Below are 57,671 nucleotides of genomic sequence, written 5' to 3'. Positions count from 1 at the left end.
CGTGAAATCGCAGTGGGCCGAGGTCAGGGACACGATCACCCAGCTGGACTGGTGGGCGCTCGCCGTCTCCGCGGTATTCGTCTTCCTCGGCATGGGCGCGGCGGTGCGCGCGTGGCAGCACGCGCTCGGGGCCCTCGAACACCCGATTCCCGCCTTCGACGCCGCCCGCTGCTACCTGGTCGGTCAGCTCGGCAAGTATCTGCCGGGCAGCGTGTGGGCGTTCGTCCTCCAGACCGAGCTCGTGCGCCGGGCCGGGGTGTCGCGGGCCAACGGATTCGTCGCCGTCCTCGTCACCGTCGGGCTGAGCATCACATCGGCGCTGGTCGTCGGGCTGCTGGCGCTGCCGGCCCTGTTCCACATCAGCACGGTCGCGGCGGTCGCGGTGATCGTTCTCGTCCCGATCGCTCTCGTCTGCTGCTATCCACCGGTCCTCACCCGGCTGGTGAACCTGGCCCTGCGGATCCTGCGGCGCGCCCCGCTGCAGCGGCAACTGACCATGCACAAGATCGGGCGGGCCCTCGGCTGGTGCGCCGTCAGCTGGGTCCTCTACGGCGTGCATCTCTGGTTCCTCGCGTCGAGCTCGGCGGGATTCGAGGCGGGCACCCTGGTGCAGTGCATCGGCGCGATCGCCCTCGGCATGTGCGCCGGTGTGCTGGTGGTCGTCGCGCCGTCCGGCATCGGGGTCCGCGAGGCCGTCGTCGTCGCGGCGCTGTCCCCGTTCATGGACAGCGGGGTCGCGCTCGGGCTGGCTCTCGCGTCACGCCTGGTGTTCACGCTGTGCGAGGTGCTCGCCGGCTTCGTCGCCGCGATCGCCGGTTCGCGTTCGCTGCGCAACGCCCTCGTCCACGAGGATTCGCGGGTACCGCAGCCGTCCTGAGGAGACCGCGATGACGGACGCCTGGGAGATCGATCCCGCGTACGAGCTCTACATCGGCCGCTGGAGCCGGCTCGTCGCGTCGCAGTTCCTGCGGTGGCTGGCCGCCGGCCCGGGCTGTGCGTGGTGCGACGTGGGTTGCGGGACCGGCGCCCTCGCCCACACCGTTCTCCGCACGGCGGATCCGGCCCGGGTGGTCGGAGTCGAACCGTCGCAGCCCTTCGCGGCGTCGGCTCGCGCCGCGACGGACGATCCGCGTTTCGAGGTCCGGCCGGGCACCGCCGAATCCGTCCCCGCCGAGGACGGCGAATTCGACCGGGTGGTGTCCGGGCTCGTCCTCAATTTCGTTCCCCGCCCCCACGAGGGGCTCGCCGAGATGCGCCGGGTCACGCGGGCCGGCGGGACGGTCGCCGGGTACGTGTGGGACTACGCCGACGGAATGCAGATGATTCGCGCGTTCTGGGATGCCGCGCGCGAACTCGACGAGGCCGCCGCGGACCTCGACGAGGGCGTCCGCTTCCCGCTCTGCCGGCCGCAGCCTCTCCGCGATGCACTGTCCACGGCGGGGCTGACCGGGGTGGAGGTGCACCCTCTCGACGTTCCCATCGTGTTCGCCGACTTCGACGATTTCTGGCGGCCGTTTCTGGGCGGCCAAGGGCCCGCGCCCGGATACTGCACGTCCCTGCCCGCCGGGCGCCGGGACGAGCTCCGGGACCTGCTCGATGCCCGGCTGGGCCGCGACGACGCAGGCCGCATCGCGCTGACGGCGAGAGCGTGGGCGTTCCGCGGAACCGTCAGCCGATGACGGATTCCGTGGCCGCGTAAGCCTTCTCCGCGGATTCCTTCTGCGCCCGCCACCACGACTCGTTGTCGCGGTACCACCGCACCGTGGCCTCGAGCCCGGTGCGGAAATCCTTGTACTGCGGCGCCCAGCCCAGTTCGGTGCGCAGCCGCGTCGAATCGATCGCGTAGCGCAGGTCGTGGCCCGGGCGGTCGGTGACGAAGTCGAGGTCGCCGGGGTCGCGGCCGAACAGCTCGAGCAACGTACCGACGACGGTCCGGTTGTCGACCTCGCCGTCCGCGCCGATCAGATACGTCTGACCGAGACTCCCCTTCTCCAGGATCGTCCAGACGGCCGCGTTGTGGTCGTCGACGTGGATCCAGTCGCGCACGTTCTTCCCGCTGCCGTACAGGCGGGGGCGCACCCCGTCGATCAGGTTGGTGATCTGGCGCGGAATGAACTTCTCGACGTGCTGGTACGGGCCGTAGTTGTTGGAACAGTTCGACAGGGTGGCCCGCACCCCGAACGACCGCGCCCACGCCCGCACCAGCAGGTCGCTGGACGCCTTGGTGGCCGAATACGGGCTCGACGGGTTGTACGGGGTCGACTCGGTGAAGCGCTCGGGGTCGTCCAGTTCGAGGTCGCCGTACACCTCGTCGGTGGAGATGTGGTGATACCGGACGTCGTGGGCGCGGACGGCCTGCAACAACGAGAACGTGCCCATCACGTTCGTCTGCACGAACGGCGTCGGGTCGGCCAGCGAATTGTCGTTGTGCGATTCCGCGGCGAAATGGACGACCGCGTCCGAGTCCGCGACCAGACGATCCACCAGCGCGAAATCCGCCACGTCGCCGTGCACGAACTCGATGCGATCGGCCACCGGGTCGAGCGACTGCCGGTTGCCGGCGTACGTCAGCGCGTCGAGCACCGTCACCTGCACGTCCGGCCGCTCGGCCACCGTCTGGTGCACGAAGTTCGCACCGATGAACCCGGCGCCGCCTGTCACGAGAAGCCTCATGTGCACCCACCCTAGTGGCGCTCCCGAGTTTCTATCCGACGCGAACACTGGAACACTGCGCACATGCGCGGAATCATCCTGGCAGGCGGCACCGGGTCCCGGTTGCACCCGATCACTCTCGGAGTGAGCAAGCAACTGGTCCCGGTCTACGACAAGCCGATGATCTACTACCCGCTCTCCACCCTGATGCTGGCCAACATCCGGGACATCCTCGTCATCACCACCCCGCACGACGCCGAGCAGTTCCGACGGCTCCTCGGCGACGGCTCCCAGTTCGGGGTGAACCTCACGTACAAGGTGCAGGAGGAACCGAACGGCCTGGCGCAGGCGTTCGTGCTCGGCGCCGACCACATCGGCGGCGAGTCCGTGTCCCTCGTACTCGGCGACAACATCTTCTACGGCCCCGGCCTCGGTTCCCGGCTGAACCGCTTCGAGAACATCGACGGCGGCGCCGTGTTCGCCTACTGGGTGTCCGATCCCAGCTCCTACGGTGTGGTCGAATTCGACGACACGGGCCGAGCCATGTCGATCGAGGAGAAGCCCGCCACCCCGAAGTCGAACTTCTCGATCCCCGGGCTGTACTTCTACGACAACGACGTCGTCTCGATCGCGCGCGACCTCAAGCCGTCGGACCGCGGCGAGTACGAGATCACCGACGTCAACCAGGCGTACCTGCAGGCCGGACGGCTGCAGGTCGAGGTGCTTCCCCGCGGAACCGCGTGGCTCGACACCGGCACCGTGGATTCACTGCTCGAGGCGTCGAACTTCGTGCGCACGCTCGAACATCGGCAGGGGCTGAAGATCGGCGTCCCGGAAGAGGTCGCGTGGCGCCGCGGGTTCATCACCGACGCCGAATTGTGTGCCCGCGCCGAAACTCTCGGCAAGTCGGGGTACGGCGACTATCTCCTCGAACTGCTCGAACGCGGCAAGGACTGGTGACGTGGAATATCGGGAACTGAAGGTTCCGGGCGCCTGGGAGATCACTCCGCGGCAGTTCGGCGACGACCGCGGCGTGTTCCTCGAATGGTTCAAGGGCTCGGAGTTCGAGGCCGCCGTCGGGCACAGCCTCGAACTCGCGCAGGCCAACTGCTCGGTGTCCGCCGCCGGCGTCCTGCGCGGCATCCATTTCACCGACAACCCGCCCGGGCAGGCGAAATACGTCACCTGTGTCAAGGGTGCGTTCCTCGACGTCATCGTCGACCTGCGGGTCGGGTCGCCGATGTTCGGGCAGTGGGATTCGGTGCTCATCGACGACGCCGACCGCCGCGCCGTCTACCTTCCGGCCGGCGTCGGCCATGCGATCCTGTCCCTCGAGGACGCGTCGACCGTGATGTACCTGTGCTCGATCGAGTACACCCCGGCCCTCGACCACGACCTCCATCCACTCGATCCCGAACTGGGAATCGACTGGCCCACGGTGGGCCGGGACGGCAGCCCGCTGACGTTCCAGCTGTCCGAGAAGGATTCGGCCGCGCCGTCTCTGAAGCAGGCCATGGACGCCGGGGTGCTGCCCACCTTCCCCATGTGAGTGGCATCGCGTCCCCGAGCACACGATGGCACTCACATGGGGTGGCAGGATGCGAACATGACGACTGACATCAGCGAGCGGCTGGAGGTCCGGCGGGCCGTCGCCGCGGACCCTGCGACGATCTTCGGCCTCCTCTGCGACCCCGAGGGACACGTGGCGATCGACAGCTCCGGGATGCTGATGTCCGCGGAAGGCGACCGCGTCACGGCGGCGGGCGACACGTTCGTCGTGCACATGGACCGCGACGCGTTGAACGACTTCGACCTCGGTCTCTACGACGTGACGGTGACGATCGAGACGTTCGTGCCCGACCGGGAGATCTCCTGGAAGGTCCTCGGTCAGATCCGGCCGCAGATCGGGCACGTGTACGGCTACCGGCTCGAGCCGATCGACGAGGGAACGATGGTGACGTCGTTCTACGACTGGTCGTCCATCGACCCGTTCTGGCGCGAGGCCGGGATCTTCCCGGTGATTTCCGAGAACGCGTTGCGCGCGACGCTCGGCATCCTCGCGCGCACGGTCGCCCCCGGGCGTCCGCGACCGCAAATCGATCCACAGAATTGAAACGTGTTCTAGTATCGAGGACGTGAACTTCGTCGTCGTCGACCACCCCCGGCCGGGCATCGCCCTGGTGACGCTGAACCGTCCGGAACGCATGAATGCGATGGCGTTCGACGTGATGATCCCGTTCCGCGACGCGCTGGAGGAGATCAGCAACGACAACTCGGTGCGCGCGGTGGTGATCACCGGCGCGGGCCGCGGCTTCTGCTCCGGTGCCGACCAGCGGTCCGCGGGCACGCTCCCCCACGTCGACGGCCTCACCCCGCCGACCGTCGCCCTGCGGGCCATGGAGATGCTCGACAACGTGGTGCTCTCGCTGCGCCGGATGCACCAGCCGGTGATCAGCGCCGTCAACGGGGCGGCCATCGGAGGCGGCCTGTGCCTGGCGCTCGCCTCCGACATCCGGATCGCGGCGGAGGACGCCTACTTCCGGGCGGCGGGCATCAACAACGGACTGACCGCGAGCGAGCTGGGCCTGAGCTACCTGCTGCCGCGGGCGATCGGTTCGTCCCGGGCGTTCGAGATCATGCTGTCCGGGCGGGACGTGCACGCCGACGAGGCCGAGCGGATCGGGCTCGTGTCGCGGTGCGTGCCCGGCGAGGACCTCCTTGACGAGTGCTTCGACCTCGCCGAGCGCATGTCGCGGTTCTCCCGGCCGGGCCTGGAACTGACGAAGCGCACGCTGTGGTCCGGCCTCGACGCCGCCTCCCTCGAAGCCCACATTCACCAGGAGGGGCTCGGACAGCTGCTGGTGCGGCTGCTGACCGACAACTTCGAGGAGGCCACCGCGGCGCGGAAGGACAAGCGCGAACCGCAGTTCCGGGACCGGCGTTAGAGCTCCCTAGGCCCGGGACAGCGACGCCGCCGACGGCGCGAACTCGCGCAGGGTGAACGAATTCGACACGACCGCACGCAGTTCGGCGAGGCCACCGGACAGCACACCGGCCGCGCGCGCCTGCACCAGGACGTTGCCGAGGGCGGAACCCTCGACGGGTCCGGCGACGACGGGCAGCCCGGTGGCATCCGCCGTCAGCTGGCACAGCAGGGCGTTCTGGGATCCGCCGCCGACGACGTGCACCACGTCGATCGGTGTGCCGGTGAGTTCGACGAGCGACTGCACCGACCGCCGGTACGCGTCCGCGAGACTGTCCATGACACACCGGATCACCTCGGCCGGACCGTCCGGCACGCGCTGACCCGTCCGGGCGCATTCGGCGGCGATGCGGGCAGGCATGTCGCCCGGCGGCAGGAACACCGGCAGGTCCGGGTCGACGACGGAGCCGAGGTCGGTCAGCGCTTCGGCGTCCTCCAGCAGTTCCGGCAACGACACCTCGAGCCCGTCGGCCTGCCACTGCCGCATCGACTCCTGCACCAGCCACATGCCCATCACGTTCCGCAGCAACCGGGTGGTGCCGTCGACGCCGGCCTCGTTGGTGAACCCCGCCCCCTGCACGTCCTCGGTCCTGACGGGACCCGGCAGTTCCGTTCCCACCAGCGACCACGTCCCCGACGCGATGTACGCGAACCGCGTGCTCACGGCGGGGACCGCGACGACGGCGGACGCCGTGTCGTGGCTGCCGACGGCCACCACCGTCGGGGGGCGGTCCGGCGCCCCGATCTCTTCGGCGACGTCGGGCCGGACGGGTCCGATCGCCGCACCGGGCTCCGCCAACGGTGGCAGCACGCGGTCGTCGAGGCCGAGCCGGGTGACCAGCGCCCGGTCCCAGTCGCGGCTCACCGGATCGAGCAGACCGGTGGTGGACGCGTTGGTCACCTCGCCGACGCGCACCCCGCTGAGCCAGTAGGCCAGAAGGTCGGGGATCATCAGCATCTGCTCAGCGACGTCGAGCCGCTGCGCGCCGCTCTCCCGCTCGGCCAGCAGCTGGTACACCGTGTTGAACGGCAGCTGCGCGATGCCGTTGCGCTCGAACAACTCCCGGTCCGGTATCGACGATCGCACATCGGCCGCGACTCCCCACGTCCGCTGGTCGCGGTAGTGGTACGGCATCCCGAGGAGGGAACCGTCGCCGCCGAGGAGCCCGTAATCCACCGCCCACGTGTCGATGCCGATCGACACGAGGACGTCACCGCGGGCCTCGGCCTCCGTTGCCGCGGCCCGCAGCCCGTCCAGCACACCCCGGTAGAGGCCGGCCAGATCCCAGTGCAACGATCCGCCCAGCCGCACCGGGCGGTTGGGGAAGCGCGCGACCTCGTCGAGGGTGATCACACCGTCGGCGACGCGGCCCAGCATCACCCGCCCGCTGGACGCGCCCAGGTCGATCGCCGCGAACGCGTCCATCAGCGCAGGAACGCCGCAGCGACACCGGCATCCACCGGGATGTGCAGTCCGGTCGTGTGTGTGAGGTCGCCGCCGGTGAGCGCGAACACCGCGTTGGCGACATGTTCGGGCAGCACCTCTCGCTTGAGCAGGGTGCGCTGTGCGTAGTACTCGCCCAGCTTCTCCTCCTCGACGCCGTACACGGCGGCCCGCTTGGCACCCCAGCCGCCGGCGAAGATGCCCGAACCCCGCACCACGCCGTCCGGGTTGATGCCGTTGACGCGGATGCCGTACTCGCCGAGTTCCGCCGCGAGCAGACGCACCTGATGCGCCTGGTCGGCCTTCGTCGCCGAGTACGCGATGTTGTTGGGGCCGGCGAACACCGAGTTCTTCGAGGAGATGTAGACGATGTCGCCGCCCATCGCCTGGGCGGTCATCACCCGCGCCGCCTCCCGCGACACCAGGAACGAGCCCTTCGCCATCACGTCGTGCTGCAGGTCCCAATCCTTCTCGGTGGTCTCGAGCAGCGGCTTGGAGATGGACAATCCGGCATTGTTGACGACGAGATCGACTCCGCCGAACGCCAGGACCGCGGACTCGAACGCCGCGGCGACCTGGTCGGCGCTGGTCACGTCCGCTGCCACGCCGACGGCGACGTCGCTGCCACCGATCTCGGCGGCGGCCTCGGCCGCTTTCGCCTGGTCGAGGTCGGCGATGACGACGCACGCCCCCTCCGCGGCGAGGCGCTGTGCGATCGCCTTGCCGATTCCCGACGCCGAACCGGTGACCAGGGCGACGCGGGTGGCGAGCGGTGCCGGCTTCGGCATGCGAGCCAGCTTCGCCTCCTCGAGGGCCCAGTACTCGATGCGGAACTTCTCCCGCTCGTCGATCGGCTGGTACGTGGAGATGGCCTCGGCGCCGCGCATCACGTTGATCGCGTTGACGTAGAACTCGCCGGCCACCCGCGCGGTCTGCTTGTTCGCGCCGAACGAGAACATCCCGACGCCGGGGACCAGGACGATGGCCGGGTCGGCGCCGCGCATCGCCGGGCTGTCCGGTTCCGCGTACTCGGTGTAGTACCGGGCGTAGTCCTCGCGGTAGGACGTGTGCAGTTCACGCAGTCGCGCGGTGACGTCTTCGAGCGACGCGGTCGGCGGCAGGTCGAGGACCATCGGCCGGACCTTGGTGCGGAGGAAGTGATCCGGGCACGACGTGCCCAGCGCCGCGAGACGCGGATGCTCCTGTGCCGCAAGGAAGTTCAGCACCTCCTCACTGTCGGTGAAGTGCCCCACCTGCGGGCGATCAGTGGAGGCCAGTCCACGCAGCAGCGGGAACAGTGCGGCGGCGCGGCGGCGGCGCTCCTCGGCGGGCAGTGCCTCGTAGCCCGCGATCGCGGGGCCGAACGGCTCCTCGCGGCCGTTGTCGGCGATGAACTGTTCGGCGGTGCGGATGATCTCGAGCGAACGCTGCTCGCACTCCTCGCTCGTCGACCCCCACGCCGTGATGCCGTGACCGCCCAGGATGCAGCCGATCGCCTGCGGGTTCGCCTCCGCGATGGCCGCGATGTCGAGGCCCAACTGGAAACCGGGGCGGCGCCACGGCACCCACACCACGCGGTCGCCGAAGCACTTGCGGGTCAGTTCCTCACCGTCCGCGGCGGTCGCGAACGCGATGCCGGAATCGGGGTGCAGGTGGTCGACGTGCGGCGCGTTCACCAGACCGTGCATGGCGGTGTCGATCGACGGTGCGGCGCCGCCCTTGCCGTGCAGGCAGTAGTCGAACGCGGCGACCATGTCGTCCTCGGCGTCGAGGCCCGGGTAGACGTCGGTCAGGGCGCGGACCCGGTCGAGGCGCAGCGCGGCGAGACCGGCGGGCTTCAGCGTGCCGAGGTCTCCGCCGGAGCCCTTCACCCAGACCAGTTCCACCTCGGCGCCGGTCACGGGGTCGACGTCGGTGCCCTTGGCGGAGGTGTTCCCGCCCGCGTAGTTGGTGTTCCGAGCGTCGGCGCCCAGTCTGTTGGACCGTGCGATCAGTTCGGCGATGGTGCTCGTGGCGTTCACTTCGTGTTTCTCCCTCGAGATTCTTGACTTCAGACCCGGATGAATTCGATGCCGAGCAACTCTGCTGCGGCCTTGATCGCGCCGGCACGGTGCCCGACGCACAACGCCCAGTGGTGACCGGTTCCGGTGGCGCTCCACTCGTCCGTCCACTCCCCCGGATCCCGGCCGAAGTCGACCCGGGACGTGGTGTTGCCGATGGCCAGGAGTGGTCCGGGAACCACTTCGCCCTCGGACGCGATGAACGAGTACGAGCCGTCGCGGTTCTGCCCGACCGCGAAGGTCGTGACGGGCCCGTGGGTCACGTCGAACTCGACGCTGACGCCGTACCCCCGCTTGCCGTGGTAGATACCGAGACCGCGGAGCAGCGGTTCGGCGGACGAGATCTGCAGATGGGCCGGCCCGTCGTGACCCATTTCGACGACGCCGTCGCGGAAGTTCAGTGCCTGCAGTTCCGTGAACGATCCACCGGCGCCCATCCGATCCGAGACCAGCATCGCGACCGCGGTGCGAATGTCGTACTCACCGGCCAGCGGAATACCGCGGGCGGTGAGCAGCGACGCTCCGAGAATCATTCCGGCGCCGAGCTGTTCGTGCAGTTCACCGTCGAGCCCGCGGTGGTAGTACGCCATCGCGTCGAGCGCGAAGTCCACGACGAGGCGGTCGAGCCCGACGGACACCCTGGCTCCCCAGGCGAGATCGTCCGGATCCACCGAACCGTCGAGCGCGAAAATCTCTTTCGCGAGCGCGACGCGGTCGGCCGTCTCACGATCGGTGACCGCGTCGACCCGCACCCGGAGGTCGTCGAATTCGAGCACCTCCACGTGCGCGCCGAACTGGGACGACAACAGGGTCATGTCGGTCGAGATGTCGAGCATCCCGGGGTACAGGTGACCCATGAGTCCGAGCCGGCCGTGCCGCAGGGCGGCCCGTGCCGAGGCGGCGCTCACCCAGGCGCCGATGCGCCGCCAGGCGTTCTCGTCGTGCAGGTACCCGGACACCGACCGGAAGTCGATGCCGCTGCGCCGGAACACGTTCGCGACCTCCGGCAGCGGGCACTGCCCGCAGTAGGCCAGCCACGTCCCCGTGTCGGTGTTCGCGTGATCCATCGCCTCGGTCGGCTGCAGATCGATCAGCAGCACCGGTACGTTGGTCCGCTGCGCGATCGGCAGCACCATCGACGACGTCAGGTAGGTGGTCAGGAAGATCACCACCAGGTCGCAGTCGGCCTGCCTCAGCGTCTCGGCCGCGACGGCGGATTCCTGCGGGTCCGAGACGAAGCCGGCATCGACGACCTGGCAGTCCTGCTCCTCGAATCGGCCCGTCACGTACCGGGCGGACTCCTGCAGGACGCCCCGGAGGCCGGGGAACTGCGGCCAGTAGGCGCCGAGCCCACCCGACACCAGTCCCAGCCGGGTCTTCCGGGGACGCACGCGGTCGAGGCGGGCGGGCACGGTGTGTGCCGTCGTCGCGGTCGTCATGCGCCCCAGCTCGCCTGGTTTCCGCCGACCCGCTCGCGCTCGATCCGCTCCAGGTATCCGGAGCGCGCGAATGCGCCGATCGGGTCGGCGTCCCTGCCCTGCGATTCGCGCAGTTCGGCCAGCAGCGGCCGGACGTCGGTGTTGTACCCGTCCATCAGCACCGCGTGGGCACCGAGCACGTCACCCGACTGCTGGGCCGCCTCGAGTGCGTCCCCGTCCACGAGCAGAGCCTTGGCCGTGGCTTCCTGGACGTTCATGATGGACCGGATCTGGCCGGGGATCTTCGGCTCGATGTTGTGGCACTGATCGAGCATGAAGTTCACCCCGGAGTCCGGGAGATGCGCGCCCGCCCGGACGATCTCGTGCATGATCCGGAACAGCTGGAACGGGTCCGCGGATCCGACGATCAGGTCGTCGTCGGCGTAGAAGCGGGAGTTGAAATCGAAGGCGCCGAGCCGTCCCTGCCGGATCAGCTGGGCGACGATGAATTCGATGTTCGTCCCCGGCGCGTGATGACCGGTGTCCAGGACGACCTGTGCCTTCTCGCCCAGCGCCAGGCAGTGCAGCAGCGACGTTCCCCAATCGGGTATGTCGGTGGTGTAGAAGTACGGCTCGAAGAATTTGTACTCGATCAGCAGGCGGTGATCGTCGTCGAGTTCGGCGTAGATCTTCTGCAGCGAATCGGCGAGCCGATCCTGCCGGGCGCGGATCGAATCCTGGCCGGCGTAGTTGGTGCCGTCGGGCAGCCACAGCTTCAGATCCTTCGAGCCCGTGGCCCGCATGACGTCGATGCACTCGACGTGGTGGGCGACCGCCTTCGCCCGGATCTTCGGGTCGGCGTTGGTGAGCGACCCCAGCTTGTAGTCGTCGTCCTGGAAGACGTTGGAGTTGATCGCCCCCAGCGACACCCCCTGATCGGCGGCGAACGCGGCGAGCTTGCCGAAGTCGTCGACACGGTCCCACGGGATGTGCAGCGACACCCTCGGCGCCGCCCCGGTCACCCGGTGCACCTGTGCGGCGTCCTCGATCTTCTCGTACGGGTCGCGCGGGACGCCTGCCGTGGCGAACACCTTGAATCGGGTCCCGGAATTCCCGTATGCCCAACTGGGCACTTCGATTCCGAAGTCGGCGAGGGCGGAGATGTCGCCGGCCGTGCGCCGAGTGTCAGTTGCCGTCATGGTGAATCATCCTTCGGTGGAGATCGTGTGGTCGAGATGGGTGTGAAGCTGGGCGTCCAGGTCGAAGATCTCGGTGAGGAGCGTGAATCCCTCGTCGGGGGCCACACCGTCGAGCGCGAAGAACGGCGCCATGTCGTGTTGCCAACGCCGGTTGACGTCGGTGCGCGCCATCGCCGCCTGTGCCTGTTCGAGATCGGCCGACTCGACGTAGCCGACGATCAGCCCGTCCGGCCGGATGTGCAGCGAATAGTTGTGCCACCCGCTGGCTTTCAGGGCCTCGAGCATCTCCGGCCAGACCTGGGCGTGACGGCGAACGTACTCGTCGATCCGGTCCGGCCGGAGTTGCAGGGTGAAGCAGTACTTGTTCATCGGACGGTTCAGAAGTTGTACTGGTCGATGGTGTTCGCGTCGAACACGGTGGGCGGGCCGAGCACGACCTCGCCGCCTGCGCCGATCGTGTACTCGCCGAGCTTGCCTGCCGTGAACTTCTGCCCCTCGGCGCCGGTGATCTGACCGGACGCCAGCGCGGCACCGGCGTAGGCGGAGAGGTAGCCGATGTTGGTCGGGTCCCAGAGGGCGAACTCCTTGACGGTGCCGTTCTTCACGTACTCCCGCATCTGGTTCGGGGTGCCGAGTCCGGTGAGCACGATGTTGCCCTTGTAGCTCGACGACGAGATGTAGCGCGCCGCCGCGGCGATGCCGACCGTCGTGGGCGACACGATCGCCTTCAGGTCGGGGTACGTCTGCAGGAGGCCCTGCGTTTCCTGGAACGACTTCTGGTCGTCGTCGTTGCCGTACACCGTGGCCACCAGCTCGATGTTCCGGTACTCCGGCTTGCTCGCGAGCTCGGCCTTCAGCACCTCGATCCAGGCGTTCTGGTTGGTGGCGTTGGGGGTGGCGGACAGTACCGCGATCTTGCCGGTGCCGCCGATCTGCTCGCTGGTCATCTTCGCGAGCGTCTCACCGACACCCTGGGTGGTGGCCTGGTTGATGAACAGGTCGCGGCAGTCCTCGGCCGCGTCCGAATCGAACGTCACGACCTTGATGCCGGCGTCGCGGGCCTGGTTCAGCGACGGGCACACGGCGTTGGGATCGTTGGCCGCGATGTTGATCACGTTCTGGCCCTGCTGGATCAGCGTGTTGATGTAGGACACCTGCGAGGACGCGCTCGCATCGTTGGGGCCGACGAGCTTGTACTCGCCGCCGAACTCCTCCACTGCGGTCTTGCCGCCCCCGACCTCGATGTCGGAGTACGGGTTGTTGAGCTGCTTGGGGAGGAACGCGACCTGCAGACCGTCCTGGATCGGCGCGTCGGGGTTCGCGGTACCGGTGGCGCGGTCGCCACCGCCCGAGTTCGACGCCGAATCCTGGGTGGTGCCGCCGCAGGCCGTCAGTCCGATCGAGACTGCGACGATCCCCGCCAGGGGAACGAAGGTCCGGCGGAATCGGGTCATGGTGGATCCTTTCCTCGTGTTCGCGTCACTGCGAACGCTGAAGTGAGAAAGAGCTGTGGAGCAGGGGAATTCAGGAGGCGTTCTGCAGCTTTCGACGCTGCGCGGATGCCCGCACGGTCTTCAGCAGGTTCGGGAGCAGAACGGCCACGATCAGGAGAACGCCGGTGACGATGGTGAGCGCCTCGTTCGAGATGTCTTCGAGGCGCAGCGCGTTCTGCAGCGTGGCGAGCAGCACCACCGCGGCGAGCACGCCGGCCAGTCGGCCTTTGCCGCCGAAGATCGACACCCCGCCGAGGAGCACAGCGGCGACCACGGCCAGTTCGAGACCGGATCCGTTGTCGGCCCGGGCGCTCGAGTACCGCAGACTCCACAGCACTCCGGCGAGGGCGGCGACCGCCCCGCACACCACGTAGAGCCAGAACTTCAGCCGCGCCCCGTCGATTCCCGCAAAGCGTGCGGCCGTGTCACTGGCGCCGGTGGCGTAGATGTCGCGGCCGAGCGGGGTGGCCTGGAGGATCACCGCGAACACGACAGCCGCCACGACCAGCGGAATGGCGAGATTGGGGATGGACGTGCCCCCGACGGTTCCCGTCACCCAGGACGTGTACGCACGCGGGAAGTTGGACACCGCCTGGTCACCGAGGAGGACGAACGCGAGCCCACGGAAGAGGGCGAGGGTACCGATCGTGACGGCCAGGGACGGCAGCCCCAGCTTGGCGACGAGGAAACCGTTGAGGGCACCGAGGACGCAGCCGAGCAGGATGCACATCGGGATGATCATCTCGATGGCGAAGCCGTTGTTCCACATCCAGCCCATCGCGGCGCCGCTCAGCCCCAGGACGCTCGCCACCGACAGGTCGATCTCCCCGGTGATGATGATGAACGTCATCGGCAGTGCGATCAGGAAGATCGGCGCCAGATCGAGGACGAGGAACGTGAAGTTCCGGCTGCTCCCGAAGTCGGGGTTGGTGACCGAGGCGGCCACCAGCACGACGACCGTGATGGCGATGATCGCCGAATCCCAGCCGGCGAGCAACTCGCGGACGCGGCTGACCGTCGACGTCCGACCCGCGGTGTCCGGCTGTGCGGTCGCCGCCGGCTCGATGGTGTCAGTCGACATGAGCGCTCCTCTTCCGAAGTTGCTGTGCGGCACGCACCGCGAGCAGCCGATCGGCCGCGATGGCGATGAGAATCAGCGCACCGACGATGGCCTGCTGCCAGAACTGGTTGATCTGGAGAACCGGCAGCGAACTGTTGATGGTGGTCAGGAGCAGCGCGCCGAGCGCGGCTCCCCAGACGGTGCCGACGCCACCGACCACGGCCACACCGCCCACGACAGCGGCCGCGATCACGTTGAGCTCGTAGCCGGATCCGGCGGCGGCGTCGACGGTCCCGAAGCGCGCCGCGAACATGACCCCGGCGATTCCGGCCATGGCCCCGGAGAAGACGAACGCGAGCAGGATGCGCTTGCCGACGGCGATGCCCGCGAGTTCGGCGGCGTGGCCGTTCGACCCGATGGCGTAGAGGTCGCGGCCGCTGCGGTACCGGCGGAGGTACACCCCGGCGAGGACGACCGCCACCATCGCGACGACGACGAGCACGGGGACACCGAGAAGTGTTGCAGTACCGAGCTTCAGGAAGTTCGACGGCATCTCGTCGGCGGTGATCTGCTCGCCGCCCGCCCACAGGTAGGCGATGCCCCGGAAGATGTACATCGTGCCGAGCGTGACGACCAGTGCGGGAACGCCGCCGAACCGCACCAGCAGCGCGTTGGCGAGTCCGCAGATCGCGCCGACCGCGATACCCGCGACAATCCCCACCACGATCGGCGCCCCGTCGGCGCCCTTCATGACACTGCCCGCGGCGAACGCCGACAGGCCGAGAACCGAGCCGACCGAGAGGTCGATGTTCTTGGTGATCATGACGACGGTTTGCCCGACCACCAGAACTCCGACGATCGATGCCGCCAGCAGGATGTCGCGAATACTCTGGGAGGACAGGAAATTGCTGTTCTGCATCGTGGTGACCACGACCAGCACGATCAGCGCGGCGAGGATGCCGAGCGAACGGACCTGCAGCACCTTCTCGATCAGGGACGGCCCCGCGTCCGACTTCACCGACGGCTTCGCGGCGCCTGATGGCGCGACGCGGGTGGGTGCGCTCATGCGGCGGCCTCCGAACCCGTTGCAGCGAACATGATCTTCTCCTCGTCGGCCTCGGACCTGCTCAGTTCCGACACGATTCGTCCTTCCCTCATCACAAGGACGCGATCGGCCATTCCGAGCACCTCCGGCAGTTCGGAGGAGATCATCACGACAGCGACGCCTTCACTGGCGAGCGTCGAGATGATCCGGTGCACTTCGGCTTTGGTGCCGACGTCGATTCCGCGGGTGGGTTCGTCCACGATCAGGACGCTCGGCGCGGTGGCCATCCACTTGGCGAGCACGACCTTCTGCTGATTGCCACCCGACAGCACCCCGACGGGGTCGGTGATGCGCGCGTACTTGGTCTGCAGTTTCTTCGTCCACTCGTATGCCGACCGGCGCTCCCTTCCCCCGACGAGGAAGCCGAACCGCGCGAGAGCGGACGACCGCGTCAACGTGGCGTTGCGCTCGATGGACATGTCGAGGATCAGGCCCTGCTGGCGACGGTCTTCCGGGACGAGCGCCATTCCCGCGCGCATCGCGGCCTTCGGGTTGCCCTTGCGCAGACTCTTGCCGCGCACCCGGACGTCTCCGCTGTCGCGGGGGTCCACACCGAACGCCGATTGCATGACCTCGGACCGGCCGGCACCGACCAACCCGGACAGCGCCACGATCTCACCGGCCCGGACCTGGAAACTGATGTCGGAGAACACCCCTGCACGCGACAGGTTCTCGATCTCGAGGACGACGGCGCCCGGTTCCACGTCGATCTTCGGGAACAGCGCACCCAGGTCGCGGCCGACCATGCTGCGGACGAGGTCGTCGACCGTCAGTCCCGCCAGCTCCGAGGTGGCGATGTGCCGTCCGTCGCGCATGACGGTGACCCGCCGGCACAGCGCGAAGATCTCCTCGAAGCGGTGCGAGATGAACATGACCGCCGCGCCGGACGCGCAGAGGGACCGGGCGACCTTGAACAGCCGCTCCACCTCGTTGCCGGACAGCGCAGCGGTCGGCTCGTCCATGACGATGACGTTGGCGTCGGTGGAGAGCGCCTTCGCGATCTCGACGAGCTGCTGGTCGGCGATCGAGAGTCCGCTGGCCAGCCGGTCCGGGTCCATCGGGACACCGAGACGGTCGAACAGCGCGCGGGCGGCGGTGTTCGTCGCGCCGCGGTCGATCATTCCGAACCGGGCCCGCGGCTGGGTGCCGATGAAGATGTTCTCCGCGATGGTGAGGTCGGGGAACAGCGTCGGCTCCTGGTAGATGACGGCGATGCCCCGGGCCTTGGCGTCCGAGGGCGACCCGAGCGACACTTCCTCGCCGCCGACGAGGAGCGATCCGGTGTCGGGGCCGTGCACGCCGGCGAGCATCTTCACGATGGTCGACTTGCCTGCACCGTTCTCTCCGACGAGGGCGTGTGCCTCGCCGCCGTAGAGCGGAAACGACACACCCTGAACAGCAGCGACGTTGCCGAAGGACTTGGTGACGTCCCGCACTTCCAGCAACGGCACCGCAGGGGGGACGCTCATTCAGCACCTCCGATTGAAACGGTTCATTTCTCGTTCATGAAGCTAGGAGTGATAGGCGCCACAAGTCAAGAGGTTCGGCAAAGCCGGTCGCCGCCGTGACCTTATCGTTATAAAAGCACGCCAGGTCCATTGCTGGCCGCTTCACATCGTCTCTCCTGGCAGCCGGTGTTGATTCCGCCCGCGCGGACGGCGATACTGAGTCTGAAGCGATTCAAGAACGCCGGATTGTTCTCGGGCACCGGCCGACGCGACAATGTGCGCTGTCGAACGAGCCGGCTGAAGGGGGAATCGAATGGCAGCGTCGATGCGCGAGGTCGCCGCACTCGCGGGCGTCTCGATGGGAACGATCAGCAACGTGCTCAATCACCCCGAACTGGTGTCCGAGGCGACCCGTCAGCGAGTGCACGCGGCCATCACCCAGCTCGGCTTCGTCCGCAACGACGCCGCCCGCCAACTCCGCGCCGGCCAGTCGCGGATGCTCGCCGTCGTCGTCCTCGACGCGCGCAACCCCTTCTTCGTCGACGTCGCGTCGGGCGCCGAGGAAGTCGCCGAGGCGAACGAGCTGCTGATGGTCATGGTCAGCACCGGCGAATCGGAAGAACGCGAGAACCGGCAACTCGGCCAGCTCATGGAACAACGCGTCCACGGAATCCTGCTCTGCCCCACCGGCGAGAGCACCCCCATGCTCGCCAACCTCGACCGTCAGGGCACACCCGTGGTCCTGCTCGACCGCGGGTCCCGCACACCCGGCCGATCCTCCGTCGCCGTCGACGACGTCCACGGCGGCCGGATCGCCGCCCGCCACCTCATGGAGCAGGGGCACCGGAACCTCGCGTTCGTCGGCGGACCCGACACCATCAGGCAGGTCCGCGACCGCCGGGACGGGGCGCTCAGCGCTGTCGCGGAATCGGCGAACACACGCATGCGCACCGTCGCCACCCGGTCCCTCAGCATCGAGGCGGGCGCCCAGGCGGCCCGCGAGATCCTGGCGATGTCGGGTGACGAGCGACCCACGGCGGCGTTCTGCGCCAACGACCTGCTCGCACTCGGTGTGCTCCAGGAGTTCATCCAGCACGGCAAGCGCGTGCCCGAAGACCTCGCGATCGTCGGGTACGACGACATCGACTACGCCGCCGGCGCGGCTGTGCCGCTGACCTCCGTCGCCCAGCCGCGGAACGAACTGGGACGAGCGGCGGCCGAGCTTCTGCTCGATCAGGTCAACAATCCCGACACCCACCGGCACCAGCAGCTCTCGTTCACCCCGACCCTCGTCGTCCGCGAGTCCACCGCCGCCTGCCCCGTGCGTGGTTGACGAGCGCCCGGACTCGTCAACCACGCACAGGCCGGGAGGCCTCAGGAGTATCTTTCGGACATGTCGAAGCCACCTCTGACACCGAAAGCCGCCGAGATGTTCGCTCGGCCCAATTACGCCACCATCGCCTGCGTCCGACCCGACGGCCAGCCCGTGTCCGTGGCCACCTGGTACCTGTTCGAGGACGGCAGGGTGCTGGTCAACATGGACGCCGAGCGTCGACGCCTGGACTACCTGCGCGGCGACCCCCGCGTCAGTCTCACCGCGATGGACCCCGACGACTGGATCACCCACGTCAGCGTCCAGGGCCGGGTGACCGAATTCGTCGACGACAGCGAACTCGCCGACATCGACCGCCTCGCCACGCATTACACCGGCAAGCCGTACCCCGTCCGCGACCGGAAACGGGTCAGCGCCTGGATCGAGATCGACACCTGGCACGGCTGGGGGTCGCTGAAACAGTCCTGAACCGACTCCGCGACGACGACATCCGGGCATGACGACGCCCCGCGCCGCAACGGTCCTCGCCGTGGCCACGGCGGTGATCGGCAGCCTGCTGCTGAGCGCACCACCGGTCCGCGAACCGGGACCGCCCGCGGCGACGGTCGCCCAGCCCGCCGCGCCTCCTCCGCCGCCGCCGGTGGTCCTGACGCCGGAGGAGGTCGAGGCCAGGGTGATCCCGGCGATCGTCACGCTCGTCGCGGATTCGGGTCTCGTCGAAACCGCGGGCACGGGGATAGTGCTCACCCCCGACGGCGTCGTCCTCACCAACCACCACGTGATCGACGGCGCCCTCGACATCAGCGCGGTGAGCCTCGGCAACGGTGCGGAGTACGTCGCGGACGTACTCGGGTACGACAGCTCGCGCGATGTCGCGGTACTCCGGCTCCAGGGCGCGGGCGACCTCCCGGTGGCGACCCTCGCGAAGGACACCACCGTCGGCATCGGTGACCCGGTGACCGCGGTGGGTAACGCGGAGGGAGGCGGAGTTCCGGTGGCGGCCCGGGGGTTCGTGACCGACGTCGGGCAGACGATCACCGCCCGCAGTTCCACCGACGGCTCCCGGAACCGGCTGAACGGGCTGATCCAGATCGACGCGGCGGTACGTCCCGGCGACTCCGGCGGCCCCCTCGTCGACGCCACCGCCACGGTCGTCGGCGTCAACACCGCGGGCAACGCCGACTCCGACCCCACGAAACCGGCTCCCACCCAGCCGAGATCGTATGCGGTGCCCATCGATACCGCGATGACGATCGTCGATCAGGTCCGCGCCGGAACCCCGTCCGCCACCGTGCACATCGGCGACACCCCCCTCCTCGGGATCAGCGTCACCGACGACGCTCGGGGCGCCGAGGTGCTCTGGGTCAGCATCGGCACCCCCGCCGACGCCGCGGGCATCGAGATCGGCGACGTCATCACCGAATTCGACGGCACACCCGTCCGGTCCTCGGACGATCTCAGCGAACGCATGATCGCACGGCACCCCGGCGACGAGGTCGCGGTGCGCTGGTTCGACGACAGCGGACAACAGCGATCGACGACGATCGTGCTCGAGAAGGGCCCGCCGCGGTAGTCAGGCGGTCTTGTCCCGGGCGACACCGTCCTCCGGCCGCACACGCGTCGCGACGAAACGCGCGATACGCCGAAGCACCGCACGACTTTCCGGCAGACCGGGCCACAACGCCGGGAACGCGTGCACCTGGCCGTCCCAGATCTGCAGCGTCGTCGGAACACCCGCAGCACTCAGTCGATACGCCATCAGCTCCGAATCCGACCGCAGCACCTCACCTTCCGCAGCGACCAGCAGCGCAGGCGGCAGACCCTCGAGAGCTCCGTTCACGGGCGACAGCGCGGGGTCGAGCACGCCGTCCACCTCGCCACCGAGCTTGCCGATGGTGACGAGCGCCTCCACGGGCGCGAACACGTCGCGGGCAGCGTTGGCATGCACCAGTTTGTCGGCGCAGTCCAAGTCCAGCAGCGGCGACAGTCCGACCAGGCCGGCGGGCAGATCGACGCCCTCCTCGCGGGCCTTCAGCGCGGTCGCGAAGACGAGGAATCCACCCGCCGAATCACCGGCGAACACCGTCCCGCCCGCGCGGGCTCCGTTCTCCAGCAACCACTTGTACGCCGTCAGGCAGTCGTCGACCGAACCGCTGATGTTCGTGTCGGGCAGTTGCCGGTAGCCGACGTGCATCACCGGCAACCGGGTCAGCTTCGCGATCGTCGCGACCACCGGCCGATGCGTGTTCAGCCCGCAGCACAGGAATCCCCCGCCGTGCAGATAGAGGACGACGCCGTCACTCAGATCCGGTGACACCCCCGGCGCGCGCACGATTTCCGCATCGAATCCGGGCAGTCGCACCTTCTGGCGGCGAATACCGGAAGCCGGACGGATCCCCGCAGCCATGTCCAGCAACGCGGCCCGGCGAATCGCCGATTCGTTGATCGGGGCAATCCGCACCACAGGCCGGAGAAACCACCTGCACGCCTGGTAGAGAACCTGGGATTCGATACTCGGCCCCGCGAGCCTCGCCCCCGAACGGTATTGGACGATCGGTGTCCCGCTCCGCTGCTGCGCGGACGGCTTGCGGTCGTTCGGCACAGATTTCATGCCTTCTCCCCTGGTCGCCGATACCCGTCGCCGTTGACGGATACGTAACTTCAACCTTGGAGTACCCGCCACGGTCGTGTATCACTCATGGTGGCTTCGGCCCCAAGTCGTTATGCCCGTTGCCCGAAATCGTTATCGCGGGCATGGCGGGCGGGGAAATTGTGCGTGAATCAGCCGAAATCGAGTTCGTCGAGCTCATCCACCACGGTGACCTTGCGCTTTCGTCCGCCCATCATCCTGCCGATGCCGCGGCGTCCGCCGGTGTCCGCGTTGCCCGAGGGCAGGATCCGCTGCGGCGCCACCCGGGGTCGTGCCACGTGCACGGGAGGCAGCGTCGCGGCCGGGGCAGGGGGTTCCACGGGGTCGGGAGCCGCTACGGGCGGCCGGGGCGGGAGGGGAGCCGGCACCGCGGCTGCGAACACGGCGGGTGGGGCCGGGATCGGGTCGAAGGTCCGCTCGCGGCGAGGCACGTCCGTGTCCCGGAGGTCCACGTCGTCGAGCTCGACCACCCACCGCACCCGGTGCTCGAGACCACGTTCCTGCAGCTCGGCCCGGATCTCGTCGTGCCACGTCGACGGCTCGCCGCTACCGAACGCCCGCGAATTCGCACTGACCCACACCACGTCCTCGGACGGGCGGCGATCGGCGATGTCCAGGACCGTCAGCCAGTTCACCGTGGCGGTGTAGCCGTGCCGTTTCCTGTCCACGTACGGGCGACGACGCTGCAACTCGCGCCCGGCGATCTCGAGGTGCGACGTGTGCGCCGGCTCGATCACGTCGCAGCCCATCGCCTCCAGCTGCCGGGCGAGCGAGTCGACGTACCCGTCGGCCTTGGCCCGGGCGGCCTCCACGAACACCGACAGGTCCTCCCGGAGCCCGAGCCGGTCGTACATCCGCGCCTGGACGGTGAGGGCGTCGATCATCGCGACCGATTCCCGCTGGTACCGGTGCGCGACCTCGACGAGGACGAGGCGCGGAACGAGTACCCGGCTGCCCTGGTCGAGGACATCACGGACGAACGTCTCGAAGCGCGCGTCTCGTGTGACGGCCGAGGTGTCGAGAACAATCAGCATTGATCGATTCTCACCGAACACGCCTGCCGCGCCACAGAAGTTGCTGAGTCGTTACCGAAACACCCGGATCCGGGTCATCACAGCACCCGTCGGGGCATTGCCGTGTGGTTGCCCAGCAGCGGCCCTAGTGGATCTTGAAGATCACCGCGCGCTGCACGACGAAGTTGATGACCGTCGCCGTGCCCTGGGCGATGACGAACGCGAGCGGCAGACGCCACCATTCGTCGGGGAACGCGTGGTACATCACCCAGTTGAGGCCGACCTGGACGGCGAACGTGACCGCGTAGAGGATGACGACGGCGACGAAGCGGGCACGGCTGGGTTCGGCCTTGAACGTCCACCGGCGGTTGATCAGGTACGCGGTGGTGGTGCCCGCGATGAAGCTGATCGACTTCGCCACGTTCACGGGGAGCCCGACCACCTCGAACAGCAGAAAGTACAGGCCGAAGTCGACGATCGCCGACAATCCACCGGTCAGGACGAAACGGATGATCTGCGTCTTCAGGTCCAGTGCGTCGTCCGCGATGTTCTCGGTGACGGGGATCTCGACGGGGAGCGGAACGTGAGGTTCGTGCTCGTGACTCGGCTGGGTTTCTGACACGACGACGAGGCTAGCGCCCCATGAGCACTTGTCGACCGCCCGCGGTGGATATGCACGCACGGGCCCGCGGGCGCGGCCTCCGGGTACCCTCTACCTCGATGTCCACGACAGCAGAAGAGACGCCCACCCAGGCGCTCCCCACACAGACCCGCACCCTCACCGGCTGGGGACGCACCGCGCCCACCACCGCGCAGGTGCTGTCCACTCCCGACGTGGAAGTGATCGCGCGAGCGGTCGCCCAGGTCGCGGAGCAGAACGAGTCGAAGCCCGCTCACCTGCAGCGTGGGGTGATCGCCCGTGGCCTCGGCCGCTCCTACGGCGACCCGGCGCAGAACGCCGGTGGCCTGGTCATCGACATGAATGCGCTGAACCAGATCCACCGCATCGACCGCGACACCCACCTGGTGGAGGTCGATGCCGGCGTCAACCTGGACCAGCTGATGAAGGCGGCCCTGCCGTTCGGCCTGTGGGTTCCGGTGCTGCCGGGCACCCGGCAGGTCACCATCGGTGGCGCCATCGGCTCCGACATCCACGGCAAGAACCATCACAGCGCCGGCAGCTTCGGCAACCACGTGGTGTCGCTGGACCTGCTCACCGCCGACGGCAAGGTGCGCACGCTCACGCCGAAGGGCGGCCGAAACGACCCCAAGGGCGCACTGTTCTGGGCGACGATCGGCGGCATGGGCCTGACGGGCATCATCCTCAAGGCCACCATCAAGATGACGCCCACCGAGACGGCGTACTTCATCGCCGACGGCGACGTCACCCAGACGCTCGACGAGACCATCGCGCTGCACAGCGACGGCAGCGAATCCAACTACGAGTACTCGAGCGCCTGGTTCGACGCCATCGCGGCGCCGCCGAAGCTGGGTCGCGCCGCGATCTCCCGTGGTTCGCTCGCGAAGCTCGACCAGTTGCCGGCCAAGCTGCAGAAGAACCCCCTCGCGTTCGACGCCCCGCAGCTGCTGACGTTCCCGGACGTCTTCCCGAACGGTCTCGCGAACAAGTTCAACTTCTCGATGATCGGCGAGCTGTGGTTCCGGAAGTCCGGCACCTACCGCGACAAGGTTCAGAACTTGACGCAGTTCTACCACCCGCTCGACATGTTCGGTGAGTGGAACCGCGCCTACGGATCGAACGGATTCCTGCAGTACCAGTTCGTGGTGCCGACCACCGCGGTCGAGGAGTTCAAGGCCATCATCCGCGACATCCAGAAGTCGGGACACTACTCGTTCCTCAACGTGTTCAAGCTGTTCGGCGAGGGCAACCAGGCCCCGCTGAGCTTCCCGATCCCGGGCTGGAACATCTGCGTCGACTTCCGCATCAAGCCCGGCCTGAACGAGTTCGTCACCGAACTCGACAAGCGGGTCCTGAAGTTCGGCGGCCGTCTCTACACGGCCAAGGACTCGCGCACCACCGCCGAGACCTTCCACGCCATGTACCCGCGGATCGACGAGTGGATCGCCACCCGCCGCAAGTACGACCCCACCAATGTCTTCGCCTCCGATATGTCCAGAAGGTTGGAACTCTAGTGATCAACGCTGTCGGGAACCCCCAGACTCTCCTGCTGCTCGGAGGCACCTCCGAGATCGGTCTCGCGATCTGCGAGGAGTACCTGAAGAAGGCGCCGATGCGGGTGATCCTCGCCGCGCTGCCGGGTGATCCCGGTCGCGATGCCGCCGTCGCCCAGCTGAAAGCGGCCGGCGCCAACGCCGTCGACGTCATCGACTTCGACGCCGTCGACACCGAGAGCCACCCGAAGGTGATCGACGAGGCGTGGGCCAAGAGCGACGTCGACGTCGCCATCGTCGCGTTCGGCCTGCTCGGCGACGCCGAGGAATTGTGGCAGAACCAGCGCAAGGCCGTCCAGATCGCCGAGGTCAACTACACGGCCGCGGTGTCGGTGGGCGTGCTCGTGGGCGAGAAGATGAAAGCACAGGGCTTCGGCCAGATCATCGCCATGTCGTCGGCCGCGGGCGAGCGCGTGCGCCGCTCCAACTTCGTGTACGGATCCACCAAGGCCGGACTCGACGGTTTCTACCTCGGACTCGGTGAGGCGCTGCGTGAGTTCGGTCCGCGCGTCCTCGTCATCCGTCCCGGCCAGGTCCGCACCCGCATGTCCGCGGACGTGAAGGAAGCCCCGCTCACCGTGAACAAGGAAGACGTGGCCAAGCTCGCCGTCACGTCGGCGGAAAAGGGCAAGGAACTCGTGTGGGCGCCCGGCGCCTTCCGCTACGTGATGATGATCCTGCGGCACATCCCGCGACCGATCTTCAAGAAGCTGCCCATCTAAGCTTCGCCCTCGTGACGGAAGCAGACGTAGCACCGGCCCGACGGTCCCTGTCGACAGCTGTCGAAATGCTGCTGGGGGCCGTCGTGGCCGCAGTGGTGGCGGCGGTCGGACTGTTCGCGTTCGCGCGTGTGCAGTGGCCGGCGTTCAACTCGTCCAACGTGACCCAGGCCGTCACCACGGTCGGCCAGGTCGTCGCCATCGCGGGTATCGCGGTGTCGGTGCTGCTCGTCCGACTGCACCGAGCTCCACGGTTCGCCCGGCTGCTGTCGTGGGCGAGCCTGTCGGGTTTCGTGACCGTCACCCTCGGCCTGCCCCTCGCGGCCACCAAGCTGTACCTGCACGGCGTCTCCGTCGACCAGGAGTTCCGCACCGAGTACCTCACGCGGCTGACCGATTCGGCGGCGCTGCGCGACATGACGTATGCCGACCTTCCGCCGTACTACCCGGCCGGCTGGTTCTGGGTGGGCGGGCGCGTCGCCAACCTCCTCGGCACGAGCGGCTGGGAAGCGTTCAAGCCGTACGCCATCGCCTCGCTCGCCGTCGCCGCCGTCGTGGCACTGGTGTTGTGGAGCAACCTGATCCGCCACGACCTGGCCATCGTCGTGTCCCTCGCGACCGCGGCGCTCGTCCTGGCCTACGGGTCACCAGAACCGTACGGCGCCGTCATCACCCTGCTGATCGGTCCCGCGCTCGTCCTCGCCTGGGGCGGGCTGAATCGTGTCGACGGGCGCGGCGGCTGGGGTGCCGTGATCGGCACCGGACTGTTCCTCGGCCTCGCCGCCACGTTCTACACGCTGTATCTCGGACTCGCCGCCTTCGCGATCACCCTGCTCGCGCTGCTGGCCGCGACCTTGCGGATACGTGCCCGGAAGTCGTGGCGGGCGGCGCTCGATCCGCTGGTCCGGCTGATCGTGATCGCCGCCGTGTCCGGCCTTCTCGCGCTGACCGTCTGGCTGCCGTATCTGCTGAAGGTCGTGGGCGGTTCGCCCGCCGCGTCGGGAACAGCGCTGCACTATCTGCCCGAGGCAGGCGCGCATCTGCCGCTGCCGATGATCCACTTCTCCCTCACCGGGGCACTGTGCCTGCTCGGCACCGTCTGGCTCGTCGCCCGCGCGTCGACGTCGCGGCGTGCGCAGGCACTCGGCGTCGGAGTGGTGGCCATCTACCTGTGGTCGCTGCTGTCGATGGCGTTCACCGTGCTCGGCAGCACCCTCCTCTCGTTCCGGCTCGAGCCTGTGCTGATCGTCCTGCTCGGCGCGGCAGGCGTCTTCGGATTCGTCGAATTCGCAGGATGGCTCGTGCTCGCGACGAGCGACAACCCGCGGGTCAAGGGGGCGGTCCTGGTGATCGGCGTGCTGGGCGCGCTGTCGTTCGTCCAGAACATCCCCAAGTTCCTCGACTCCGACATCGCCGTCGCCTACACCGACACCGACGGCAACGGCGAACGCGCCGACCAGCGCCCACCCGGCGCCGCCGCCCATTACGCGGCAGTCGACGAGCTGATCCAGGCGCAGGTCCCCCGCGACCGCGACGACACCGTAGTGCTGACCGCCGACACCAGCTTCCTCAGCTTCTACCCCTACCTCGGGTTCCAGGCGCTGACGTCGCACTACTCGAATCCCCTGGCGGACTTCGCCGGACGCGCCCACACCATCGCGGAGTGGAGCGAGTTCGAGACCCCCGACCAGCTGGTGGCCGCACTCGACACGGCGCCATGGCGCGCCCCCGACGCGTTCGTGTTCCGCCAGGGCCCCGACGGGTACACGCTGCGGCTCGCCGAGGACGTATATCCCAACGATCCCAACGTGCGCCGCTACACGGTCACGTTCCCGAAGGAACTGTTCGACGACCCGCGATTCACGGTGTCGGAGACCGGACCGTTCGTGGTCGTCACAAGAAACTGATCGGTCTGTTCACGTTTACCTCGCCTTACCCGCGGGAACCCCGCACCCAATCAGGGAGGCGGGTATTTTCCGCGCCCCGAGGGGAATTGTCGGGTCGTCGCGAGGAGCGGTCATGCCGGATGCAGTGGAGCCTCGACGTGCCGGTAGCGGTGCCGAAGACTATCTACTCGGCACCGCCGGCGGTGAGGTGGTCGTGCATGCCGGACTCGCCGCGACGATCGGAGCGATCGTCGGTGTCTACGTCGGGCACTGGGTGCTTTTCGTGATCGCCCTACTCGGCGCCGCCGTGTGGATCACAGGCGACGTCGTCGTCCTTGTCAGTCGACAGAGGTCGCCGGACATCAGTCCGGCGACCCCTGTCAGGCACCCTGTCGGGCGGGCTGCCTAGTTGAGCTTCTGCGGCACACCGTAAGTCATCACGGTGTCACCGTTCTCCGTCACGGCCATTGCGTACGGACGGATGGTGACCGGCCCGATAGCACCGGAGATGGAGCCATGAACTCCCTGCATCCTGACCACAGCGGCCGATCCGTCGAACTCCTGACCCTCGAGGATCGGGACGGTGGTGATTCCACCGGGCTCCAGGTCGATGTCGAGTTCCTGCGACGGAATGATGTCACCGGCGAGTTCGACGTTCGTCCCCGCATTCAGACCCAGTGTGAAGTCCGGAACGAGGCCCAGGTCGATTCCGTTGCTCGACCCGATCGCGAACCCGAGTCCGGGCGTGTTCAGAACGATCGTCGCTCCGGCCAGGGCGACCGGGTAACCGATCTGATAACCGACGGTGAGCTGAGTTCCCTCGAACTCCTCCGAATTCGGCCCGGTGATCGCGACCCCCGCGTAACCGTTGTGGAAGAACTCCACGCTGGTGGGTACGCCGTCCAGCGGCGGTACCGTCTGATACACCGTGTCGCCCTGCACGACTTCGATGCGATTTCCTCGTGCGTCGATCACGGAGCTGGAATTGTCCACGCCGGCCGACGCGGTGCCGTTGCCCATGACCATGGCGAGCGCGGCGATGCCTGCGACTGCCACCGAGCGTGTAAACCGTTTGTACCCAAATCGAGATGTGCTGATGTCCGTCATGCCGACCCCATTCAGAGTGCACTGCAACCGATACGAAAAAGCATGCTGAGCGTAACCAGTGGGGCAGGAGAATATCCCTGTATTGATCAGAAGTTCACAAATCAACTTGATGTGATACACGCAACAATCACGCGATCGCAACCCAGGAAGCTCTCAGCGACCTCCGGTACCCTCGGTCGATTGACATCGACCCGAGAACCGGAGGCGCAGCTGCGTGACTGAGATACTCACCCAGGTCGAGACCACTCGGCAGGCCGAGAGCACCAGCACCACTACTCGCCCTCTCCGCTCCCGTCTCCGGCCGCACCCGGCCGATGTCGCAGCGGTCGTCTTCTATGTCGGCCTCGCGGCATTCGTGTTGGCCCGCCAGTGGAAACACCTCGGGACCGGCTATCTGGTGCGCAGCGGCCAGGACCAGACGATGTGGGAGTGGTTCTTCGCGGTCGCCGCACGCTCACTGGTCCATCTGGAGAATCCCCTCTCCAGCGACCTGCAGAACTACCCGCTGGGCGTCAATCTCATGGGCAACACGGCGATGTTCGGCATCAGCATTCCGCTGGCGCCCGTCACGCTGCTGTTCGGACCGAACGTCACCTTCACTCTCGCTCTCACACTTGGCCTGTCGGGCACCGCAATTGCCTGGTACTGGGTGTTTTCGCGGCACGTCGTGTCGTCACGACTCGCGGCCGCCGTCGGCGGTGGCCTGTGCGGTTTCGCTCCCGCGCTGATCTCGCACACCAACGGGCACCCCAACTTCGTCGCCCTGTTCCTGCTGCCGTTCATCGCGCTGGCCGTCATCAGGCTGGGCAGTGGGGCGCGCCCGGTGCGCGACGGCATCGCACTGGGCCTGCTGATCGCCTATCAGATCTTCCTCGGCGAAGAACCCCTGCTGATCTACGCGCTGGCGTTCGCCGTCTTCGGTGCCGCCTACGCGGTGTCGCGTCCGCGTGCCGCATTCGCGGCGGCCAAGCGCAGCATCAAGGGTTTCGCGATCGCGGGCGGCCTCGCGCTGGCCATCGCCGCCGTGCCGCTGTGGTGGCAGTTCTTCGGACCCGACAGCTACCGGGCGATCGAACACGGCCCGGTCGGCAACGACACCGAAGCGTTCACCAGCTTTCCGACGTCCTCGCTGGCAGGCGAGCCCGGGTCCGCCGAGTTCAGCATGAACGCCACCGAGGAGAACGCGTACTTCGGCTGGCCCCTGCTGATCCTCCTCGGCCTGTCGGCCCTGTGGCTGTGGCGCATGCCGCTCGCTCGCGCCGCGGCCGCGACGGTCGCCGTGATGGGCGTCCTGTCGCTCGGGACATCGCTGACGATCGGCGGCTGGGACACCGGAATTCCCCTGCCGTGGAAGCTGATCTCACACCTGCCGCTCCTCGAATCCGTACTCGAATCGCGATTCGCGATGGGCTGCCTGCCCGCCGCCGCCCTGCTGCTCGCGCTGGGCACCGACCGCGCCCTGGCGTCCGCCCGCGAGGGCCAGCGGACCACTACCCTGCTGTGGGTCGGCTGGCTCGCGGTGGCGCTGCTTCCGCTGGCGCCCACGCCGCTCGCCGTGGTGCAGCGCGACACCGCACCGAGTTTCTTCGCCGACGGCACGTGGCGGGAGTACGTCACCGACGGCTCCGTCGTCACGGTGCCGCTCCCCTCCCCGGAGAACGCGAGGATGCTGCGCTGGCAGACCGAGCAGGATCTCGCATTCCCCATCGCCGGTGGGTATTTCGTCGGCCCGGCCGGCAGCGAGGACCGGGGCAAGTACGGGCCCGACGACCGCCCCACCGCACTACTGCTCGCGTCCGCACAGTCGTCCGGCCAGGTGCCTGCCATCGACGAGGCGACGAAAGCCCAGGCACTGACGGACCTGACGTTCTGGAACGCCGACGTCCTGGTCCTGCCGCACACCCAGAACGACCGCGTTCTGCGCGAGACGGTCCAGCAGCTCGTCGGGGCGCCCGCGAAGCCGGTCGACGGCGTGTGGGTGTGGGACGTGCGAGCACTGACGTAGGAAAGTCCTACCGCGTCAACACTTCCGGCCCGTCCTCACCGATGGCGACGGTGTGCTCGCTGTGCGCGGCACGGGCTCCCGTCGCCGTGCGGAGCGTCCAGCCGTCGGCCTCGTGCCGGTAGTCGTCGGTGCCGTCGGCGATGAGCATGGGTTCGATCGCGATCACCATCCCCGGACGCAGCAGCATTCCCTTCCCGACGCGTCCCTCGTTGGGCACGTGCGGATCTTCGTGCATCTGCCTGCCGATGCCGTGCCCGCCGTGGTCGGCGAGCATCCCGTACCCCGCCCCGCGCGCGTACAGCCCGATGGCGGCACCGATGTCTCCCAACCGGTTTCCCGGACGCGCGGCCGCAATGCCGTGCGCGAGAGCGGCTTCGGCGGCCTCGACGAGTGCCACGTCGGCCGGGTCCGCCGTGCCCACGACGAAACTCACGGCGGCGTCCCCGCACCAGCCGGCCAGCCTGGCGCCGCAGTCGATGCTGACGAGGTCACCGTCGCGGAGTCGATAGCCGCCGGGAATGCCGTGCACCACCGCGTCGTTCACGCTCGCGCAGATCACCCCGGGGAACGGGCTGGGCGCCCAGTTCGGGTGATAGTTCAGGAACACGGGCTCGGCCCCCGCGTCCCGGATCACTGCGGCGGCCACCGCATCGAGGCCCTGGAGCGTCACCCCGATCGCGGCCGCCTCACGCACGGCGGCCAGAGCGTCGGCCACCACCCGGCCGGCCGCGCGCATCGCCTGCACCTCGGCCGCCGTCTTCAACTCGACCACAACTCACCCTCCACACCGGATCCAATTTCTATACCGGTATTACTATATGGCACATGGTGCGTGTGCCGTTGACAGCAGAGGAACTCGAACGCGGGCAGCGGCTGGGTGAGCTGCTGCGATCCGCGCGGGGAGACATGAGCATGGTCACGGTCGCACTCGACGCCGGCATCTCCGTCGAAACCCTGCGGAAGATCGAGACCGGACGCATCGCGACACCCGCGTTCTTCACGATCGCCGCGGTCGCCCGGGTTCTCGACCTCTCCCTCGACGACGTCGCCGCGGTCGTGACCTTCGGTCCCGTGAGTACTTCTTAACCGCCGGGCGTTAACAAGTACTCACGGGTGGCGGAGCCACAATCGCCTAACATCGTTCTGTGCCGTCCCAACCCCCGCTGCCTGACGTTCGAAGCATCCGCACTTCCCGGCTCATCGCGATCGTCACTGGCCTGATCGGGTTCGTGCTCGCGCTGGCCACCCCGTTCCTCCCGGTGAAGCAGGATGCCGCGTCGATCGACTGGCCGCAGGACGGCACCCTGAACAGCGTCGAGGCGCCACTGGTCTCGTACACTCCGCTGGACATGCAGGTGACCGTGCCCTGCTCGGTGTTCACACAACTCGGGCCCGACGGCGGCACCGTCGTCTCCACCCTCCCGAATCGGGCCCCCGACTTCGAGAAGAACGGCCTCGTCGTGAAGGGCGGCGCCGGCGGCACTGTCGACGTCGCGATTCGCGGCATCTCCCTGATCTCGGCCGACGCCGCGGACCTCCAGGGCTGCACCGCCCTCACCGTCACGTCCGACCACCAGCGGACGTCCGCCGAGATCACGGGCACCGCCGAACCCCTCGCCGGTTCCGTCGAGGGCGATCAGCGCCCGCAGATGGTCGGCCTGTTCACCGACCTGCAAGGGGCGGCGCCTGCAGGTTTGAACGTGCACGTCCACCCCGACTCCCGATTCTCGTCCAGCCCCACCCTGCTCAAACTGCTGGCGATGATCGTGTGCGTCCTCGCGACGCTGACGTCGCTGTACGCGTTGCACCGCGTAGACGGCATCGACGGCCGCCGCGCCCGCCGCTTCCTGCCCGCGCACTGGTGGAAGTTCACCGGTGTCGACGCCGTCGTGATCGGGACGCTGCTGCTGTGGCACGTGGTCGGCGCCAACACCTCCGACGACGGCTACCTCCTCGGCATGGCACGCGTGTCGGAGCATTCCGGCTACATGGCCAACTACTTCCGCTGGTTCGGCGTCCCCGAGGCGCCGTTCGGGTGGTCGTACGAACTCCTCGCGGCGCTGGCGAAGGTGAGCACCGCGAGCATGTGGATGCGACTGCCGACGCTGCTCGCCGCCCTCCTCTGCTGGATGGTGATCAGCCGCGAGGTCATTCCCCGCCTCGGTGTGGCGGTGCGCCGCAACAGAACTGCCCTCTGGACCGGCGGACTGGTCTTCCTGGCGTTCTGGTTGCCGTACGACAACGGGCTGCGCCCCGAACCGGTCATCGCGCTGGGCGCCCTCCTCACGTGGTGTTCCATCGAGCGCGCCATCGCCACGGGACGACTACTCCCCGGTGCCGTCGCCGTGCTCATCGCCGCGTTCTCCCTCGCGGCCGGACCGTCGGGCCTGATCTGCATTGCCGCCCTGATCGCCGGCGCGCGGCCGATCCTGCAGATCGTCATCGCACGGGGCCACCGGGTGGGTTTCGCGTCCCAGATCCTGCCGATCCTCGCCGCGGGAACCGTCGTGATGGTGGCCGTCTTCGCGGATCAGACACTGGCGACGGTGCTCGAGTCGACGCGCGTCCGCACGGCTCTCGGCCCCAACGTGGCCTGGTTCGACGAGCGGCTGCGCTGGGATTCGCTCATGGGGATCTCGCCGGACGGCTCGCTGGCCCGCCGGTTCGGCGTGTTCGTGATGCTGCTGTGCGTCGTGGTCTGCGTGATGCTGATCCTGCGCAAGGGGAAGGTGCCCGGGACCGCGATCGGACCGTCCCGCCGCATCCTCGGCATCGTGTTCGCGTCTCTGCTGCTGATGATGTTCACGCCCACCAAATGGACCCACCACTTCGGTGTGTACGCGGGTCTCGCCGGCTCCGTCGCGGTGCTCGCCGCGGTCGGGGTGGGGGCCGCGAGCATCCGCTCCAAACGGAACCGCACCCTGTTCGCCGCGGGTGTCCTGTTCATCCTCGCGGTCGCGTTCACCAGCTCCAACGGCTGGTGGTACGTGTCCAGCTACGGCGTCCCGTGGTGGGACAAGCCGCCGATGATCGCGGGCAAGGGCTTCTCCACACTGTTCCTGGGCCTCACCGTGCTCACGCTGCTCCTCGCCGCCTGGTACCACGTCCGCGAACCGTACGAGAACGGCAAGAAGCCCAACGGCAAGCGTGCCCGGATGCTGGCACCGTCCCCGTTGACCGTCGCGGCCGGTGCCGTCGTCCTGTTCGAGGTGCTGTCGTTGCTGAAGGGGGCCGTCGCGCAGTACCCCGGCTACTCCATCGCGAAGGCCAACATCGAATCGGTGACCGGCAACTCGTGCGCGCTCGCCGACGAGGTCCTCGTCGAGACCGACCCCACCGCCGCCCTGCTGCAGCCGCTCACCCCGGTCACCGACCCGAACGGCGCAGGCGCATTCGGCACGACCGCCGCGGAGGGCTTCACCCCCAACGGCATCGCCGACGACCTCACCGCCGACTCCGAGAAGATCGCCACCGGCGGCGCGAACACCGTCGACACCGAGACCGACGAGACGACGACGGGCACGAGCTCCGGCACCGGCGGCGGCACCGAGGCCACCGCCGGAGTCAACGGCAGTACCGTGACGCTGCCGTTCGGCCTCGACCCCGCCCGAACCCCGGTACTCGGCAGCTACCAGCCGGGCGGGGAACAGAAGCCCGCCTCCCTCACCACCGGCTGGTACGGGCTGCCCGACCGCAGCGACGACGCACCGATCCTCACCATCTCGGCCGCCGGACGCATCCGGTCGGTCGACGCGGACGGCGTCGTCACCCCCGGACAGAGCCTGAAGGTCGAGTACGGGGTCACGGGCCCCGACGGGTCCGTCACCGCGCTCGGCACCGTCGACCCGATCGACATCGGACCGTCCCCGTCGTGGCGCAACCTGCGCGTGCCGCTCGACCAGCTGCCCGCCGAGGCGAACACGGTCCGGCTCGTCGCGGACGACCCGGACACCGACCCCGGCCAGTGGCTCGCGGTCACTCCGCCCCGGGTGCCGACGATGCAGACGCTGCAGACCGTCGTCGGCTCCAGCGACCCCGTGCTCCTCGACTGGGCCGTCGGGCTCGCGTTCCCCTGCCAGCGGCCCTTCGACCACCGCTACGGCGTCGCCGAGGTCCCGCAGTGGCGTGTCCTCCCCGACCGCATCGGCGCCGAGTCCACCAATGCCTGGCAGGACAAGTTCGGCGGCGGCCCGCTGGGCTGGACCGACCAGCTGCTGTCGGCGAGCACCCTGGCCACGTACCTGTCGAACGACTGGGACCGCGACTGGGGCTCGCTCGAGCGGTACACACCGCTCGACGAGTCGGCGACGCCCGCGCAGGTCGAATCCGAACAGGTGACCAGGTCGGGCACCTGGTCGGCCGGACCGGTGCGTTACTACTAGAAGTGTCCCTACCCTCTGGTAGGCGGCAATATGCCTACTCAGGTTCCTGACATACCATCGACAACCGTGCCCGACGCTCTGACAACTTCCGTCTCCGACGCCGAATCCACTTCGCCACCTGCTCGCCAGGACCGGCGGAGTGAGTACCGGACCGCTCGTCTGATCGCCATCGTCACCGGACTCCTCGGGTTCGTGCTGGCAGTGGCCACTCCGTTCATGCCGGTGCAGCAGACCACCGCAGCGGTGAACTGGCCGGAGAACGGCGTCGTCGGCGATCTCGAAGCACCGCTGATGTCGCAGGTCCCGATCGATCTGTCGGCGGCGATCCCCTGTTCCGCCGTGGCCGGGCTCCCCCCGCAGGGCGGAATCCTGCTGGCCACGGCCCCCGCACAGGGCGAGGGTGCGGCACTGAATGCGATGTTCGTGCGGGTGTCGGACAAGTCCGTGGACGTGCTCGACCGCAACGTCACGATCGCGACGGCGCCGCGCGAACAGGTGCAGTCGGGCGCCTGCACCGAGATCCGCATCACATCGAACATCGACGCGACGTCCGCCGAGTTCGTGGGTCTGACCACTCCGACCGGTGACCCGATCGCCGGTTCCCTCACCGGCGACCTCCGCCCGCAGGTGGTGGGCGTGTTCAGCGACCTCCGCGACGGGGCAGCACCGGCAGGCCTGTCGTTCACGATGAACGTGGACTCCCGGTTCTCGTCGAGCCCCACTCTGATCAAGCTCGTCGCCATGATCGTGGCCCTCCTCGCCACGGCCATTGCCCTGGTCGCCCTCGGCCGCCTCGACGGCACGGACGGGCGCGGGCACCGCAACTTCCTGCCGTCGCACTGGTGGAAGTTCACCGGACTCGACACGATCGTCGTGGGCACGCTGGTGCTGTGGCACTTCATCGGCGCCAACACGTCCGACGACGGCTACCTCCTCACCATGGCCCGGGTCTCCGACCACGCCGGCTACATGGCCAACTACTTCCGCTGGTTCGGTGTCCCCGAGGCGCCGTTCGGCTGGTACTACGACGTCCTGGCCGCGATGGCGAAGATCTCGACGGCCAGCCCGTTCATGCGACTGCCCGCCCTGATCGCCGGCATCCTGTGCTGGATGGTGATCAGCCGGGAGGTCGCTCCGCGCCTCGGCCGCTCCGTCCGCCGCAACAAGGTCGCGCTGTGGACCGGCGGGCTCGTCTTCCTCGCGTTCTGGCTGCCCTACAACAACGGCCTGCGGCCCGAGCCCATCGTCGCGCTCGGCGCCCTGCTCACGTGGTGCTCCATCGAGCGGTCCATCGCGACCGGACGTCTCCTCCCCGCGGCGGTCGCCGTCCTGATCGGCGCGTTCACGCTCGCGGCCGCCCCGACGGGACTGATGTGTGTGGCCGCCCTGCTCGCCGGCGCCCGTCCGCTCGTCCGGATCGTCGTCAAACGCCACCGCCAGGTGGGGACGCTGCCGCTGCTGGCTCCGATCGCGGCCGCCGGCACGATCGTCCTGGTGGTCGTGTTCGCCGACCAGACCGTCGCCGCGGTGATGGAAGCCACCCGGGTCCGCACCCTGATCGGCCCGAACCTCGAATGGTACAAGGACTTCCTGCGCTACTACTACCTCTTCGTCCCCACCGTCGACGGTTCCGTGGCTCGCCGCTTCGCGTTCCTGACGATGATCCTGTGCCTGCTGACGACGCTGTTCATCCTGTTGCGCCGCAAGCGGATTCCCGGCGCCGCCACCGGACCGTCGTGGCGTCTGCTCGGTGTCGTGTTCGGCACGATCTTCTTCATGATGTTCAACCCCACCAAGTGGACCCACCACTTCGGGGCGTACGCGGGCATCGCCGGCTCCCTGGCCGCACTCACCGCCGTCGCCGTGTCGGCGTCCGCGCTGCGGTCGCGCCGCAACCGCACGATCTTCCTCGCCGGCCTGCTCCTCATGCTGGCCCTGACGTTCGCTGGCATCAACGGATACTGGTACGTCTCGAGCTACGGCGTGCCGTGGTTCGACAAGACCGTCTCCATCGGCGGCCGCCAGTCCAATACGTTCTTCCTCGTCCTGTTCGGGCTGGCCGTCGCACTGGCCGCCTGGCAGTACCTACGTGAGGGATTCGCCGCACCACCTGCCCGCGCCAACACCGAGAAGGGCAGGCGGATCAGGAAATTCGCGGCCGCCCCGCTCACCGTCATCGCCGGCATCATGGTGCTGTTCGAAGTCCTCTCACTCCTCAAGGGCGCCGTCTCCCAGTACCCGGCGTACTCGCTGGCACGGTCGAACTTCGACTCCCTCACCGGGCAGACGTGCGGACTCGCCGAGGACGTCCTCGTCGAAGGCGACACCAACGGCGGAAACCTCACGCCCCTCAACGATCCCGCGCAGCCGCTGGCGAACCCCGCCGACCCGCTCGGCGGAGCCGATCCCGTCGGCTTCTCCCCCAACGGGGTGCCGTCCGACCTGACCGCCGACTACGTCGAGGTCAAGCAGGGCATGGGCAACACCGACAACCAGAGCGTCGGGCCCAGCTTCGAGACCGGATCGAGCGCCGGAACCAGCGGCGGCACCGGAAACGTCGGCGTCAACGGCAGCACTGCCAAGCTGCCGTTCGGACTCGACCCCGCCACCACACCCGTCATGGGCAGCTACCAGGAAGGCGTGCAGGAACCGGCGACACTGTCGTCCAGCTGGTACGCACTCCCCGACCGCAGCGACGACGCCCCGTTGATCGTCATGTCCGCCGCGGGCCGCATCTGGTCGGTCGACTCGACCGGCGCCCTCACCTACGGTCAGTCGCTGCTCCTCGAATACGGCAAGCGTCAGCCCGACGGCACCGTGCAGGCCCAGGGCACCTACCTGCCCAAGGACATCGGTCCCGCACCGTCGTGGCGCAACCTGCGCGTCCCGATCAGCGAACTGTCCCCCGACGCCGACTCCGTGCGGATCGTCGCCAACGACCCCAACCTCACCGGCGACCAGTGGCTGGCCTTCACCCCGCCGCGGGTTCCGAAGCTCGAGACCCTCAACTCGACGATCGGCAGCTCGCAACCGGTGCTGCTGGACTGGGCCGTCGGACTGCAGTTCCCGTGCCAGCGCCCGTTCGACCACCAGTACGGTGTCGCGGAGATGCCGAACTACCGCATCCTCCCCGACCGCCCGCTGGCCGTCAGCTCCACCGACACCTGGCAGTCCCCGGAGAACGGTGGGCCCCTCGGCTTCACCGAACTGCTCGCCAGCGCCACCTCCATCCCCACCTACATGCGGGACGACTGGGGCCGCGACTGGGGCTCCCTCGAGCGCTTCGACCGGTACTTCCCGGACGCCACCGCGGCCACGGTCGACACCGAGACCGAGACCCGATCCGGACTGTGGAAGCCGGGCACCCTGCGGGTGTACAGCAGCCCGTAGACGCGCCTGCCCTGCTTGCGTCGCCCGATGTCACACGTGTTCACTCTGACTGAACGAATGTCACACCGGGCGCCGCGCCGGGCGGCCCGACACGGCGAAACAGCTCCACCGGCCGCGGAGTTGTCCACAACCTTCCGTCCATCCACAGGGCAATTTCCGACGTGGGCTTTCCGGCGACGGTCCGATTCGCCCGCGGCATGCTCTGACTCATGCGACGAGGAACCTGGGCCGACGATCTCACTGCGATAACCGCCGTCAGCCGCGACGGTGTGGTCCGCGCGGCCACCCTGGAACGGCTGGGTGTCGCGAAAGGCACCATCTCCTCACGCTGCACCGACGGCGGACCCTGGCAGCGGATCCTGCCCGGCGTCGTCCTCCTGCACAACGGGCCGCCGACGACGCTGCAGCGCAATCTGGCAGCACTCGAATACGGCGGTCCGGACGCACTCCTGTCGGGTCACGCCGCGCTGGCCGCGTTCGGCTACACCGCGTCGGCGTCCCGGAACGACGTGCTGCTGCTCATCCCGTCCACCCGGCACCGCCGAGACTGGGCGTACGTGAAAGTCGAACGGACGTGGCGGATGCCCGCACCGGTCCAGCGGGGGCTCCTGCGTCTCGCTCCCCCGGCACGCAGCCTCCTGGACGCCGGACGTCGCACACTCCAGGCGGACAGCTGCCGGGCGCTCCTCGCCGGCGGCATCCAGCGCGGCGACGTGACAGTCGACGAACTGGTGCGCGAACTCGCGCAGGGCAGCGACCGCGGAAGCCGCCTACCCCGGGCGGTCCTGCGTGAACTGAGCGACGACGCGCATTCCGTCGCCGAGGTCCACGCGCAGAAGCTGTATGCGACGAGCGGTCTTCCGCCGATGCGGCACAACGTGGACGTGCTGTCCGCCGCCGGGCTGTGGATCGCCCGTCCCGACGGCTGGCTGGACGACGTCGCCGTCGCCTGGGAGATCGACTCGCTGAAGTACCACTTCTCGCCCGAACTCCACCAGGCGACGACGATGCGGCGGGCGCGGATGCAGCGCGAGGGCATCATCGTCGTCACGCACCTGCCGAAGCAGATTCAGGACGACCCGGCAACGGTGCTCGCGGATCTCCGCGCGGCGCACACGCTGGCTGCGTCGCGCCCCCGGCCGCCGGTGTTCGTCCACACCGAGCCGAAGCTGCGGTCGGCATGAGTCACCGCCGCACCCAATGTCACAGTGGTGCACTCAGACTGGACCGGCGCGACATCGGGCGAGCGGGCGGCGACGAATCAGAGAGGCATCAGGTCGTGCTTGCGCGGGTTGCGCTGCACCTTCTTGTCGCGCAGCATCGTCAGCGCCTTGCGGATCTCGAGCCGGGTGGTGGCGGGCTCGATGACGGCGTCGATGTAGCCACGCTCCGCCGCGATGTACGGCGTCGCGATGTTCTCGTTGTAGAAGTTGATCAGCTGCCTGCGGACGGCGGGAGCGTTCTCGCCCGCGGCCTCGATCTGCCTACGCCCGATGAGGTCGACAGCACCCTCCGCGCCCATCACCGCGATGCGGGCGGTCGGCCACGCGAAGTTGATGTCGGCGCCCAGCTGCTTCGAGCCCATGACGGCGTACGCGCCGCCGTACGCCTTGCGGATCACGACGGTCACCTTCGGGACGGTCGCCGTCACGAACGCGAAGATGAACCGGCCACCGCGCTTGATGACGCCGATCCGCTCCTGCTCGAGGCCCGGAAGGAACCCGGGCGTGTCGACGGCGAACACCAGCGGGATGTCGAAGGCGTCGCAGATACGGATGAAATGTGCGGCCTTGTCCGAGGCCTGGGCGTCCAGCGCGCCCGCCGCGACCAGCGGCTGGTTCGCGATCACCCCGACAGTGCGTCCGTCCACGCGGGCGAAGCCGGTGATGATGTTCAGCGCCACCTGCCCGCCGATCTCGTGGAACTCACCGTCGTCGAAGATCCGCAGCAGGATGTCGTGCATGTCGTAGCCGGCGTTGTCGGCGTCCGGGATGAACGTGTCGAGGTCGCGGTCGGAGTCCGTGATCTCGGGTTCGAGACCCGGGTTGACCACCGGCGGCTTCTCCATGCAACTCGACGGCAGGAAGCTGAGGTACTTGCGCACCCACTCGAACGCGGCCTTCTCGTCGGCCGCCACATGGTGCAGGTTGCCGTACTGGGCCTGGTTCCGGGCGCCACCGAGTTCTTCGAGGCTGACGTCCTCACCGGTGATCTTCCGGACCACGTCGGGTCCGGTGACGAACATGTACGACTCCTCGGTCGCCACCAGGACGTCGGTGTTGATCGGCGCGTACACCGCGCCGCCCGCGCACTTGCCGAGGATCATCGAGATCTGCGGGCACATCCCCGACAGCGGTTCCTGCCGACGGCCGAGCTCCGCGTACCAGGCCAGCGACGTCACCGCGTCCTGCACCCGGGCACCACCGGAGTCGTTGATGCCGACGCAGGGGCAGCCGATCTTGGCGGCGAACTCCATGATCGCGGCGACCTTGCGGCCGAACATCTCGCCGACGGAACCGCCGAACACGGTCTGATCGTGCGAGAACACCGCGACCGGGCGTCCTTCGACGGTCCCGTGACCGGTGACCACGCCGTCGCTGTACAGGGCATTGGGATCACCGGGCTGGCGCATCAGGCCGCCGACCTCGATGAAACTTCCCGGGTCGAGCAGCATGTCGATGCGTTCGCGCGCGCTGGGAATACCCTTCTTCGCGCGCTTGGCGATCGCCTGTTCGCCCGCGGGTTCCTTTGCCGTTTCGAGCTTTTCGCGCAGTTCGGCAAGCTTCTCTGCGGTCGTGGTGGTCACTGATGTGCTCCGGTTCCGGCGGCCTGGATCGCCGCCAGCTTCTTGGTGAGGTCGGCACCGACCTTCGCGATGTACGGCTCGTCGACGATCTGGATGTGATCGCCGCCCACGTGGATGATCTCCAGGTTCTTCACCGCGTCGCCCCAGCCGCCGTCCGGCTTCCGGGTCTTGAACGCGGGCTCCAGGTTCATCACGTCATCGTGGTAGCGGTCGGCCATGTACAGGACGACGTCGCCGTCGTACTGCTCGAGCTCGGCGGTCTGGATGGCCCGGTTGTCGAGCCACGACGTGCGCTGGTGCTCGATGATTCCGCCCGGAATCTTCGTGCCACTCAGCTTGAGCAGTTCCGTCAGGATCTTGATCTGCTCTTCGTCGCTCTCCGCCGCGGCGAGCTTGTCGTACGGCAGCGGGTAGTCCACGTTGTACGTCTTCTTCGCGAACGCGGCGTACCGCTGCCAGCGCTTACGGATCTCGTCGGGGGTGTCCTCGACCTTCTCACCGGCCATGACCGTGTCGATCAGGCCGACGATCCGGACGTCCGCGCCCGATTCGCGCAGCAGCTTCGCCACCGCGTAGGCCAGCACACCGCCGAGCGACCAGCCGTACAGCACGTACGGTCCGTCACCCTGGATCTCACGGATCAGCGGCAGGTACTCGGCCGCCCGGACCTCGATCGGACCCTCGGTGCGCTCGAACCCGTACATCGGCGTGCCCTCGGGCAGACGCTTGAGCAGCGGCTCGTACGCGACGGTCGAACCACCGGCCGGGTGGAACACGAACACGGGGACGGCGTCGGATCCTTCCGGGCGAGGCCGCAGTGCGCGGACCAGCCCGTCGATCTTGCCGGAATCCTCGAGGAATCCGCGCACCACGTTGGCGAGTTCCTCGATGGTGGTGGAGTCGAGGACGTCGTCGAACGTGATCTCACCGTTCGCGCGTTCCGACAACCGGGCCGCCAGCTTCTCGGCCGTCTCGTCGTTCAGGATCGGCAGCGTGTTGAAGATGCCCTTGGCGGACTCGCCGGTGACGACGGCCCACGTGGCGAACGTCAGACGCTCGGCGGCGTCGCGCGGCGGAACGTCGGAACCGGTCGCGTCGGCGAACGCTTCCGTGTTGTCCACGACGGCTGCCTCGGGAGCAGCGGCTGTCTCCGGGACCGGGGTGGCCGCGAGAATCGCCTCGGCTTCGGCCTCCACGGACGTGTCCTCGGCGTCCAGCGGGGAGCCGGAAGCCTCCGAGTCACGAGCCGCCTCCGCGGCCTCCTCCGCTTCCTTCTCGGCCTTCTGCTTGTCAGCCAGCGCCTGCACCTCTTCGCGGTTCTCGACCGCGTAGCGCAGGTACTTGGCGACCTCCATGAGGTTCGCATCCTTGACGGCCTGCAGCTGCAGCTGCGGGATGTCGAACTCGTACTCGACACGGTTCTTGATGCGGACGGCCATCAGCGAATCGAGGCCCAGCTCGATGAGCGGGATCTCGGCGGGCAGGTCTTCCGGGGCGTAGCCCATGGACTCTGCGACGATCAGCGCGAGACGGTCCTCGAGGGTCTGCGAACCGTTCGGGTCCCACTTCTCGCCGATGTCCTCGACGACCTCCGGCAGCTCCTCGACCGGGGAGGTCGACTGCACCGGGACCGCGACGACGGGTTCGGGCAGGGCCTCACCGGACGTGACGGCGGCGTCGAACAGCAGCGTGAAACTCGCGCCGCTCTTCGCGTGCACCTGCAGCGACGCGCCACCCGGGTGCGGATTGAGCGTGGTGGTGAGCGTTCCCTCGGCGGGAGCGTGGGCGTGCAGGACGGACGCGGCGAGTGTCACATCCGACAGCACCTGCGACGCGGCAGCGGTGACCAGTGCCGGCAGGTCGGTGACCGCGCCGGCCTGGACCTCCCACACGTGGCGGCCGTCGGGGAGCGACACGTGCGCACCCGGGACACGGGTGTTGCCGCTGGAATCGATGCGGGTTTCCACCCAGTACGGCTTGCGGATCCACGCGGTGCGCGGAACGGACGCGAAGTCGCCCTCGGGGAGCAGCGACGACAGGTCGACGGCGTGCCCGTGCACGTACAGCTGCGCGAGCGCGGCAAGGACGCCGAGCGGCTCGTCCTCCTTGCGCTTGAGCGTCTGGATGAGCTGCATGTCGTGCAGACCGGCGTCGAACGCGGTGGCGGCGACGGACATCAGGGCCACCGGGTTGGGCGCCAACTCCACGAACGTGGTGTGCCCGCTGCCCACGGCGAGGCGGACGGCGTTGGTGAAGTACACGCTGTGGCGCAGGCCCTTGGTCCAGTACTCCTCGCGGTGGATCGGCTCGTGGCCGGCGCGGTAGTACGTGTCCTTGTCGACCGACGAGTACACGCCCAGCTTCAGCTTGGTCGGCTCGATGCCCGCCAGTTCCGCAGCCAGCTCGCCCAGCAGCGGATCGACCTGGGAGGTGTGGCTGGCGCCCTTCGTCTTGAGGACGCGGGCCATCTTCTCCTCGCCCTCGGCGCGCGCGACGATGGCGTTGACCTCGGGCTCGGGGCCACCGATCACGGTGTGCGTCGGGGCCGCGTACACGCAGACCTCGAGGTGCGGGAAGTCGGTGAGAACGGTCTCGATCTCGGACGCGCTGTACTCGACGAGCGCCATCAGACGGATGTCGTCGCCCTCGAGCGTGGCCTCGGCCTCACCCATGAGGCGGGACCGGGCGCAGATCACCCGCACCGCGTCCTCGAGCGGCAGACCACCCGAAATGTACGCGGCGGCAGCCTCACCCATCGAGTGTCCGACCACGGCCTCGGGCTCGGCGCCGTGGTGACGCAGCAGGGCCGCCAGACCGATCTGGATGGTGAAGATACCGACCTGGGAGGTCTCGACGTCGTAGTCGATCGCGTCGTCGAGGAACTTCTCCTTCATGGAGTAGCCGGCCTCGTCCTCGATCAGCGCGTCGACCTCATCGATGGCGGCGGCGAAGACCGGATTCTCCAGGTAGAGCTGCTTGGCCATCTTGCGGTGCTGCGAACCGAAGCCCGACAGGACCCAGACGGCGCCCTTCGACGACGGCGAATCCGCGGAGAACACACCCTGCCCGGGCTTCCCGGCGGCGATGGCGCGCAGCCCGGTGACGGCCTCGGCGCGAGTCTTCGCCAGAACGGCGGCACGCGAGCGGCCGTGGTTACGGCGGGCGAGAGCGCGCGCGACATCGGCAAGTGGAGTGGTGCTGCCCTCTTCGGTCTCCAGCCAATCGGCCAGATCGGCGGCAGCCCGGCGGCGACGCGACGGGAGCGCACCCGACACCGCGAGCACGACCGTCGACTCGACGGCCTCCGACACCGTTTCCTCGACGGGAACAACGGGCTCGACGCCCTCGACGGCGTCGTCCACGGCAGGCCCGGTGTATTCACGCACGACGACGTGCGCGTTGGTGCCACCGAAACCGAATCCGGACACACCGGCGACGGCCGTGCCCGTGTAGCGCGGCCACGCCGCACCCTCGGGAATGACCTGCAGGTGCGCCTTGTCGAACGCGATGTACGGGTTGGGTCCGGCGAAGTTCAGCGTCGGCGGAAGCGTGTCTTCCCGCATCGACAGCACGACCTTGATCAGGCCGGCGGCGCCTGCGGCGGCCTCGAGGTGACCGAAGTTGGTCTTGGCCGAGCCGAGCAGCGCCGGCTTGTCGTCGGCGCGTCCACGACCGACGACGCGACCGAGTGCGTCCGCCTCGATGGGATCGCCGAGGATGGTGCCGGTGCCGTGCGCCTCGATGTAGTCGACGCCGGCCGGGTTGATGCCCGCATCCCGGTAGGCGTGGCGCAGGACGTCGGCCTGCGCATCCGGGTTCGGCGCCGCGAGACCGTTGGAGCGGCCGTCCTGGTTGACCGCGCTACCGGCGATGACGGCGAGGATCTCGTCGCCGTCACGCTCGGCGTCCTCGAGACGCTTGAGGACGACGAGGCCGCCGCCCTCGGCGCGGATCATGCCGTCTGCGTCGGAGGAGAACGCCTTGATGCGACCGTTGGGCGCCATCACACCCAGCTGGTCGAAGCCCAGCGTGGCGGGCGGCGCGACGAGCATGTTGACGCCGCCGGCGAGCGCGAGATCCGACTCACCGGACCGCAGCGAGCGCACCGCCTGGTGCACCGCGACGAGCGACGACGAGCACGCCGTGTCGAGGGCGATGGACGGTCCGCGGAAGTCGTAGAAGTAGGACACACGGTTGGCGACGATGGACGTCGACGTACCGGTCAGCGCATACGGGTGCGCATGGACGGGGTCGCTGACCGCAAGCAACTGATAGTCGTTGGCGGAACTGCCGATGAACACACCGACCTGCTCGCCCTTGAGGTCGCTGGCCGGGATGCGGGCGTGCTCGAGGGCCTCCCACGTCAGTTCCATCGCGAGCCGCTGCTGCGGGTCGACGTTCGCGACCTCCAGCGGAGACATCGCGAAGAACTCCGCGTCGAACGTCTTCACGTCGTCGAGGTAGCCGCCCTGCGTGTTGGCCTTCTCGACGGCCGCCTTGATTTGCGGGTCGGAGGTGAACTCCTCCCAGCGGCCCTCCGGCAGGTCGGAGATGCCGTCGCGGCCCTCCGCCAGCATCTGCCACATCTCGGCAGGAGTCTTACCCGCGCCGGGGAAGCGCGAAGCCAGGCCCACGATCGCGATGTCGTGCGCGTCCGACGTCGGCACCGACGCGTAGTACGCGGCGTCCGCCGAGTCGTCGGGCTGCTCGGGTTCGCCCTCGATGATGCGGGTGGCCAGCGACGCGATGGTGGGGTGCTGGTAGGCGACCGTGGCGGTGAGCGTGACGCCGACCAGTTCCTCGATCTCGCCACTGAGAGCAACGGCGTCGCGAGACGACAGACCGAACTCTTCCATCGGGCGGTCGTCGGTGATCTGACCGACCGGTTGCCCGGTTGCGTCGGCAATCCAGTTACGCAGCCACTCGCGCAGCTGCGCGACCGTCATGTCACCTGTGCTGCTGGTCCGGTCATCATCTTTTTCAGCCATCAACTCACCAAGCTACCCGTCAGGAAGTGGACTATTCGGAAACGCTATCGGGGAAGGCCGTCTGCGTGTATCCGCCGCGCAGGGTGCCTTCGATGTAGCTCGCCTTGCACGCGCGGCGGGCGATCTTGCCGCTCGACGTCCGAGGAATCGAGCCCGCGGGCACCAGCAGGATGTCGCGCGCGGTGACCCCGTGCCTGCTCGACAACGCCGCCCGCACCGTGTCGGCGATCGGCTGGGGGTCGGCCTTGCCCGCACCCGGTGCGCGCTCGGCCACGATGACGAGCTGCTCGGAGGAGTCGCCCGCGTCGTAATTCAGACCCGAGTGCGTGTTCTCGAACACAACGGCGGGCAGCTGGTTGGCAGGGACCGCGAACGCGGCGACGAAGCCGGGACGGAGCGCGGTGCTCGCCTCCTGCGCCGAGTACTCGAGGTCCTGCGGGTAGTGATTGCGGCCGTCGACGATCACGAGGTCCTTGACGCGACCCGTGATGAACAGCTCGCCGTCGATGTAGACGCCGTAGTCGCCGGTCCGCATCCAATTGGCGTCCTCGGGCGTGCCCTCCGCGTGGCTGCCCTCGGCGAGCCGGTTGGTCAGCTTGTTGTGGAACGTCTCGGCGGTCTCGTCGGTGCGACCCCAGTAACCGATGCCGATGTTCTCACCGTGCAGCCAGATCTCCCCGACCCGGTCGTCGGGCTGCTCGATACGCGACTCCGGGTCGACGATGGCGGCCCACTGGCTGCGCGCGACGTAGCCGCAGGACACCTGCGGGATGGCGTTCTCGGCGTCCTGGTCCACCTTCACGACACGACCCGCGTTGAGCTCGTCGCGATCGACGTAGATGACGCGGGCCTCGTCCGAGTGCCGAGTCGAGGACACGAACAGGGTGGCCTCGGCCATCCCGTACGAGGGCTTGATCGCCGTCTTGGGCAGGCCGTACGGCGCGAACGCCTCGTTGAACTTGCGCATCGACGACGTGGTGACCGGCTCGCTGCCGTTGATGAGACCGATCACGTTGCTCAGATCGAGGCTCTCACCGTTCTTCGGCAGACCGCGGGCGGCCGCGTGCTCGAACGCGAAGTTGGGTGCGGCCGCGAACGTGCCCGCACCGTCGGAGACCGCTGCCAGTTCCTTGATCCACCGGTACGGCCGCTGCACGAACGCGCGCGGGCTCATGATGGTGATGTACTTGCCGCCCAGGGCGGGCAGGATGACGGTCAGCAGGCCCATGTCGTGGAACAGCGGCAGCCACGTGACTCCGCGCGAGTTCTCGTTGAGCTCGATGGAGTCGACCATCTGCAGCGCGTTCGTGCCGACGGCGCGGTGCGTGATCTCCACACCGGCGGGCACACGGGTGGAACCGGACGTGTACTGCAGGTACGCGATGTCGTCGAGATCGATCTCGGGGCGCACCCAGGACTCGCCGACGCTGTCGGGGATGGCGTCGACGGCGATGATGCGGGGGCGCTGGGCGGCGGGGAGGGACCGGAAGAACTGTCGAACACCCGCGGCGGAGGAGGTGGCCGTGAGGATGGCGGCAGGCGTGCAGTCACCGAGGACGGCGTGCAGACGGTCGGTGTGGCCGGGTTCGTCGGGGTCGAACAGCGGCACCGAGATCGTTCCGGCGTGGATGGCGGCGAAGAAGGAGATGACGTAGTCGAGACCCTGCGGCGCCAGGACTGCGACACGGTCGCCGGGCTTGGTGACCTGCTGGAGGCGAGCCGCGACGGCGCGCAGGCGGTGGCCGAACTGTTCCCAGGTCAGCTCCTGTGCTTCGCCGTCTCTGTCCCGCGAATAGTCGATGTAGCGGTATGCCAGTTCGTCCGAGTTCTCCCGGGTGTGCCGCTGGACGTAGTCGACCAGCGTGCTTCCCGAGTCGAGCCTGATATGGCCCTTCTCGTCGATAAAATCATCGAACTTCGCGTTCATTCCATCTCCTCCGAAGCGATCACACAGGCATGCCACCGGCATGACTGCGCCCCAGACTTCCTTCGCCGAATCGGATCTTGTACAACTCGTGGGGAATGACGTAACACGCCACTCACCCGAATAAGTTCATCGAGTCCAAACCATCGATATGTTACAGATTGGCATCGCCGCCCTCGGTACGCTGCGTCTACTCGCCCTTCAGTTGCGAGATGATCGGCGCGAACGCATCCATCTGTGTGGGGAACACACCGACGTAAGACATTGTCGTCTTTTCTCGCACCATACGTATCTGATCGGCGATCTCCTCGAAGCTTCCGATCGCGAGATACGGCGAGCTCAGGATGTCTTCGACGGACAGCTTGGTGTCGACCTCGATGTTGGGCGGGAACCCCTGATCGAGTGCAGCGAGCGCCATCTCGGCGGTCTGCTCACGGTCGTCGGTGATGACGATGGTGGTGATCGTCCAGTTCAGTTCGATGTCGTCGAATCGGTCACCGGCAGCTTCCCGGATCCGGTCGACGCGCTCCATCGTCTTCTCGAGCGTGACACCCGAGAGCAGGAGCTTGCCTTCCTTGCTGGTCGGCGTCGCCACGGAGATGATGTCGGCGTACTTCGCCGCGAGCGCCAGCATCTTGGGGCCGCCGCCGCCGACAGCGATCGGGGGACGCGGGCCCTGCCGCGGTCGCGGGCTGCCGGTCAGGCCCTTGATCTGGTAGTACTTGCCGTCGAAGTTGCACTCCTGGCCGCGCAGCAGCACGTCGAGGATCTGCAGGGTCTCCTCGAGCTTGGCGATCCGGACGCCCGGGCGCTCGTAGTCGATGCCGCCCTTGTCGAACTCTTCTTTCATCCAGCCGGCGCCGATGCCGAGTTCGAGGCGGCCACCCGACAGGACGTCGATGGTGGCGGCGTCCTTCGCGAGAATCGCCGGGTGCCGGAAGCCGTTGGCGAGGACGGCGGTGCCGAGCCGGATCTTGTCCGTGGCGATCGCGAGTGCACCGAGGGCGGCGATCGGTCCCACCTGGTTACCCAGGTGGTCGGGGATCATGAAGCTGTCGAATCCGAGTTCCTCGGCCTTCTGCGCGAGCTTTACGAACCGACGCGCGCCGCCCTCGTCCGCGTTGCCCTCTCCGCCTGCCGCGAATCGGAACTTACGCAACGAGCTGGCGTCGGAACTCATGAATAGCTTCTCCTGTGGTGAAACGCCCGCGTTTCAGGACGTGAACATCGGTGGGGTCGGGCACCGGTGATGCCGCAACAGTGCAGCACTCTACCGGTGCCGAGAAACGCACACTACCGGCCAGTACGCGTCTCGCCTATCTGTTTGGGACGTTTCACGGCTCACCGACCACGGTGAACCCATCCGCCACAAAATCAACTGTGTGCCGGGGCCGGGGCGGCCTCGATCTTCTCGGCCGCCCATCCGGCGATCCACTGCGTGGCCGTCGTGCCGGAGTCGTCGACGACGTACGAGTTGTACATCGCGTGGACGGGGTTGTTGTTGTACTCGAGCAGACGCAGACCGCTTCCGATCCAGTTGCTCGGTTTCAACGCCTGCGCCGGGGCGTCACAGATTCCGTCGGACGGGGCGCAGATCTCGACCGCCCGGTCGGTGAGATCCCCGAAACCGCCGGGGCGGGGACCGGTCATCGTGATTCCCGGGATCTGCAGACCCGCCAGCGACAGTTCGGCTCCGACACCGGCGACCGGCTGGCCGACATTCGTGGCGGCGGCCGGGTCGCGGCGACCGTCGGCGATGAGCCCGACACCCAGTACGAGATCCGCCGGAACAGGACCGTCACCTGCGCCGATACTCGACGCGACGTCGCCGGCGATGACCGCGCCCTGGGAGAAACCGGTGAGCAGGAAGCTGGTCAGCGGGCACTCGGCGTGACGACGGATCAGGATGTCGTTGGTGGCGGCCGTGCCCGCGCCGCGGCTGTTGTTGTACGACTGCTGCCCGTCCGGCGGGAAGGCGACCGGGTTGGAGAACTGCGCGACGTACGGAACCGTGTACACGTCGGCGCGCGACGGCTCGAACTGCTCCTGCAGCGGCCGCGACACGTTGAGCATCAGCGACGCCGGGTTGGCCGACGGGTTGTACGGGTCGTCCGTCGGGCTGGACTCCCACGTGCCCGGGACGACCACCACCTGGACGTCGGGACAGCTGGCCGGCTGGGCGCTGGGACGCTCGGGACCGGGCGGGGTCGGGATCGGCTTGGGCAGCCGCCCTGCGAGGAGATACCAGAGCGCGATCACTGCGACGAGAATCACCAGCAGGATCACGATCAGCACCATCAGCTTGCGCAGGAGGCTGCTCTTCTTCTTCCGCGTTCCGCGCCCGGTCAACGACATCGGCGTCTACTTGCAGTAGGTCGCGTGGGCGACATCCATGTAGGTCTGGGCATTGGCCGTCGCCTGCTCCTGGGTCAGTTCCTGACCTGCAGCCGACGCCTCGGTGCCGACCATCGCTGTGACGAACACCATCGCTTCGGCGTCGCTCTTGCCTTCGGCCTTGGCCTGGCAGATGAAGTCGGCGGTGCTCACGGCCATGGTGCCGTCGGCGGCCGGCTCGATGCCCTTGCTCTTCAGCGCGTCGAGGAACTTCTGGCCTTCGGCGCTGACCGGGACCTCGGCGGGGCCGGGGAAATCGCCCGGAACTTCCTCGGGCTGCTCCGGCGGCGCCGTCGCCGCCTCACCCGGGCTCGTCACCGGCGCGGAGGCCGAAGCCGAGGCGCTCGCGCTGGGCGCGGCGGACGCCGAGCTCTCGGCGGAACTGGACGCCGCAGCCGACGTCGTGGCGCTGGTGGACGGGTTCGACGTCGCCGTGGAATCGTCGCTGCCGCACCCGACCAACAATCCGCTTGCTGCGACGGCGAGCGCGCCTACGGCGATCGCCTGTCGGAAGGTGGTGCTGATACGTGAGTGCTGCGGCATCTATTTCCGTCCTTGCTTTCCAAGTCGTTGTCTCTCGACAGGGTACAGACGCAGATCGGGCGGAAGCCTGGTCCGCCGGACCCGGCCCCGCCCGCTGCGCGTGAGATTTCTACTGCGATCCGGCCATCAGTGAATCTCCGCCTTGTTGTCGATCACTGTGACGTAACCGGTCTGGAAGTTCTGCTGAACTCCGCCGGGGATGGCGAATTTGTCGCTGATCGGGAAGCCGAGTCGGCCACCCTCGTAGCCGGCGCTCTTCCAGGCGTCGAAGATCGGTCCGTTCTCCACGGCCCAGGCACCCGACAGCGGGCTCCAATAGATGTTGCCGCCCTCGAACTGGTTGAACCGGCCGCCGTCCTTGACCGCGATCTCGCTGGTCTTCGGGAAACCGAGCCACCCGCCCTCGTAACCGAGTTCGGCGTACTTGCCCATGATCATTCCCTGCACGCGGTGGGTGCCGTTCGCGGGACTGAAGTACATGGCGCCGATCTCGAAGCCCTGCACCGCGCCGTCCTTGCCGGGCGTGGGAACTTCCTCGGCCACCGGGTATCCGAGCGGTCCGCCCTCCCAGCCCTGACGTGCCCACTCGTCGCGGATCGCGCCGCGGATGGCGTGCGCGCCGGTCTGCGGCGACCAGTACACGGACCCGTGCTCGAAGTGGTTGAAGCGGCCGCGACCGTCGGGGGTGGCCAGTTCGGGCGTCGTCGGGTAGCCGAGCGGCCCACCCGGACCACCGGTCGCCTGGTAGACGCCGCCGATGGCGCCGGCCACCGGCTGCGCGCCGGTGTCGGACTTGGCGAAGATCCGGCCGTTGCGGAAGTCCTGGACCGTTCCGCCCGCGAGGCTGTACTCGGGGGTGAGGCAGTCGCCGATCCACGGGTTCGCGCCGGCGACCCCGGCGATGGAACCGCCTGTGGCACATACCGGCTTGTCGGGTTCGACGTCGACGGCGCTGGCCAGCTGCGGCCACAGCTGGTGGAGCTCGAACTGCCAGTACGGCCACGAGTGCGTGCCGGACGGCCGGTAGTTGACCTGGGCCGGGATGCCCAGCTTGTTGAGCTTGGTCGCGAAGGTCTGGGACGTGAGCCGCGACAGGATCTCGAGGCCCATGCCCGCGTAATTGGTGCTGACGCCGGGGATTCCGGACGGCTGGTCGTACGGGCCCGTCGTTCCGCTACCGCTGGAGATGTACAGGCTGACGCCCTTGAGCTTGTCGGCCAGCAGGTAGGGGTCGTGCTCCTCCCACGCCGAGCTGGTCGGGGGACCCCACATCGCGTCCGCGTCGAATCCGCCCGCGTCGCTCATCGCGTACGCGACGGCCTGCGGCATGCCGAGCGCGGTGGTGGTGAGCATGCCTGACAGCGACGCAGCGAACTTGAAGAATCCCTGGTTGCGGGCCGCGAGGAACATCGCGGACGTGCCGCCCATCGAAAGCCCGATGACGCCGCGTGTCTGCGTGGTGCGCCAATCGCTTTCGAGGATCGGGGGCAGTTCCTTGGTGAGGAACGTCTCCCACTGGTAGTTCTGGCCGTTGTCCTGGGCCACCCAGTCGGAGTAGAAGCTGGACTGGCCGCCGACCGGGAGGACGACGTTGATGTTCTTGTCGGCGAAGAACGATTCGGCGTCGGTCTCGAGCGTCCAGCCGTTCTCGTTGTCCTGCGCGCGGAGACCGTCGAGCATGTAGACGGACGGGAACTTCTCGGTGGGCTTCGAGTTCCAGTCGCGTGCCAGCAGCATCTGCACCTGGATCGGCACGCCCATCGACGGAGAGTTGATCCAGATCGCCACGCGACGGTCGGTGAGCCAGTCGACGTGATGGATCGTCGCGCCGCCCGGGACCTGTGTGGCCACCGGAGCCTGCGCGGCGGCGGGCGCCGCATGGGCGACCGGCGCAGCCGAGACGGTGGCGGTCTGGGTGAACCCGACCGCCACCGGCACCACGAGCACAGCGGCAAGCGAGGCCAGCGTTCGCCTTCGAACATTTCCGGCCGACGAACGCTGACGTTCTGCCTTGAACAGGCCTACTCGCATGACGTTCACTCTCTCTCTGCGCGTCGAGGCCAACACGGAGCACGGCCTCGCGTTCCGGTTCTTTCTACACGCAAACGACAGATGAGTGGGAGTGCCGCGCTGTTACAGCTGGTGCAATTGTTACTTCCGAGCTACCCGATCGTGTTGCCGAGGTCGCCGGCCAGATCGTGGATCTGCTGCTGCCAGTAACGCCACGTGTGGATGCCGCGGGGCGGGAAGCTGTAGGTGACGTTCTTCGCGCCGAGGGTCGCCATCTTCACCTGGAACGCACGGGTGTTCGCCAGCGACAGTGCCTCGAGGCTCGCACCGGTGCTCGCGTTGAAGACGTCCATGAATCCGGTCGGTGCGGCTCCGCCGGGAGCGGGGATGCCGTTGGCGGCCGACACCCACAGGCGGGTGTTGTTGTCGCGAAGCTTGTTCGCGAACACGAACGGGTCGTTGCGCAGCCACGCCGGGTTCCACGGCGGGCCCCACATCGCGTCGACGTTGTAGCGGCCGGCGTCGAGCATCGCGATGCGGATGGCCTCACGCATGCCGGGAGCCGAAATGTTCAGGTATCCGGACAGCGAGCCCGCGTAGTTGAACTGATCGGGGTGGTAGGCGGCGAGGGTCAGGGCGGCGCTGCCACCCATCGACAGGCCGATGACGCCGTTACGGGTGGACTGGAACCCGAGGCGGTTCGCCAGTGCGTCGCGAAGTTCCTGCGTGAGGAACGTCTCCCACTTGTACGGGGTCTTCTGACCGTTGAGGTTCGAGTTCGAAATCCAGTCGGAGTAGAAGCTGGACTGCCCGCCGACCGGCTGGACGACGTTGATGTTCTGCGAGGCGAGGAACGGGCCCGCGTCGGTGTTGACCTCCCAGCCGCTCAGGTCGTCCTGCGCGCGCAGACCGTCGAGCAGGTAGACGACCCGGTTGGTGTTGCCGTCGGCGGCACGCCAGATGCGGCTCTTGATCGGTCCCATGGCGGAATCGACCCAGAAGTCCTGCGCCGCGGGATCGAAGGCTGCAGATGCCGTTGCACCGCCGCCCACCATGGTCACGCCCAGTGGCAGTGCGACCGCCAGAGCAATTGCGGCGGCGGTACGCCTGGCCCATCCGCTTGTTCTCGTCGAACCCCCAACTCGCATGAACTCGTCTTCCCTCCGCTTGATGCGTCTCGCGCCGCGGCCGCGGCAACCTCTCGATAACTCTCGTGAAAATCTCACGTACAGACGCCACCCGCGCAGCGATCGCTGCGCGGGTGGCGTCTCGACGGGATCACCTTACTGACAAAACGTTCCGTTGTGCACTCCCGGGGGAAGGGAATCCTGGGTTTTCCCTCACGCCCCCGGTCGGGGCGCTGGTACCCCGGAGCGCGCGAGTGCCGCCCCGCCGGATCGGCGGGGCGGCGTTCGTCACGGGGGTGGTGTCAGATCACCAGGCGCCCAGTGTGTCCAGGATCTGGCCGCGGGCCTTCCACAGCTCGGCACCCCAGTACGGCCACGAGTGCGTGCCGTTGGCGGGGAAGTCGAAGGTGGCCGGGACACCGAGGGTGGCCAGACGCACCTGGAAGGCGCGGGTGTTGGCCAGGGCGAGAGCCTCGAGGCCCATGCCGTTGGCGGTGTTGTAGTAGTCGATCGGAGCGCGCGGGTGGTCGAACTCGCCGGGCAGACCGCTGGCAGCCGAGATGAACATCGACAGACCGTTCAGACGCGGGGCGAACACGAACGGGTCGTTACGCAGCCACGCCGGGTTCCACGGCGGGCCCCACATCGCGTCCACGTTGTAGCGGCCGGCGTCGATCATCGCGACGCGGATGGCCTCACGCATGCCGGGAGCCGAGATGTTCAGGTATCCGGACAGCGAACCGGCGAACTTGAACTGGTCGCGGTGGTACGCGGCGAGGGTCAGGGCGGCGCTACCACCCATCGACAGGCCGAGGACGGCGTTGTTGGTGCGCGAGACACCGTAGTTGGCCAGGAAGTCGGGCAGTTCCTTCGTCAGGAACGTCTCCCACTTGTACGTGACGGGCTGACCGTTGAAGTTGCTCGCCGAATACCAGTCGGAGTAGAAGCTGGACTCGCCGCCGACGGGCATGACCAGGGTCACGTTGTCGTTGCGGTACTGGTCGAACGCGTTGGTCTCGAAGCTCCAGGCGTTGCGGTCGTTGCGGGCACGCAGTCCGTCGAGCAGGTACAGCGCGGCGCTACCGCCGCGGGCTGCCCACTGGACCTGGACCTTGATCGGTCCCATGGAAGAGGGAACCCACAGTTCCTCGTAGCCACCTGCCGGCGCGGTCTTGGCGGGACCCGCGTGCGTCGGTGCTGCTGCGGCGACGGCTCCACCAGCGATTCCTGCGCCCACAGGCAGTACCAGTGCGACGGCACCGATGGCCATCGCACGCTGCTTGAGGCGCTGAGACAACCTCGGTCTGGCAAAACGCATGAATACTGCTCACTCTCTTCGTCTGCGGACTCCGCCACTGGGCGGCTCCGGCGGATTCCGTCGGGGAACAGGCGACCTGCCGGCCCGGGCGTTGAAGCCGGGTCGGCAGCGGACCTCTTCCAAGTCACACTGCGCTTGGTGGACTGTATGTCACACGAACTTCCCTGACAAACGCTCACGGAGCGCTTTTCGGGGAACTTCCAGACCACCGTCACCGATGACTCATCATCGACGTACATCGTCGCCGACAGTTCCAGCGTTACACAAACGAGATCTGATGTTCCGACATCGAGATCTGCCCGGGACGCCCCGGTGACACACGCCTCGCCCGGTTCGCCCTATTTGGCCGGTTCCGGGAACGGCGGCTCGAGATTGCACCGCTGAATTTCATAAGCGGGCACTCGCTCGAATCGATAACTCGCGAAATGCAGCGCATCCTTGAAATTCTGCTTGAATCGCGGCCACGTCAGTTCCGACCGGTACGACGTCAGCAGGTCCTGGGTCTCGGGGCACGTGAGCGCGACCCGCGCCTCGGTCACCCATTCCTCGTCGAGGAATCCGGGCATCCACGGGTGCTTGTCGATCATTCCCGTGTCCACCACGACCCAGTCGGGGTAGAGGTTCTTGTCGTGCCCGATACGGCCGTCGTCCAACCGCTCCGTGTGCGCCGCAAGCGGGTAGGCGAGACCCATCTGGTCCAGCACCCGCACGTCGAGGCCGACGTTCATGCTCGTCATGCCGAGGTTCAGGAAGTACACGGTGTGGCCTGCGCCGTCCTCCGGGATCGGAAGGGGCGGAGGAACGACGAACCAGTACGTGTAGTCGGCGGACGGGATGAGCAGACCGCCGTCGGGGGTGTCCGAGATGGTCTGGACCATGGCGCGCATCCGCGGGTAGTCCAGATAGTCGTCCGCGCGAATCGGGTGCGCATGACCGGTGTTGAGAACGTAGAAGGCTCGTTCGTCGACAATTCCGGAACGCCCGATAACGACACCTTCCGGCATTCCCGTCGTGTTCGACGCGAAAAATGCCCAGACGACGGTGCCGACCCACAGGAAAGCCATTGCGAGGAAAGTCGACGATTCCCTATTACGCCCCCACGCCGCCCGGTCCGGAATTCGCACCGGAATTACGGCGACGGGAACGATGAAACAGAACAGAACGGGGAGAAGAACGCGGCCGTGCATGAAGTCGCCGCCGACGCGCAACGAGTACAGACCGAGGATCAACCCGCTCGCGAGAATGAAGACGACGACGGCATTCTGCGTCCGCAGCCCTCCGCGCAGGCGGGTGAGCAGATTCCCCTCGGTGTGACGAACACCATCCTCGATGGACTTGTCCCGGCCGCGCCAGGCGATCACGGCGCCGACGAAAAGGAAGACCAGCGGCAGCCACAGCAGGTACGGGCCGAGCAGATTCCAGAGGTAGGCGAAACCCTGCGACCACTTGGCGCCGCCCGCGTCCTTCGACACCGCGGTGTTGGGGTACGGGAGGGCGTAGTAGCCCATGCGCCAGATCTGGTAGCCCACCGGAACGATGCCGGCGACGAACACCATCGCCACGCGCACCACCCAGGTGAGACCGGGCGCGAGGAAGATCATGGCCAGCGACAGCACACCCAGGATCGCCAGCTCGGGGCGCACGAGGGGCCCCATGCCCGCGAAGAACGACAGCACGAGCACCGAGGTGGTGGACGGGGTGGTGGCCTGACTCCATCGGACCAGCAGCAGCCAGAGCAGCGCGATCCAGAAGATGACGAGGCAGCTTTCGAGACCCGACGTCGCGAAGTCGCGGGCCGGGGGCACCGCGATGTAGACGAGCACACCGGCGGGCATCAGGAAGAGGGTGCCGCCGCCGGCGAAGGACCCACCGCGGTACAGGCGCGCGGTGCCGAACATGGCGAGCACGATCGCCGCCGTGGACAGGATCAGCGCGATCGTCAGGACGACGTATTCGAGCCGGGCCTGAGAGAGCCAGCTGAACGCGTAGACGATGTACGTCCACGCGGTACTGGTGTTGGCCTCGACACGCTCGCCCGAGTTGAAGACGGGACCGTTGCCTGCGAGGAGGTTTCGGACCGTGCGCAGCACGATCAGGCCGTCGTCGGCAATCCATCGCCGTTCCCAGGCACCCCAGAACATCAGGAGAGCCGAGACGGCCACACCCCCGAGGAAGACCACCCTCGCGAGGATGGCCTTCCGGTGGCGTTCGGTGGTCCGCTCCGCGGCGGCGTCCGAGTCCTCGGCGCCTCCTACCAAGTCAGACGAGGTAGACAGCGACACCCACCACTCCGATCCAGGCAATCGCGAGGAGTTGGAGCACGCGGTCGCCCAGCGCAATCTCCTCGGGCTCCCCCGCCTCGCCGCCGTCGACGTCCACGGCGTAACGCAGGATCGCGATGGTGAACGGCACCATGGAGATGGCGTACCAGTTGGTGGCCTTCAGGTCGTCCTGCTGGAACGCCCACAGTCCGTAGCAGAGCACGACCGCGGTGGCGCTGAGCGTCCAGACGAAACGCAGGTACGTCGTGGTGTAGTTCTCGAGGGACTTGCGGATCTTCGCGCCGGTGCGCTCGGCGAGCTGCAGTTCGGCGTATCGCTTACCGGCCGCCATGAACAGCGAACCGAATGCCATGACCAGCAGGAACCACTGCGACAGTGCGATCTCGGCGGCCACACCACCGGCGATGGCGCGCAGCAGGAACCCGGACGAGACGATGCAGATGTCGAGGACGGCCTGGTGTTTGAGACCGAAGCAGTAGGCCAGCTGGATGCCGATGTAGACGGCCATCACGACCGCCAGCTGCCAGTTGGCGAGGAACGACAGGGCGATCGACCCGCCGAGCAGCACGACCGCCATCCCGAACGCCAGGTTGACGGGCAGCACACCGGCCGCGATGGGGCGGAATCGCTTGGTGGGGTGCGCGCGGTCCGCCTCGACGTCCATCGCGTCGTTGACGAGGTAGATGCCGGACGCCGCCATGCAGAACACCACGAAGGCGAGTGCGACGGGAAGCAGGAC

44 protein-coding genes (2 of these 44 cut by a window edge) are annotated in these 57,671 nt (G+C 67.9%); 18 read left to right on the top strand and 26 right to left on the bottom strand.

Going from position 1 to position 57,671, the window contains the following annotated elements:
• Together DTA22_RS27885 and DTA22_RS27880 are read left to right on the top strand one after the other, a co-directional pair.
• Nucleotides 1–877 carry the 3' portion of a lysylphosphatidylglycerol synthase transmembrane domain-containing protein gene (locus tag DTA22_RS27885; protein ID WP_037228140.1) on the top strand. The gene continues 116 nt to the left of window position 1, outside the view, so 877 of the gene's 993 nt are visible here — the last part of the coding sequence; its start codon lies beyond the left edge, outside the window; its stop codon occupies nt 875–877.
• Between the two features lie 10 nt (nt 878–887).
• Entirely contained in the window at nt 888–1,679 is a 792-nt protein-coding gene (locus DTA22_RS27880; protein WP_112301608.1) for a class I SAM-dependent methyltransferase, read from the top strand.
• Here DTA22_RS27880 and rfbB read toward each other — a convergent pair.
• Nucleotides 1,669–2,673, bottom strand: coding sequence for a dTDP-glucose 4,6-dehydratase (gene rfbB / locus DTA22_RS27875; RefSeq protein WP_112301607.1), 1,005 nt, complete (start codon nt 2,671–2,673; stop codon nt 1,669–1,671). The genes DTA22_RS27880 and rfbB overlap by 11 nt on opposite strands.
• Before the next feature lie 63 nt (nt 2,674–2,736).
• Between rfbB and rfbA the strand changes: the two genes are divergently transcribed.
• From rfbA to DTA22_RS27855, 4 genes are read left to right on the top strand one after another with little or no spacing between them, the layout of a single operon-like run.
• Nucleotides 2,737–3,612, top strand: coding sequence for a glucose-1-phosphate thymidylyltransferase RfbA (rfbA, locus tag DTA22_RS27870; RefSeq protein WP_112301606.1), 876 nt, complete (start codon nt 2,737–2,739; stop codon nt 3,610–3,612).
• Nucleotide 3,613: 1 nt separating this feature from the next.
• A complete protein-coding gene (locus DTA22_RS27865) occupies nt 3,614–4,201 on the top strand; it encodes a dTDP-4-dehydrorhamnose 3,5-epimerase family protein (protein ID WP_037228147.1) in 588 nt (195 codons plus the stop codon).
• 57 nt (nt 4,202–4,258) lie between these two features.
• A complete protein-coding gene (locus DTA22_RS27860; RefSeq protein WP_081792237.1) occupies nt 4,259–4,765 on the top strand; it encodes an SRPBCC family protein in 507 nt (168 codons plus the stop codon).
• A gap of 22 nt (nt 4,766–4,787) precedes the next feature.
• Nucleotides 4,788–5,597 carry an enoyl-CoA hydratase gene (locus DTA22_RS27855; protein WP_112301605.1) on the top strand — a complete coding sequence of 270 codons (810 nt, stop codon included), beginning with the start codon at nt 4,788–4,790 and terminating at the stop codon, nt 5,595–5,597.
• Between the two features lie 6 nt (nt 5,598–5,603).
• Here the strand turns inward: DTA22_RS27855 and DTA22_RS27850 are convergent, their stop codons facing one another.
• The 9 genes from DTA22_RS27850 to DTA22_RS27810 form a co-directional block, all read right to left on the bottom strand.
• Complete coding sequence (locus DTA22_RS27850; protein ID WP_112301604.1) at nt 5,604–7,061, bottom strand: rhamnulokinase; 1,458 nt, start codon at nt 7,059–7,061, stop codon at nt 5,604–5,606.
• On the bottom strand, nt 7,061–9,100 hold the full coding sequence (locus tag DTA22_RS27845) for a bifunctional rhamnulose-1-phosphate aldolase/short-chain dehydrogenase (RefSeq protein WP_037228155.1): 2,040 nt from the start codon (nt 9,098–9,100) through the stop codon (nt 7,061–7,063). The genes DTA22_RS27850 and DTA22_RS27845 overlap by 1 nt, the downstream gene beginning before the upstream one ends.
• A gap of 29 nt (nt 9,101–9,129) precedes the next feature.
• Nucleotides 9,130–10,578, bottom strand: coding sequence for an L-fucose/L-arabinose isomerase family protein (locus tag DTA22_RS27840; protein WP_112301603.1), 1,449 nt, complete (start codon nt 10,576–10,578; stop codon nt 9,130–9,132).
• Nucleotides 10,575–11,756, bottom strand: coding sequence for an L-rhamnose isomerase (gene rhaI, locus DTA22_RS27835; RefSeq protein WP_112301602.1), 1,182 nt, complete (start codon nt 11,754–11,756; stop codon nt 10,575–10,577). The genes DTA22_RS27840 and rhaI overlap by 4 nt, the downstream gene beginning before the upstream one ends.
• 6 nt (nt 11,757–11,762) lie before the next feature.
• A complete protein-coding gene (locus tag DTA22_RS27830; protein ID WP_037228159.1) occupies nt 11,763–12,125 on the bottom strand; it encodes an L-rhamnose mutarotase in 363 nt (120 codons plus the stop codon).
• Between the two features lie 8 nt (nt 12,126–12,133).
• Nucleotides 12,134–13,210, bottom strand: a complete 1,077-nt coding sequence (rhaS, locus tag DTA22_RS27825) for a rhamnose ABC transporter substrate-binding protein (RefSeq protein ID WP_037228161.1) — start codon at nt 13,208–13,210, stop codon at nt 12,134–12,136.
• Between the two features lie 70 nt (nt 13,211–13,280).
• Nucleotides 13,281–14,330 carry an ABC transporter permease gene (locus DTA22_RS27820; protein WP_037228163.1) on the bottom strand — a complete coding sequence of 350 codons (1,050 nt, stop codon included), beginning with the start codon at nt 14,328–14,330 and terminating at the stop codon, nt 13,281–13,283.
• Entirely contained in the window at nt 14,320–15,375 is a 1,056-nt protein-coding gene (locus DTA22_RS27815; RefSeq protein WP_112301601.1) for an ABC transporter permease, read from the bottom strand. Before DTA22_RS27815 ends, DTA22_RS27820 begins: the two co-directional genes overlap by 11 nt.
• Nucleotides 15,372–16,883 carry a sugar ABC transporter ATP-binding protein gene (locus DTA22_RS27810; RefSeq protein ID WP_112301600.1) on the bottom strand — a complete coding sequence of 504 codons (1,512 nt, stop codon included), beginning with the start codon at nt 16,881–16,883 and terminating at the stop codon, nt 15,372–15,374. Before DTA22_RS27810 ends, DTA22_RS27815 begins: the two co-directional genes overlap by 4 nt.
• Before the next feature lie 292 nt (nt 16,884–17,175).
• On the opposite strand from DTA22_RS27810, the gene DTA22_RS27805 reads away from it, so the two are divergent.
• The 3 genes from DTA22_RS27805 to DTA22_RS27795 are packed head-to-tail and all read left to right on the top strand — an operon-like array spanning nt 17,176 to nt 19,768.
• Nucleotides 17,176–18,195, top strand: a complete 1,020-nt coding sequence (locus tag DTA22_RS27805) for a LacI family DNA-binding transcriptional regulator (RefSeq protein WP_112301599.1) — start codon at nt 17,176–17,178, stop codon at nt 18,193–18,195.
• 60 nt (nt 18,196–18,255) lie between these two features.
• Nucleotides 18,256–18,663, top strand: a complete 408-nt coding sequence (locus DTA22_RS27800) for a TIGR03618 family F420-dependent PPOX class oxidoreductase (protein ID WP_037228172.1) — start codon at nt 18,256–18,258, stop codon at nt 18,661–18,663.
• Between the two features lie 28 nt (nt 18,664–18,691).
• Nucleotides 18,692–19,768: a S1C family serine protease gene (locus tag DTA22_RS27795; RefSeq protein ID WP_112301598.1), complete on the top strand. Its 1,077-nt coding sequence runs from the start codon at nt 18,692–18,694 to the stop codon at nt 19,766–19,768.
• Here the strand turns inward: DTA22_RS27795 and DTA22_RS27790 are convergent, their stop codons facing one another.
• The 3 genes from DTA22_RS27790 to DTA22_RS27780 all read right to left on the bottom strand — a co-directional run bounded on the left by DTA22_RS27790 (nt 19,769) and on the right by DTA22_RS27780 (nt 22,480).
• Entirely contained in the window at nt 19,769–20,806 is a 1,038-nt protein-coding gene (locus tag DTA22_RS27790; protein ID WP_037228176.1) for an alpha/beta hydrolase, read from the bottom strand.
• Nucleotides 20,807–20,976: 170 nt separating this feature from the next.
• Nucleotides 20,977–21,879, bottom strand: a complete 903-nt coding sequence (locus tag DTA22_RS27785; protein WP_112301597.1) for a PIN domain-containing protein — start codon at nt 21,877–21,879, stop codon at nt 20,977–20,979.
• A 124-nt stretch (nt 21,880–22,003) separates the two neighbouring features.
• Nucleotides 22,004–22,480: a GtrA family protein gene (locus DTA22_RS27780; protein ID WP_112301596.1), complete on the bottom strand. Its 477-nt coding sequence runs from the start codon at nt 22,478–22,480 to the stop codon at nt 22,004–22,006.
• A 98-nt stretch (nt 22,481–22,578) separates the two neighbouring features.
• Here DTA22_RS27780 and DTA22_RS27775 point away from each other — a divergent pair, with 98 nt between their 5' ends.
• The 4 genes from DTA22_RS27775 to DTA22_RS27760 all read left to right on the top strand — a co-directional run bounded on the left by DTA22_RS27775 (nt 22,579) and on the right by DTA22_RS27760 (nt 27,065).
• Nucleotides 22,579–24,012, top strand: coding sequence for an FAD-binding oxidoreductase (locus DTA22_RS27775; protein ID WP_005248821.1), 1,434 nt, complete (start codon nt 22,579–22,581; stop codon nt 24,010–24,012).
• Complete coding sequence (locus DTA22_RS27770; protein ID WP_037228180.1) at nt 24,012–24,773, top strand: decaprenylphospho-beta-D-erythro-pentofuranosid-2-ulose 2-reductase; 762 nt, start codon at nt 24,012–24,014, stop codon at nt 24,771–24,773. The genes DTA22_RS27775 and DTA22_RS27770 overlap by 1 nt, the downstream gene beginning before the upstream one ends.
• Before the next feature lie 11 nt (nt 24,774–24,784).
• Nucleotides 24,785–26,677 carry a galactan 5-O-arabinofuranosyltransferase gene (locus DTA22_RS27765; protein WP_174233874.1) on the top strand — a complete coding sequence of 631 codons (1,893 nt, stop codon included), beginning with the start codon at nt 24,785–24,787 and terminating at the stop codon, nt 26,675–26,677.
• Nucleotides 26,678–26,789: 112 nt separating this feature from the next.
• Nucleotides 26,790–27,065 carry a hypothetical protein gene (locus DTA22_RS27760; protein ID WP_037228185.1) on the top strand — a complete coding sequence of 92 codons (276 nt, stop codon included), beginning with the start codon at nt 26,790–26,792 and terminating at the stop codon, nt 27,063–27,065.
• On the opposite strand, the gene DTA22_RS27755 is transcribed toward DTA22_RS27760, so the two are convergent.
• Nucleotides 27,062–27,763: an MspA family porin gene (locus DTA22_RS27755; RefSeq protein ID WP_112301595.1), complete on the bottom strand. Its 702-nt coding sequence runs from the start codon at nt 27,761–27,763 to the stop codon at nt 27,062–27,064. The two genes, DTA22_RS27760 and DTA22_RS27755, sit on opposite strands and share 4 nt — an antisense overlap.
• Before the next feature lie 214 nt (nt 27,764–27,977).
• Between DTA22_RS27755 and DTA22_RS27750 the strand changes: the two genes are divergently transcribed.
• On the top strand, nt 27,978–29,768 hold the full coding sequence (locus DTA22_RS27750; RefSeq protein WP_037228189.1) for a glycosyl transferase: 1,791 nt from the start codon (nt 27,978–27,980) through the stop codon (nt 29,766–29,768).
• A gap of 7 nt (nt 29,769–29,775) precedes the next feature.
• Here DTA22_RS27750 and map read toward each other — a convergent pair whose 3' ends face one another.
• Nucleotides 29,776–30,540, bottom strand: coding sequence for a type I methionyl aminopeptidase (gene map / locus DTA22_RS27745; protein WP_112301594.1), 765 nt, complete (start codon nt 30,538–30,540; stop codon nt 29,776–29,778).
• Nucleotides 30,541–30,593: 53 nt separating this feature from the next.
• On the opposite strand from map, the gene DTA22_RS27740 reads away from it, so the two are divergent.
• The 4 genes from DTA22_RS27740 to DTA22_RS27725 all read left to right on the top strand — a co-directional run bounded on the left by DTA22_RS27740 (nt 30,594) and on the right by DTA22_RS27725 (nt 38,724).
• Nucleotides 30,594–30,854 carry a helix-turn-helix domain-containing protein gene (locus tag DTA22_RS27740; protein WP_005572349.1) on the top strand — a complete coding sequence of 87 codons (261 nt, stop codon included), beginning with the start codon at nt 30,594–30,596 and terminating at the stop codon, nt 30,852–30,854.
• A 59-nt stretch (nt 30,855–30,913) separates the two neighbouring features.
• Nucleotides 30,914–34,150 carry an arabinosyltransferase domain-containing protein gene (locus DTA22_RS27735; RefSeq protein ID WP_112301593.1) on the top strand — a complete coding sequence of 1,079 codons (3,237 nt, stop codon included), beginning with the start codon at nt 30,914–30,916 and terminating at the stop codon, nt 34,148–34,150.
• 66 nt (nt 34,151–34,216) lie between these two features.
• Nucleotides 34,217–37,540 carry an arabinosyltransferase domain-containing protein gene (locus tag DTA22_RS27730; protein WP_112301592.1) on the top strand — a complete coding sequence of 1,108 codons (3,324 nt, stop codon included), beginning with the start codon at nt 34,217–34,219 and terminating at the stop codon, nt 37,538–37,540.
• A gap of 209 nt (nt 37,541–37,749) precedes the next feature.
• Nucleotides 37,750–38,724, top strand: a complete 975-nt coding sequence (locus DTA22_RS27725; RefSeq protein ID WP_112301591.1) for a hypothetical protein — start codon at nt 37,750–37,752, stop codon at nt 38,722–38,724.
• Nucleotides 38,725–38,801: 77 nt separating this feature from the next.
• Here DTA22_RS27725 and DTA22_RS27720 read toward each other — a convergent pair whose 3' ends face one another.
• From DTA22_RS27720 to DTA22_RS27670, 11 genes are all read right to left on the bottom strand, one after another.
• Nucleotides 38,802–40,346, bottom strand: a complete 1,545-nt coding sequence (locus DTA22_RS27720) for an acyl-CoA carboxylase subunit beta (protein WP_005248832.1) — start codon at nt 40,344–40,346, stop codon at nt 38,802–38,804.
• Nucleotides 40,343–45,292 (bottom strand): polyketide synthase Pks13, encoded by a 4,950-nt coding sequence (gene pks13 / locus DTA22_RS27715; RefSeq protein ID WP_112301590.1) that lies wholly within the window; start codon nt 45,290–45,292, stop codon nt 40,343–40,345. The genes DTA22_RS27720 and pks13 overlap by 4 nt, the downstream gene beginning before the upstream one ends.
• Nucleotides 45,293–45,365: 73 nt before the next feature.
• The gene (gene fadD32, locus DTA22_RS27710) at nt 45,366–47,261 is read right to left on the bottom strand and encodes a long-chain-fatty-acid--AMP ligase FadD32 (protein WP_029539691.1); all 1,896 of its coding nucleotides are present in this window, start codon (nt 47,259–47,261) and stop codon (nt 45,366–45,368) included.
• 187 nt (nt 47,262–47,448) lie between these two features.
• Entirely contained in the window at nt 47,449–48,438 is a 990-nt protein-coding gene (locus DTA22_RS27705) for an LLM class F420-dependent oxidoreductase (RefSeq protein ID WP_009477140.1), read from the bottom strand.
• Between the two features lie 194 nt (nt 48,439–48,632).
• Complete coding sequence (locus tag DTA22_RS27700) at nt 48,633–49,613, bottom strand: cutinase family protein (RefSeq protein ID WP_037228205.1); 981 nt, start codon at nt 49,611–49,613, stop codon at nt 48,633–48,635.
• Between the two features lie 6 nt (nt 49,614–49,619).
• Nucleotides 49,620–50,195, bottom strand: a complete 576-nt coding sequence (locus DTA22_RS27695; RefSeq protein ID WP_112301589.1) for a DUF732 domain-containing protein — start codon at nt 50,193–50,195, stop codon at nt 49,620–49,622.
• 126 nt (nt 50,196–50,321) lie between these two features.
• On the bottom strand, nt 50,322–52,226 hold the full coding sequence (locus DTA22_RS27690) for an alpha/beta hydrolase-fold protein (RefSeq protein WP_112301588.1): 1,905 nt from the start codon (nt 52,224–52,226) through the stop codon (nt 50,322–50,324).
• A 131-nt stretch (nt 52,227–52,357) separates the two neighbouring features.
• Entirely contained in the window at nt 52,358–53,353 is a 996-nt protein-coding gene (locus DTA22_RS27685; protein WP_081792230.1) for an alpha/beta hydrolase, read from the bottom strand.
• A gap of 286 nt (nt 53,354–53,639) precedes the next feature.
• On the bottom strand, nt 53,640–54,650 hold the full coding sequence (locus DTA22_RS27680) for an alpha/beta hydrolase (RefSeq protein ID WP_009477136.1): 1,011 nt from the start codon (nt 54,648–54,650) through the stop codon (nt 53,640–53,642).
• A 338-nt stretch (nt 54,651–54,988) separates the two neighbouring features.
• Entirely contained in the window at nt 54,989–56,908 is a 1,920-nt protein-coding gene (gene zomB, locus DTA22_RS27675) for a flagellar motor control protein ZomB (RefSeq protein ID WP_112301587.1), read from the bottom strand.
• A 1-nt stretch (nt 56,909) separates the two neighbouring features.
• A protein-coding gene (locus DTA22_RS27670; RefSeq protein WP_005248842.1) for a decaprenyl-phosphate phosphoribosyltransferase crosses the window boundary here: on the bottom strand, nt 56,910–57,671 show its 3' portion. 144 nt of this gene lie beyond the right edge of the window; 762 of the gene's 906 nt are visible here — the last part of the coding sequence; the start codon falls outside the window, past its right edge; the stop codon is at nt 56,910–56,912.

The sequence above is a fragment of the Rhodococcus wratislaviensis genome, from assembly GCF_900455735.1.
In the GTDB taxonomy this organism is placed as follows: domain Bacteria; phylum Actinomycetota; class Actinomycetes; order Mycobacteriales; family Mycobacteriaceae; genus Rhodococcus_F; species Rhodococcus_F wratislaviensis.
Note: the sequence above shows the minus strand (reverse complement) of the source record. Positions and strands in the feature narration are given on the sequence as shown.

Coding starts and splice junctions, on each gene's coding strand:
- DTA22_RS27860 (WP_081792237.1), top strand. CDS start 4,259: ATGACGACTGACATCAGCGAGCGGCTGGAGGTCCGGCGGGCCGTCGCC.
- DTA22_RS27685 (WP_081792230.1), bottom strand. CDS start 53,353: ATGCGAGTTGGGGGTTCGACGAGAACAAGCGGATGGGCCAGGCGTACC.
- DTA22_RS27785 (WP_112301597.1), bottom strand. CDS start 21,879: ATGCTGATTGTTCTCGACACCTCGGCCGTCACACGAGACGCGCGCTTC.
- DTA22_RS27805 (WP_112301599.1), top strand. CDS start 17,176: ATGGCAGCGTCGATGCGCGAGGTCGCCGCACTCGCGGGCGTCTCGATG.
- DTA22_RS27695 (WP_112301589.1), bottom strand. CDS start 50,195: ATGCCGCAGCACTCACGTATCAGCACCACCTTCCGACAGGCGATCGCC.
- rhaI (WP_112301602.1), bottom strand. CDS start 11,756: ATGACGGCAACTGACACTCGGCGCACGGCCGGCGACATCTCCGCCCTC.
- DTA22_RS27850 (WP_112301604.1), bottom strand. CDS start 7,061: ATGGACGCGTTCGCGGCGATCGACCTGGGCGCGTCCAGCGGGCGGGTG.
- DTA22_RS27830 (WP_037228159.1), bottom strand. CDS start 12,125: ATGAACAAGTACTGCTTCACCCTGCAACTCCGGCCGGACCGGATCGAC.
- DTA22_RS27820 (WP_037228163.1), bottom strand. CDS start 14,330: ATGTCGACTGACACCATCGAGCCGGCGGCGACCGCACAGCCGGACACC.
- DTA22_RS27880 (WP_112301608.1), top strand. CDS start 888: ATGACGGACGCCTGGGAGATCGATCCCGCGTACGAGCTCTACATCGGC.
- DTA22_RS27790 (WP_037228176.1), bottom strand. CDS start 20,806: ATGAAATCTGTGCCGAACGACCGCAAGCCGTCCGCGCAGCAGCGGAGC.
- fadD32 (WP_029539691.1), bottom strand. CDS start 47,261: ATGAACGCGAAGTTCGATGATTTTATCGACGAGAAGGGCCATATCAGG.
- DTA22_RS27815 (WP_112301601.1), bottom strand. CDS start 15,375: ATGAGCGCACCCACCCGCGTCGCGCCATCAGGCGCCGCGAAGCCGTCG.
- DTA22_RS27800 (WP_037228172.1), top strand. CDS start 18,256: ATGTCGAAGCCACCTCTGACACCGAAAGCCGCCGAGATGTTCGCTCGG.
- DTA22_RS27795 (WP_112301598.1), top strand. CDS start 18,692: ATGACGACGCCCCGCGCCGCAACGGTCCTCGCCGTGGCCACGGCGGTG.
- DTA22_RS27740 (WP_005572349.1), top strand. CDS start 30,594: ATGGTGCGTGTGCCGTTGACAGCAGAGGAACTCGAACGCGGGCAGCGG.
- DTA22_RS27700 (WP_037228205.1), bottom strand. CDS start 49,613: ATGTCGTTGACCGGGCGCGGAACGCGGAAGAAGAAGAGCAGCCTCCTG.
- DTA22_RS27760 (WP_037228185.1), top strand. CDS start 26,790: ATGCCGGATGCAGTGGAGCCTCGACGTGCCGGTAGCGGTGCCGAAGAC.
- pks13 (WP_112301590.1), bottom strand. CDS start 45,292: ATGACGGTCGCGCAGCTGCGCGAGTGGCTGCGTAACTGGATTGCCGAC.
- DTA22_RS27725 (WP_112301591.1), top strand. CDS start 37,750: ATGCGACGAGGAACCTGGGCCGACGATCTCACTGCGATAACCGCCGTC.
- DTA22_RS27755 (WP_112301595.1), bottom strand. CDS start 27,763: ATGACGGACATCAGCACATCTCGATTTGGGTACAAACGGTTTACACGC.
- DTA22_RS27690 (WP_112301588.1), bottom strand. CDS start 52,226: ATGCGAGTAGGCCTGTTCAAGGCAGAACGTCAGCGTTCGTCGGCCGGA.
- DTA22_RS27775 (WP_005248821.1), top strand. CDS start 22,579: ATGTCCACGACAGCAGAAGAGACGCCCACCCAGGCGCTCCCCACACAG.
- rhaS (WP_037228161.1), bottom strand. CDS start 13,210: ATGACCCGATTCCGCCGGACCTTCGTTCCCCTGGCGGGGATCGTCGCA.
- rfbB (WP_112301607.1), bottom strand. CDS start 2,673: ATGAGGCTTCTCGTGACAGGCGGCGCCGGGTTCATCGGTGCGAACTTC.
- rfbA (WP_112301606.1), top strand. CDS start 2,737: ATGCGCGGAATCATCCTGGCAGGCGGCACCGGGTCCCGGTTGCACCCG.
- DTA22_RS27680 (WP_009477136.1), bottom strand. CDS start 54,650: ATGCGTTTTGCCAGACCGAGGTTGTCTCAGCGCCTCAAGCAGCGTGCG.
- DTA22_RS27705 (WP_009477140.1), bottom strand. CDS start 48,438: ATGAGTTCCGACGCCAGCTCGTTGCGTAAGTTCCGATTCGCGGCAGGC.
- DTA22_RS27840 (WP_112301603.1), bottom strand. CDS start 10,578: ATGACGACCGCGACGACGGCACACACCGTGCCCGCCCGCCTCGACCGC.
- DTA22_RS27810 (WP_112301600.1), bottom strand. CDS start 16,883: ATGAGCGTCCCCCCTGCGGTGCCGTTGCTGGAAGTGCGGGACGTCACC.